Consider the following 46,774-nt stretch of genomic DNA (forward strand, 5'->3'; position numbering starts at 1 on the left):
CTGTCCATCAATCCATCCTGGAACGCTTTGCCGGATTCGTCGCAAAAGACGGGGATAAAATCAAAATCCTCCCCGCGGGGAAGGTTCTGACCCGCATCATCGCCAATGCCTATGACGGGTCGGACACCACGCAAGCGCGTTATTCGCAGGCCTCTTGATCTTGGTCCCTGATGCGCCAGCTTAAGGCGGTGAACAAGGGATCAGGTCATGGACATCATCAACATCATTTTCGTGCTGGCCAGCATCGGGCTGGGTGCCTTTGGCTGGCTGGCACCGCGCTACACGCTGGAAACGCTGGATCTTCAGGCCGGGCCGTCGAACATGGGGCCATCGGAGATCCGCGCCTCTGCCGGGGCCCTGTTCATCGGGATGGGCCTTGGCGCGCTGATCATCGGCAGCCCTGCGGGTTATGCGATGCTGGGCTTTTGCTGGCTGGGGGCATCGGTGGGCCGGGCGACATCTTTGGTGCTGGACGGGCAATCGCGCAAGAAATGGACATTCTTCGGGGTGGAAATTGTTGTGGGTCTGGGGGCGCTGGCGATCAACCTGCCCCTTGCAATGTGACCGCCGACCACCTATTTCAAGCGTGTCCGCAAGGACTATGGATATAAACGCGCTCGTAATACGCGGATCGGACCCGGGGGCGGTACCCGGCGTCTCCACCAAACACTGCTCATTTGGCAGCCATGGGGACGAAACAGGATCGACGAACGTCTAAAGGGGTTTGCTTTATCTCGGTGAGTTACCACCGTTATCGGTACAACAAAGCTAGTTGCAAATGACAACAAAGCACCAATGGCGATGGCTGCGTAAGCAGTCGGAACTATTGAAACCTTAAGCCCTATGGTTTTGCGACCATAGGCGGGGTCCGCAGGTACCTGGCAACAGAAACCTGCACCTTACCTCTTCCCAAATCCGCAGATCGGGCGCTAACCTGATCCATCACATGTCTGATGGAGCGTAAGATGCGTCTTTTATTCACACTATCCGCCGCATTGCTGGCCATTCCTGCCCTCGCGCAGGATGAAGATGATTATCCCAAGCTCGGCCCCGATGCGACGGTGTTCACTGCCGACACCAGCTATCTGCGCAGCGCCCCTGCCCCGGATTACTGGGCCTTTTCGGCATTTGTGAAACCACAGTTCAGCAGCTCTGCCTGTTCCATCGCCACCGTCACGGCAGCGATCAACGGGATCATCGGGCAGCCGGAATGGGCGTCCGAGACGATCATGACTCAGGAAGAACTGCTCGACCTGACGGGCAATGCTGAATGGGCCGCGCTTTCAGCAGAGGGCGGCGATGGCGTCGCCTTCCATCAATTGGTCGATTTCACGGCAGAGGCGCTTCTTGCTGTCGGGCTGTCCAGCCTGATGACCTATTTCAAGCCAACTGGCGCGGATGCGGATAACAAGGCGCGGATGATCGACATGCTGACCAAAAATGAGCTTAGCGCCAATGACGCGATCATGGTCTATTTCAACCAGGGTGTTGTGACCGGTGACTGGGACGGCCCGCATGTCGCGCTGATCGGGGCCTATGATGCCGCGAATGACAAGGTACTGATACTGGAGGTCGATCAGCATGGGTACATCCCCTATTGGGCATCGACCGATGTCCTGCTGCAAGCGATGGTCAAACCGACATCCGCCGAACATGGTGTGCTGGAGGGCGAAACCGGCGGCTTTGTGATGATCGACGCGGCCCGCTAGGTCTTGCCAAGAACCGCCGGGGCAAGGATGCTGGGCCATGCGCTGCCTTGCCCCGATTATCCTTTCCCTCTCACTAACCCCGGCAATGGCCTGCGAAACCGCGCTTTTGCTGGCAATCGACGTCTCAAATTCGGTGGATAGCGGGGAATACCGGCTGCAGGCAGATGGTCTGGCCGATGCCCTGCAGGACCCGCAGGTCGTCGAAACCATGGTGCAGGACCAGATCGCTGTCGCTGTCATGCAATGGTCGGGCGTGGGCGAACAGGAAATCTCGATCCCCTGGACCCGCATCACCCATGCCGGACAAGCCGCCGAGGTATCGGCGCAGGCCCGCAGCATGACGCGTGCCTTCATCCTGTCCGGCACAGCGACGGGTGACGCGATCAGCTTTGCCCTGCCGCTGTTCGATCAGGTCCCTGATTGCAAACGCAGGGTGATTGACATATCCACCGACGGGACCGCCAATGCGGGCGATGATGTGCGCATGATCCGCACGACGGCGCAGCGTGCGGGGGTCACGATCAATGGAATTGGAATTGAATCCATGGGGTTGACCGTCACGAATTATTTACGCACGGCTGTCATCACCCGCGACGGGTTCGTAATGACAGCACGGATGCATCGCGACTATCCCGCAGCGATCAAGGCCAAGATCTTGCGCGAAATTACAAAAATCATCAGCTAGGGCGATTGCAGTGAAAGAATTAGTTACCGTCTTTGGTCGCATCGGCCTGTTGTCCTTTGGCGGACCTGCGGCGCAGATCGCGCTGATGCATCAGGAACTGGTCGACAAACGCCGCTGGCTGAGCGAGGCGGAATATCTGCGCGCCTTGTCCTTCTGCATGTTGTTGCCGGGGCCAGAGGCGATGCAACTGGCGACCTACGCAGGCTGGAAACGCGGCGGCATCATCGGCGGGCTGATCGGTGGCGGCTTGTTCGTGCTGCCCGGCGCGCTGGTGATCACACTGCTGGCGCTGCTTTACGGTGCCTATGGCAACCTGCCGGTGATACAGGCGCTGTTCGTCGGCGTGCAGGCAAGCGTCATCGTCATCGTCATCGCCGCGCTGATCAAGATCGCGAAACGTGCGCTGGTCGGGCGGGCCTATCTGATGATCGCGGTTCTGGCCTTTGTCGCGCTGTTTTTCTTCGCGGTGCCATTTCCGCTGGTCGTGCTGGCGGCGGGGATCGCCGGTGCGCTGATGCCGGGAACCCCGACCGACCCAGCACCCATGCCCGCAGACAGCTGGCGCAAATCGGCCCGCGTGCTGCTGATCGGTGGGGCGTTATGGGCCGCACCCGTCATCATCGTGGTGCTGTCGGGCAGCGCCTTCCTGCGCGACATCGCAACCTTCTTTTCGGTATTGGCCGTCGTAACATTCGGCGGGGCCTATGCGGTCTTGGCCTATATGACGCAAGAGGTCGTGTTTTCCTACGGCTGGTTGACCACGCCACAGATGATGGATGCGCTGGGGCTGGCCGAAACAACGCCCGGTCCGCTGATCCTTGTCACACAATTCGTCGCCATGATCGCAGGCATGGCGCAGGGCGGTATCGCGCTGGCGCTGACGGCGGGGGTGCTGACGCTTTGGGTGACTTTTGTGCCCTGTTTCATCTGGATTTTCGCAGGCGCGCCGCTGATCGACTGGGTCGACGGGCGGCCCCGGCTGCGCGCGGCACTGGCGGGGATCACGGCGGCGGTGGTGGGGGTGATCGCCAATCTGTCGCTGTGGTTCGCGCTGCATGTGATCTTTGCGGATGTGGCGACCGTGCAATCCGGCCCGATCCGCATGGTCTGGCCCGCGTTCAGCAGCCTGCAACCCGTGGCATTGTTCCTTGCCCTTGTCGCCGCCGTGCTGGTCCTGCGGTTGCGCTGGTCCTTGCTGGTGGTGCTGCCGGTCACGGCGGTGCTGGGGCTGATTGTGCAGATGGCCGTCTGACACCCCCTTTTCATGCCGGTGGAATCCCGTATGTTGGGACCCAGAAGAATTGGAGAACCGCCGTGCCCGATACCATTGACTACGGAAATCTGATGCATCGCGCCATGCGGGGGTTGATCCAACAAGTTCTGCAAGGCGTGGCAGTCACCGGCCTGCCGGGCGATCATCATTTCTTTGTCACTTTCGACACGATGCATCCTGACGTCGAAATCGCCGATTGGCTGTCAGACCGTTATCCGGGCGAAATGACCGTGGTAATCCAGCATTGGTTCGCCAATCTGGATGTCACCGATGAAGGGTTCACCATCACATTGAATTTCGGGGATAATCCCGAAACGCTTTATATTCCCTATGACGCGATCAAGACCTTCGTCGATCCATCCGTCGAATTCGGCCTTAAATTCGAAACCCAAGATGATCACCGCGCCGAGATTGCCGAAGCGCCGATGCATGAAATGGCCGAACCCGACGACGCCAAGCCCGGCGCAAGGAAAGAGGCCGAGGTTGTCAGCCTCGACAAATTCCGCAAATAGCACGGCTTGCGCCGCCCGCAGCGGCTGTTAAAACCCTTTGGAACCCGAAAACCGAAGGACCCTGCCATGAATGCGACCCGCACAGAAACCGACAGCTTTGGCCCGTTGGAGGTCCAGGCGGACCGCTATTGGGGCGCACAGACGCAACGGTCGATCCTGAATTTCCCGATTGGCTGGGAAAAGCAGCCTGTCGCCATCGTGCGCGGCCTTGGCGTGATCAAACAGGCCTGCGCGATTGCCAACAAAGACCGGGGCAAGCTGGATGCGAAACTGGCCGATGCGATCATCGCGGCGGCGGCAGAGGTGGTGGCAGGCAAGCTGGACGATCATTTCCCGCTGGTCGTGTGGCAGACAGGGTCCGGCACGCAATCCAACATGAACGCCAATGAGGTGATCAGCAACCGTGCCATCGAAATGCTGGGCGGTGTCATCGGATCGAAAGACCCCATTCACCCCAATGACCATGTGAATATGGGGCAATCGTCCAACGATACCTTCCCCACCGCGATGCATATCGCCATCGCCACCACGGCGCGCGATGTGCTGCTGCCGGGGCTGGAAAAGCTGCATGCGGCCTTGGCCGCCAAGCAGGAAGAATTCAACGACATCATCAAGATCGGCCGCACCCATACGATGGATGCCACCCCGCTGACGCTGGGGCAGGAATTTTCCGGCTACACCCATCAGGTCGCCATGGGCATCCGCCGGATCAAAGCCGCGCTGCCCGCGATCTATGAACTGGCGCAAGGCGGCACCGCTGTCGGCACCGGGTTGAACAGCCCTGTGGGCTGGGGCGAAACCGTCGCGGCGCATATGGCGGATATCACCGGCCTGCCTTTTGTCACCGCGCCCAACAAGTTTGAGGCGCTGGCCGCCCATGACGCGCTGGTCGAAATGTCGGGTGCCTTGAAAACCGTCGCCGCCAGCCTTTACAAGATCGCCTGCGATATCCGCATGCTCGGCTCCGGCCCCCGCTGCGGTCTGGGCGAATTGATGCTGCCGGAAAATGAACCCGGATCATCGATCATGCCCGGCAAGGTCAACCCCACCCAGGTCGAGGCGATCACACAGGTCTGCGCCCATGTCATGGGCAATGATGCCGCTGTGGGTTTTGCCGGGTCGCAGGGGCATTTCGAACTGAACGTGATGAAGCCGATGATGGCCTATAACGTGCTGCAATCCATGCAATTGCTGGGCGATTCTGCCGGTGCCTTTACCGATAATTGCGTCGCGGGCATTCAGGCCGACCGCACACGGATCGAAAAACTGATGCGCGAATCGCTGATGCTGGTCACGGCGCTGGCGCCCACCATCGGCTATGACAACGCCACCACGGTGGCCAAGACCGCCCATAAGAACGGCACGACGCTGAAGGAAGAGGCGATCAACCTTGGCTTTGTGGATGAGGCGACATTCGATAAGGTTGTCCGCCCCGAAGACATGATCGGACCCAAGTGAAACCCGTCAACCTGAACAAGGCGCGCAAGGAACGTGATCGCGCGGCGGACAAGGCCAGAGCGGATGAGAATGCCATCCGCTTTGGCCGGACCAAGGCCGAACGCGTGCTGGATGCCGCCCGCGCGCAGCAGGCCAACAACCGGCTGTCGCAGCAAAAATTCGAGGATGACTAGGTGGATCACCGCCGCCCCGCCAAAAGGTCACTGACGCTGCGGGGGCATCGCACCAGCGTCACGCTGGAAGATATATTCTGGCACAGTTTTTGCCGGATCGCCGAACAGGACGGCAAGACGATCAACGGTCTGGCGGCGGAAATTGATGCAGGACGCGGGGATATCGGCCTTGCCTCTGCGATCCGCATCTATGTGCTGGAACGCTGTCTGTCGCAGTCTCAGCTTTTGGAATAAAGCGCCCCGCGCAGGGATGACAATGTCTCGCGCTCGCGCTTTTCGGTTTCGTTCAGCCGCAAGGGTTCGGCCTGACTTTCGGCGACTTCGCGACTGCGCTTGTTGAACAATTTCGCGACTTCCTGCGCGCTCAGCGGTTTTTGCGGCGCGGGGGCGACACGCGGCGCTGATTTACGAACGAATAAACGCAGCAAGGCTTGCTTGGAAGTTCCCGGCAGCGCGATTGTCATCTGTTCCTCCAGACCGTGGGTGATGGTGCGAAATGTCCCTTGATCATGGCAAGATTGTGGCAATCTTCAATCAGTGAAATGCAGCGGGGAATGAAATATCTGTGATAAGGGCATGTGTGCGACGCTAATGCCCAGTTCTTGCCCGATTGTGGCTACATTTGACGCAGGATTTGCAGTCAATTCCGCGATAAGTTGCCGCGTGGCAGGATCGCCAGCGTGATTCCATCCCGCGCCCGCACTGTCAGATGCGCGGCAGGCACCGGCACCTGACCGGCCACCGGCGCAAACCGGAATTGCCCGACAAGCTGCGCCAGCAGCACAACGCCTTCGATCATCGCAAAACCTGCGCCACTGCACACGCGCGGCCCAGCGGAAAACGGCATATAGCCATCGCGCTGCGCGGGCTTGCTGGCCGGGTCCTGCCAACGGGCGGGATCGAACCCGTCGGGATTGTCCCATATCCGTTCATGCCGGTGCAGATGCCAGGGCGACAGCACGATCTGCGCGCCTTTGGGTACCGCTCGGTCACGAAAACGCGTGGCGCTGGCCGCCTCGCGCACCATCATCGGCACCGGCGGGTAAAGCCGCAGCGCCTCGCGGAAGACATCGCGGGTCGCGGACAGTTTTGACAGATCACTGAAATTGCCGGTGAAATCCGCAGCCTCTGCCGCGACCTTGTCCTGCCAATCGGGGTGGGTGGCGAGCAGATACAGCGCCCATGCCAGCGCAGATGCACTGGTTTCATGCCCCGCCAGAAAGAAGATCGCGACCTGATCGACCATGTCACCCTTGCCGAAGGTCTTTCCGGTCTGCGGGTCCTTCGTCGTCATGATCTTGGTCGCCAGATCATCGGGTGCTGTCCCTGCCGCGATCTGGTCCAGCCTCGCTTGCGTCAGATCGGCGATCAGGCGGCGGATCGCACGCGCCTGCCCCCGCACGCCGCGGCGGAAAAACCGGGGCATCCAGCGCGGGCCGGGCAGAAACGCGGCACGGTTCAGGATCGGTTGCGCCCGCTGATAGGCCTGAAACCGGTGATAGACCTGTTGTGCGGTGGCATCCTCGATCGGGATCGAAAACAGGGTGCGGAAAATCACATCGGCGGCGATATGGCTGGCCTCGGCATCGATGACGCGCGGCATGCCATCGGCCTGCGCGTGCAGCCGGGCGCAACCCGCCTGCCCTGCCGCGACGATGCCGGGGAAAGTATCGCGCAGTCGCCCACCCTCGAACGCGGGGTCGATGATGCGGCGCTGCGCCTTCCATTGCGCGCCATTGGTCAGAAACACGCTGTCGCCCAGCAATGGCCGGAGACCCGCACCGATCCGGTCGGATTTGGGATAGGCATCAGGATTGTCCTTCAGCACCTCGCGCAGCAATTTGGGATCATTGATCATGAACGACCGGAAAAACGGCGTGCGGAATTCGGCCATCCAGGCGCGATACAACCGTGCCGGTTGCGCCGACAGAATATCCTGCCGGAACAGCCGCATATACCGCCAAAGCGACACCCTGTCCGCGCGCCGCACGGGTTTGGGCGGCAGATCATTCATGGCGCGAGCGAGGTGTATTTCGACATTGGCACGTCAATGCGCGATTTTGAAGGCGCGCGCCCACGGAACCTGTCCGCCAGCGTCAAAGGGCCTGCCGTGATCTGAAAATAATCGTAATCCTTGGGATGATCAAAGGCGCAGAGATACTGAAAATGCAGCCGGAAAAACCGCCAGCGCAGCTTTTTCCAGCGTGCTGCCGACAGGGTCTGGGTAAAAGCCGCCGAAATCACCAGCGGCCAGTGTTTGCCCGGCGGCGTGACACCGGTGACCGCGACCGGATCGCAGAGCGCAAAACAGCAGCCGTCACCCGGCGCGGTGACATCAACCCAGGTCAGATCCTCGCGCGTGGCAAGAAAGGCCAGATCGGCGCGCAATTGTTTTGCCTCGGGCAGGAACGACACCATCGGCACCACCTGCCCCAGCGACATGAACGCCAGTGCCGGCCCCTCCGCAGGCACCCGCCCGTCACGGATCAGATCGGCGATCACATGCACCGCCAGATGCGCGCCCGATGAATGGCCGACGATCAGCACCTCTTCGCATTCATCCTCCAACGCCTCGCTGATCTGATCGGCAAAGCCTGCCAGCCGCGCCGACAGTTCCGGCGGGGTCGCGCCCCGGTATTGCGCGCTGAAGGCGTAATCATGCATCAGGTAATGCGCGAAAATCCTGTTGTCGTGTTTCTTGAACCAGCGCAGCAGAAACACGCTGACCGCGCCCAGAATGCCCAGTTTCACCGCCCAGGCCAGCCAACCGATGATCGCGGCAAACAGGCCACCGCCCAGCCCGACGCCGCTGACAGCGCCGTTCAGCGCCGCCTCGGCCAGCCGGCCCAGACCCCAACCCAGTTGCAGCGCGATCAGCAATTGCAGCAACAGCACACCGACGGGGTAAAGGGCGGCGATCACCGGGCCCTTGCGCATCCACATCAGGCGACGCAAAGTGCCGGTGCTGATATAGATCCATGCGGTCTGGATCAGCTGGCGATATGTGGCCGGAATGGAATGCGCCATGCTGTCGCGCACGATGTCGGACCAGACCAGCACGTCGATCCGCGCATCCACACTCTGCCCGTCGATCTGCGCCTGCGCCCACCAATGAAAGCTTTCGTCGCGCGATCCGGCCTGCACGGCGATCTGATAGCCGCTGGTCTTTGACTGTGCCGCGCCTTCGCTGCGGTACAATTCGCGGTAACGCCGTGGATGGATCGGGTCATAACCGGGAATATGGAAAACCCGACGGCGGGTGACGGTCACTTTGTCTTTGGTCATCGCCACCTGTTCCCGATTACTCTTGCCAATCTAACCCACGCTGGCAAGGAATGGAAAGCGTTCCAGCAACCAATAACTGAATGCCGCGAATTGTCCGGTGATCATCATCAAGCCGACCGTCCAAAGGAGCAGGCCCGACGTCGCCTCGATCTGGCGCATATGTCGTTTCATCCAGCCCATGACGCCCTTGAGCCTTGGGAAGAACGCGGCGACCAGCAGAAACGGGATGCCCAGCCCGATGGCATAGACGCCCAGCAGCACTGTGCCACGGCTGACATCGCCCTCCGACGCGGCAAGACCGAGGATCGCGCCCAAGACCGGCCCCAGACAAGGTGTCCAGCCAAAGGCAAAGGCAAGACCCAGCAGATAGGCACCAAAGGCCGAACCGCCCTTGTCGCCCGCGTCCAGCCGCGCCTCGCGGTCCAGAAACCCAAGCCGGAACACACCCACGAAATGCGCGCCAAGGATCATCACCACCAGCCCCGCGACGATGACGAAATATTCCTGCACACCCAGCAGCATCCGCCCCATGGTCGAAAACGCGATGCCAAGCAGCAGGAACACCGTCGACAGCCCCAGCACAAAGAACAGGGCAGCGACAAAGACCCGCCGTCTGGCATGGCGGGTGGTTTCCATCTCGCTGACAGATACCCCGCCCATATAGGCAAGATAGGGCGGCACCACCGGCAGCACGCAGGGGCTGAGAAACGACAGCACCCCGGCCACCAGGGCGACCAGCATCGCCGGGATCAGACCGGCATCGAAAATCAGACTTGTTTCCAACATTATCCGCGTTCCTATCGCGTTGCTGCGCCATCGTCACGGGGGGCTGCGTCACAACTTGGTGGACAAAGTGAAACATGCGCCCTAGGTCACAGGCATGACCCATGACGCCGATCTTGATGCCCGCGGATTGCTGTGCCCCTTGCCGGTGCTGAAGGCGCGCAAGCGGCTGTCAGCCTTGCTGTCCGGGCAGGTGCTGCGCATGATCGCGGATGACCCGGCTGCCATTGTCGATGTGCCGCATTTCTGCGCCGAAGCGGGGCATGATATGCTGGCGTGTCATGACGGCGACGGTGGGCAGGTCTATCTGATCCGCAAGGGCTGATCGCAGGGGTGGTCAGGGCTGTGCCCCTCGCCCCGGATTTCATCCAGGTCTCACCCCCGAGTATTTTTGGAAAAAAGAAGACATGCGCGCCGCAGCGTCAACGTAAAACGCCGCCCCGGTGATGGGGCGGCGTTTTTCTGTCAGCGTCAGCCGCCGAGCGTCCACCAGCCCCTGCGGCGCGGTTTTTCCTCGGCTGCAGGTTCTTCTGCGGGCGCTTCGGCTGCAGGCGCCGGTTCAGGTTCTGCCGGTGTCGGTTTCGCGTCTGGTTCAGGCGCAGGTTCCGGTTCTGGCGCGGGTTCTGCGGGAACCGGTGCCGGTTCAGCCGTTGCCGTTTCTGTCGCGGCGGTGCTGTCTTCTGCGGCCACTTTCGGTTTCGGCTTGGCGCGGCTGCGTGGTTTGGGCTTTGCAGCCTCTGCCGGTGGGGTTTCGCCTGCGGCCTCGGCTGCTTGCGCGGCTTCGGCGGCTTTCTGGGCCGCTGTCTTGCGCGGTGCGCGTTTGCGGGGGGCCGGTTTTGCGGGCTCTTCCGCGACGGGTTCCGGTGCAGGCTCGGGCGCAGCAGGTTCCGGCGTGGGCTCTGGCGTGGCAGGTGCCTGCTCTGCTGTCACCTCTGCCTCTGGCTTGGGTGTTTTGCGGGTATAGGTGCGGCTGCGTTTCGGCTTTTCTGCGGCGGGTTCTGCCGGGTCTGCGGCAGGCACTGCTGTGACCTGGTCACCATTGTCGTCCTGATCCTCGGACTGGCCGTTCTCCTCACCCTGACGCGCAGAACCGGGCTTGCGCCGACGCCGACGGCTGCGCTTGCGCTTGGGCCGTGTTTCGCCATTGCCATTGCTCTCGGGCGCATCCGCGACCCGAGCCGGTGCCGCCTCTTCTTCCTCATCCGGGGTTTCGACGATCAGATCGTCCTCTTCGTCATCCATGATCACGGTGCTGACGACGGGGGCCGCTTCCGGCACGACGCGAGTGGCGGTCTTGAACTTTTCGATCACGAAATCGGGCGAGATCAGCGTCGGATCGCATTCGATCCGCACCGACATGCCATAGCGTGCCTCGACCGCGGCGATATTGTCGCGCTTGCCGTTCATCAGGAAATTGGCGATGGCGATAGGGGCGCGCACCAGCACCTCTTTGGATCGGGCGCGCACGCCTTCTTCTTCCAACTGGCGCAGGATCGACAAGGCCACGTTGTCGTCAGACCGCAACAGGCCCGTTCCATGACAATGCGGGCACATCTGCGTCGTGGCTTCCAACATGCCGGGGCGCAGACGCTGACGCGACATTTCCATCAGGCCGAAACCGGAAATCCGGCCCACCTGAATCCGCGCGCGGTCGGTTTTCAGCTTGTCCTTGAAGCGTTTTTCGACCGAGGCATTGTTCTTGCGCTCGTCCATGTCGATGAAATCGATCACGATCAGACCGGCCAGATCGCGCAGGCGCAACTGGCGCGCGACTTCATCAGCCGCTTCAAGGTTGGTTTTCAGCGCGGTCTGTTCAATCGACCCTTCCTTGGTCGCGCGGCCAGAGTTGACGTCGATGGCGACCAGCGCCTCTGTGATGCCGATCACGATGTAACCACCGGACGGCAGTTGGACGGTCGGGTTGAACATCCCCGCCAGATAGCTTTCGACCTGATAGCGCGCATAGATCGGCATCGGTTCGGCGTAGAATTTCACGTTCTTGGCATGCGACGGCATGATCATCCGCATGAAATCCTTGGCAGAGCGATAGCCCGCCTCGCCCGCGACGATGACCTCGTCGATATCCTTGGAATACAGATCACGGATTGACCGTTTGATCAGATCGCCTTCTTCATAGATTTTCGCAGGTGCGATGGATTTCAGCGTCAGTTCGCGGATCTGTTCCCACATCCGTTGCAGATATTCGTAATCGCGCTTGATTTCCGCCTTGGTGCGCTGCGACCCGGCGGTGCGGATGATCAGGCCCGCGCCATCGGGCACCGTCATTTCGCCAGCGATTTCCTTGAGCTTCTTGCGGTCCACGGCATTGGTGATCTTGCGCGAAATGCCGCCGCCACGCGCGGTATTGGGCATCAGCACGCAATACCGACCGGCCAGCGACAGATAGGTGGTCAGCGCCGCGCCCTTGTTGCCGCGTTCTTCTTTCACGACCTGGATCAGCAGGATCTGGCGGACCTTGATCACCTCTTGAATCTTATAGCGGCGCGGGCGCGGTTTGCGCACCGGACGCACATCTTCGATGTCATCGGCTTCGGCGACGCTTTCGATGTCGTTGTCGCGCGGCTCATCCTCGATCTCTTCATCGGCGGCGGGGGTGTCGACGGGGGTTTCGTCAACCAGCTCCATCGGCGAGCTGCCTTCAAGATCATCGTCCAGTCCGATGGTTTCCAGCCCGGTAGGGCCATCATCCGAGGTCGTGATCAGATCAGCGCCATCCACCACAGCGGCGCGCGGCTTGCTGCGGGTCCGGGTGCGTTTTGGCTTGGGGGCGTCTTCGGCCTCTTCCTCGACCCGCAGGCTTTCGGCATAGGCGCGCTCTTCGGCCATCAACGCCTCGCGGTCGGCGACGGGGATCTGGTAGTAATCGGGGTGGATTTCCGCAAAGGCCAGGAAACCATGGCGGTTTCCGCCATAATCCACAAAGGCCGCCTGCAGCGAGGGTTCGACCCGTGTTACCTTGGCAAGGTAGATGTTTCCCGCCAACTGGCGTTTGAACTGGCTTTCAAAATCAAATTCTTCGACTTTGTTTCCGTCTACCACCACCACGCGGGTTTCTTCCGCATGTGTGGCGTCTATCAGCATTTTCTTTGGCATTTTGTCCATTCGCATATGGCGCGTCCGGCCCCCCGGGGGGTGCAGCAATCCGCGCGATATGTCTGATTGAGGCGGGCAATGCGCGGGCAGAGAAAACGCCCCTCGGGGCGGTCAATGTCTTGCCTGTATGTTGCGCGCGTTGCATCGCGTTTCTTCTCCGACCCCGGATCAGGTCCGGGGCCCGTTCAAGGCCCGGTCTGCGTCATGAGGGCGCGCGACCAAGGGCGTTTTTCTGACCCCGAAAGGTCAAATCAGCTGCCGCAATATCCGTCAAAGATCGTTGAAGGCAGAGAATTCCTATCGGATATCACCGTGCAACCAACGCACGAGCATCCGTTTTTCAACCATAAAGGACATTTGGCCCCCTGCACAAGTGGGTCTGTGCAAAGGGCCGGTCGATCAGATGTAATCGGACCGTTGCAGCGAATATTTCGCCATTTTTTCGTTCAATGTGCGGCGCGGCAGGCAAAGTTCATCCATCACCGCAACGATCGATCCGCGATGCCGGCGCATCGTGTTGTCGATCAGCATCCGCTCAAACGCTTCGACGAATTCCTTGAGCGGCTTGCCCTCGGTCGTCATGGCCGATTGGGTATCTTCGGTTTCGTTCATCAGCAGCGACGCGATCGACCCGCTGCCGCGCCGATTTTGCAGCACCGCGCGTTCGGCCACGTTGATCAACTGGCGTACATTGCCGGGCCACGGGGCCTGCAACAATTGCGCGGCTTCCTGCGCGCTGACCTGTGGGGCTTCGCAGCCGTATTCATCGGCGAATTGTTCGCTCAGCCGGGTGAACAGCGTCAGGATATCCTCGCCACGCTGGCGCAGCGGCGGCACGGTGATCCGCAAGGCGGCAAGGCGATAGAACAGATCCGGGCGCAGCACGCTTTCGCAGGTCTTGTCCTGTTCCTGCAGATTGCAGATCGCCACGATCCGGGTTTCCGCCGGCGTGCCCTGTTCGTTGATCGCGGTCAGCAGCCGGGCCTGCAGGGCATGGCTCAGCGCTTCGATATCTTCCAGCACCAGCGTGCCGCCGCGCGCTTCTTCTATCGCGGGGATCGGCTCGTCGGCATGGGTCGGGCCAAAGATCATCCTGGCCAGCGTGTCCTCGTCATAGGCCGAACAACTGATCAAAACGAATTTGCGGTTGGCCCGCGCGCCCACGGCATGCAGCGCATGGGCGACCAATGTCTTGCCAGTGCCGGTCTCGCCTTCGATCAACACGTGACCATCGGCCTGCCCCAGATCGAGGATATCTTCCTTCAGCCGTTCCATCGACGGAGACTGGCCGATCAGTTTCTTCATCAAGGATGATCCGTCCGACAATTCCCGGCGCAAGGCGCGGTTGTCCAGCGTCAGGCGGCGGGCGCTGGTGGCTTTCTTGGCCAGTTCGGTCATCCGGTCGGGGTTGAACGGCTTTTCCAGAAAATCAAACGCGCCGATCCGCATCGCCTCGACCGCCATGGGGACATCGCCGTGGCCGGTGATCATGATCACCGGCAAGGTGCTGTCCACGCCTTTGAGTTTTTTCAGAAACTGCATCCCGTCCATGCCGGGCATCTTGATATCGCTGACGACGATGCCGGGGTAATCGCTGCCCAGCCCTTTCAGCGCATCTTCGGCGCTGGCAAAAGTTTCGGTGTCGAACCCCGACAGGGCCAGCCATTGGCTGATCGACTGGCGCATGTCCTTTTCATCATCGACAATCGCGATCTTCATGACTTTGCTCATGCTCTCGTTCCTATTCTGCCGCTGCCCGGCTTTGTTTCAGCGCGGGCAACTGGACTTCAAATATCGCCCCGCCGTTCGCAGCATTGCGCGCGGTCAGGCGTCCACCCAAGTCGTTGACGATGCCAGAGGAGATGGCAAGCCCCAGCCCCACCCCATCACCAGGTTGTTTGGTCGTGTAAAATGGCGTGAACAGTTCATCAAGATCCTCGATCCCTTCGCCATTGTCGTGAATCTGCAGGCTGACCAGATCGCCCGCCGCCAGCAGGATTTCGATGGTCGGATCGGGGGATGTCTTGGTCGCGTCCAGCGCATTGCGCAACAGGTTGATGATGACCTGTTCCAGCCGCAGCCTGTCGCCCAGGATCATCACCGGTTCATTGGGGAAGGTGCGGATGATATTCACCGCCCGTGTCTTGAGCTGCGGTTCCATCATCGCCAGTGCCGATGATACCGCAGCGCGTGTGTCCACAGGTTCAAACGCATCCGATCCCTTGCGGGCATAGGATTTCAACTGCCGCGTGATCGCGCCCATCCGTTCCAGCAGATCATCGATGCGCTGGAACGATGACAGTGCCTCTTCCGGCCTTTGGCGTTGCAGCAGCAGACGCGCACCAGCCAGATAGGTTTTCATTGCCGCCAGCGGCTGATTCAATTCGTGACTGACCGCCGCCGACATTTCGCCAAGGGCGGCCAATTTCGACGATTGCGCGATGGTCTGTTCGGCGACCTGCAGGGTTTTTTCAACCTTCTCTCTTTCGGCGATTTCCCGCTGCAAACGGCGGTTCAATGCGCGCAGTTCCGCTGCATCGCGCTGAAAGGTGACCAGACGTGATGCGGTCTTGCGCGACAGAAACCAGAAACCGACCGCCAGAATGATCGCAAAGCCCATCACCTGCAGCGCCAGAATGCCGTTCACCTTTTCGCGCACCGAATCATAGGTGGTGAAATTGACGATCCGCCAGCCCTGATGCGGCACGCGGGCCTCGCGGCGCAGCACCGCCTCGCCGCGCAGATAGGCCTCTGCCGGGCTGGACGCCCAGGCCTGCGTCGCGCGGAACGCCCGTTCGATCGCGGTCGATGCCGGTTGCCGCGCCAGTGCCGCCTGTTCCGACAATCCCCGCCACAAAGGTTCGGTGGCCATGATGATCGTGCCTTCGGCATCGGTGACAAGCACGGCATCCGTCACCCCGGCCCAGCCACGTTCCAGCCGGCCGACATCGACCTCGACCATGATCACGCCCAGCGGTTCGCCATTGGTTTCGATCTTGCGCGAATAGATGAAGGAATAGCCGCCATCATCGCGCCGATAGGTGGAATAGACCGTCCTGCTGCCGGCAAGGGCGTTGTAAAAGAAAGGCTTATCCTGGTGATCCGCGCCCAGCCCGGCGCGGTCGGTCGCCGCCACGACGCGCCCGTTGCTGTCCAGCATGGTCAGGGAGGCGGCATTGATTTCCTCGACAAAGGTCATCAGCCGCGCGGTGGACAGCGAATAATCCCGACTGTTCAGCGCCGAAATCAGTTCAGGATCGCGCGCCAGCAATTGCGGCACGACGGAACTGCGCTGCAGCTCGCTCATCAGATTGGCGCTGTAAAGCGCCAGCCGCAATTCGGCGCGGCTGCTGATGGTTTCGGTATAGCGCTGGGTCAGCAGTTGATTGGTGACATAGATCGCCCCGACCGCGAGCAGCGTGAACACGGCAAGCGCAGCCCGCAGATACCAATGGCCTGCTCTGCGTCTGACCCCTTGTGGCACGCTATCTACCATTGTCAGAGTTTAGAACCAGCGCGCCCGCACGGCAACAGACAAGCATCAGACCGCCGCAACCTGCCCCAGCAATTCGCGGAAAAGCGCTTGCCCGTCGGTGCCGCCATGACCCTGATCGACGGCGCGTTCGGGATGCGGCATCATACCCAGCACCCGCCGGTTCGCCGACAACACCCCGGCGATATCCGCAACAGACCCGTTCAGCGGGCTGGCGTAACGGAACGCGATCCGGTCCTCGTCCTGCATCTGCGTCAGCACCTCTGGCGCTACGGTGTAATTGCCATCGTGATGGGCCACCGGGAAACGCACCGCCTGCCCCGCCTGATAGCCTGCCGTAAACGCGCTGTCGCTGGTCTCGACCTGCAGATCGACGGTCTTGCAGATGAATTTCAGCCCGGAATTGCGCATCAGCGCGCCGGGCAGCAGGCCGGTTTCGGTCAGCACCTGAAACCCGTTGCACACCCCCAGCACGTAACCGCCACGGTCGGCATGGGCGACAATCGCACGGCAGATCGGTGATTGCGCGGCAATTGCACCACAGCGCAGATAATCGCCAAAGGAAAACCCACCCGGAACGGCGATCAGATCAACGGCCCCCGGCAGGCTGGCATCCTTGTGCCAGACCATGGTCACATCGGCACCGGCGGCGCGCAGCGCGACAGCCATGTCGCGGTCACAATTCGATCCGGGGAAAACGACGACAGCGGCGCGCATCCTAAAGCACCTCGATCCGGTAGCTTTCGATCACAGTATTGGCTAGCAGCTTGTCACACATCTTGGCGATCTCTTCTTCGGAAGTGCCATCCGCCAGATCGAGTTCGATCACCTTACCCTGCCGGACACCCTGCACCCCGTCAAAGCCGAGGTTGCCGAGCGCGTGGCGTACCGCCTCGCCCTGCGGGTCCAGCACGCCGGTTTTCAACATCACATAGACATGCGCTTTCATGACTTGGCCTCGCTTTGGATTATCAGTTGATCAGGGTCGGCTTGGGCCGGTGGGTAACGTTGGATGGCATCACGCCCAGACGGCGCGCGACCTCTGTATAGGCGTCGGTCAGATTGCCCAGATCGCGGCGAAACACATCCTTATCCAGCTTCTGACCCGTCTCGATATCCCACAGACGACAGCTATCGGGGCTGATCTCATCGGCCAGCAACAGGCGGGGGAATTCATTGTCCCAGACGCGACCCACCTCGATCTTGAAATCGACCAGCTTGATGCCGACGCCATACATGACACCCGACATCCAGTCATTGACGCGCAGGGCAAGGCTGACGATATCATCCATATCCTGCTGGCTGGCCCAGCCGAAGGCGATGATATATTCCTCTGGCACCAAAGGATCGCCCAGGGCGTCATCCTTATACGAAAATTCCACGATCGGGCGCGGCAATTGCGTGCCTTCCTCGATCCCCAGACGTTTCGCCATCGACCCTGCGGCGACATTGCGCACGATGATTTCCAGCGGGATAATCTCGACCTGCCGGATCAACTGTTCGCGCATGTTCAGGCGTTTGATGAAATGGGTGGGGATGCCGATGCTGCCCAGACCTGTCATGAAAAATTCACTCAGCCGGTTGTTCAGCACGCCCTTGCCTTCGATCACCGCGCGTTTTTCCGCATTGAAGGCGGTGGCATCATCCTTGAAATACTGCACCAGAGTGCCCGGCTCGGGGCCTTCATACAGGATCTTTGCCTTGCCTTCGTAAATCTTTTTGCGGCGCGCCATGTTCACCCCTTACAATTGTAATGCCGGTTTCGGCACATTCATCACCGCCTCTTAGTGCAAGCCCCCCTTGCGGGCAAGCACCTGCAGGGGCATATCTGATGCAACAACAACCAAGGGGGATTGCCCATGTCCAGTTTCGATGACCGCGCCAAGGCGTTTGAAAGCAAATTCGCCCATGACGCTGAAATGCTGTTCAAGGCCGAAGCACGCCGCAACAAGCTCTTGGGTCTTTGGGCGGCTCATCTGCTCGGCAAATCCGAGGAAGAAGCCGCTGTCTATGTGACCGAGGTGATCAAGGCCGATCTGTCCGAGGCGGGCGACGAAGACGTGTTCCGCAAGCTGGCCAAGGATCTTGTCGGCCATGCCGACGAGGCGACGATCCGCAGCAAGATGGCCAATCTGCTGGTCGAGGCGAAAGCCCAGCTTGTCACCGAACTCTGATCAGAAAGTCCTGCGATGACCAATGCCCTGTCCAAACTGCTGGAAACCCGCGACTGGCTGATGGCCGACGGGGCGACGGGCACCAATCTGTTCAACATGGGGCTGATGTCGGGTGATGCGCCCGAAATGTGGAACCTCGCACAGCCCGACAATATCCGCAGCCTTTACAGAGGGGCCGCCGATGCGGGCAGCGATATTTTCCTGACCAATTCTTTTGGCGGCAATGCGTCCCGCCTCAAACTGCATGGCGCGCAAGATCAGGTGCATGAACTGAACAAGGTCGCGGCCAGTCTGGGGCGCGAGGTTGCCGATGCCTCTGGCCGGACCATCGTGGTCGCCGGTTCGGTGGGGCCCACCGGCGAGATCATGACCCCGATGGGCAATCTGACCCACGAGATCGCGGTCGAGATGTTGCACGAACAGGCCGAAGGGCTGAAGGCAGGTGGCGCAGATGTTCTTTGGGTCGAAACGATCAGCGCCGCCGAAGAATTCGCCGCCGCCGCCGAAGCCTTTGCGCTGGCAGGGATGCCATGGTGCGGCACGATGAGTTTCGACACCGCAGGGCGCACCATGATGGGCCTGACCTCTGCCGATATGGTCAAGAAGGTGGGAAAACTGGCCCATCAGCCGCTGGCTTTCGGCGCAAATTGCGGCGTCGGCGCGTCCGATCTGCTGCGCACCGTGCTGGGCTTTGCCGCCGCAGGCCCGACCCTGCCGGTGATCGCCAAAGGCAATGCCGGTATCCCCAAATATCACGACGGCCATATCCATTACGACGGCACGCCCGATCTGATGGCCGATTATGCCGTGCTTGCCCGCGATAGCGGGGCCACGATCATCGGCGGCTGCTGTGGGACCACACCAGACCATCTGCGCGCGATGCGCCACGCGCTGGAAACCCGGCCCAAAGGCCCCGCGCCGACGCTGGATGCGATCACCGCCGCATTGGGTGGTTTTTCCTCCGCCTCGGACGGCACCGATGGCGCGGGGCCAGAGGCATCGCCGCGCCGGGGTCGTCGCGCAAAACCGGCGTCATGACCTTTGCCGTGGCGGGGTAGCCAAACCTTCCCCGCGGGGAAGGTGCCGGTCGGTCGTCGCATTTTCTTCCCCGCGGAAAAGATCGCTGCCGTTCCGCGCGGCGGCAATCCCGTCCTCAGAACAGCGACAATTGATCACCTTTCTGTGGCGGTCTGGCAAACAGGTCGGTCCGTAACGGTGCCAAGGCCCGGTCCAGCCCCAGCCGTGACGCCGCCAGTCTGAACCGCTGCTGCGTGATCTTGGCCCAGACGCCCTGTCCCTGCATGCGTTTGCCGAATTCCGGATCGTAATCGCGCCCGCCATGCAGCGCGCGCACCCGCCCCATGATCCGCGCCGCGCGGTCGGGATATTGCGCCTCCAGCCAGTCCTTGAACAGCCCCGCCACCTCTCGCGGCAGGCGCAGCATAATGCAGGACGCGGCGACGGCACCCGCATTATGGGCCGCTTCCAGTATCGATTCCAGTTCATGATCGGTCAGCGCGGGCACCACGGGTGACACCATCACCCGGACCGGCACACCGGCATCGCTTAACTGCCGGATCACCCGCAGCCGCGCGGCGGGCAGCGGCACACGCGGTTCCATCGCGCGCGATGTCTTCGGGTCCAGCGTCGTGATTGAAATGCCGACACGGACCAGCCCCTTGGCCGCCATATCCCCCAGAATATCGATATCGCGGGTGATCAGCGTGCCTTTCGTGACAATCGCCACCGGATGGGTGAAATCGCGCAACACCTCCAGCACAGCGCGCATGATCCGGCGGTCTTTTTCGATGGGCTGATAGGCATCGGTATTGGTGCCGATCGCGATGGTCGCGGGTTTGTAGCGTGGGTTGGACAATTCCTTGCGCAACTGTGCCGCCGCATTGGGGCGCGCGATCAGTTGCGTTTCAAAATCCAGCCCCGGCGACAGGCCGAGATAGGCATGGCTGGGGCGGGCAAAGCAATAGATGCAGCCATGTTCGCAACCGCGATAGGGATTGATCGACCGGTCGAACGACAGATCGGGCGATGTGTTGCGAGTGATGACCTTGCCGATCTGTTCGTCACTGACCTGCGTGCGCAGCACCGGCAGATCGGGGTCGTGATACCAGCCGTCATCCACCGCCTCTGCCGTCAGCCTGTCAAAGCGCACGGCAGGATTGCCCGCTGCGGCGCGGCCCGGAATGCGGTGATAGGTGCGAGTCAGATCATGATCCATACCCCACATTGGAACAAACAAAGAACACGCGCAAGGCTGCGTCGGTCCCGCTTGCGTGAATGTCGCAATTCAGCCTGTTGCCGGGCGGAAATAGGCGCAGATATCAAGACAGATATTCATGAGGCACACCATGTCAGACGACGACGAAATCATCCTCTCCGAACTGAGCGACGAAGACCTTGTCGCGCAGATGTATGACGACCTTTATGACGGCATGAAGGAAGAGATCGAGGAAGGCGTGAACATCCTGATCGCGCGCGGCTGGACCCCCTACCGTGTCCTGACCGAGGCATTGGTCGGCGGCATGACCATCGTGGGCCATGATTTCCGCGACGGTATCCTGTTCGTGCCAGAGGTGTTGCTGGCCGCCAATGCGATGAAGGGCGGGATGTTCATCCTCAAGCCGCTGCTGATCGCCACCGGTGCGCCGCGTGTCGGCAAGATGGTGATCGGCACGGTCAAGGGCGACATCCACGACATCGGCAAGAACCTTGTCGGCATGATGATGGAAGGTGCCGGGTTCGAGGTGATCGACCTGGGCATCAACAATGCCGTCGAAGGCTATCTGGAAGCCTTGGAGGCTGAAAAGCCCGATATCCTTGGCATGTCCGCCCTGCTGACGACGACGATGCCCTATATGAAGGTCGTGATCGACACATTGGTCGAAAAGGGCATGCGCGAGGATTACATCGTGCTTGTCGGCGGCGCGCCCTTGAACGAGGAATTCGGACGCGCCATCGGTGCCGATGCCTATTGCCGTGACGCCGCTGTCGCGGTGGAAACCGCCAAGACGCTGGTCGCGCGCAAACACAATCAGGGGCAGGCCCACGCCTGACCCCTTTTTTCGGGCCAATCGCTTTCCTATCTTGGATGTAAAGGAGGCCCCGATGCCGTTTGAAAAACTCGCCCTGATCCTGCTGATCGTGATCGTCGCGGCCGGGCTGACCCTGTGGGTCGCCCTGTCGCTGGTCAGCGCCACATCGCTGTCGCCCTTTGTCGGGCTGTCCCTGCTCAGCATTGCCGCATTGGTCGCGGCCCTGCTGGTGCGCCGCCTGTCGTGATTCCTGACGCCGCACTGACACAGACCGGCCTGCCGCCCAGCGGACAGGGCCAGATCCTGCTGATCGCCTGCGGTGCGCTGGCGCGCGAAATCCTGGCGCTGAAGGCGGTGAATGGCTGGGATCACCTTGACCTGCATTGCCTGCCCGCGATCCTGCATAACCACCCCGACCGGATTATTCCCGCCCTGCGCGATGCCGTGGCAAAACACCGGGACGGTTACGCGGATATCTTTGTCGTCTATGCCGATTGCGGCACGGGCGGGCTGTTACAGGCGGCCTGCGACGATATGGGGTTGCGGATGGTTCCCGGCCCGCATTGCTATGCGTTCTTCGAAGGGGTGGACACTTTCGCCGCCAAGGGTGAAATCACCGCCTTTTACCTGACCGATTTTCTGGTCCGGCAATTCGATGCTTTTGTCTGGGAACCGCTGGGCTTGGATAAACACCCCGCCCTGCGGGATATGTATTTCGGCAATTACACAAAACTGGTCTATCAGGCGCAGACCGAAGACCCGGCGCTGACCGCAAAGGCACAGGCTTGCGCGGCGCGTTTGGGGTTAGCGTTTGAACGCCGTTTTACCGGCTATGGCGATCTGGCGACCAGTCTGGCGTCGGTCAAACCGCCGCCGCCGCCGTCTGCCTGATCCGTTCGACCATCGCGCGCAGCCCGTTGGACCGTTGCGCCGACAGGTGATCGTTCAGCCCCAACCGCCCAAGGGCGGCGGGCGCGTCGATCTTGACCACGTCACCCACCGGCTGTCCGTCATAAAGCGTGCGCAGCACCGCGATCAGCCCCTGCACGATCATCGCATCACTGGCACCGCGAAAGGTGAACACACCGTCGTTGATCTGCGGCACCAGCCAGACCTGACTGGCGCAACCTTCGACCTTGGTCGCGGGCACGCGCAAGGCGTCTTCCAGCGGGTCCATGGCGCGGCCCATGTCGATCACATGGCGATAGCGGTCTTCCCAATCGTCAAGGAATTCAAAGGTCTCGACAAGCTCTTCAAAGGCGGGGTTGGTCATGATCTGCTTCCTCTCGTCACGCGTGATCCGGGCTAAAGCGGCACGGTGACCACTTTCTGACCTTTCACGGCAAGGCCGACCTTGCCTTCGCATAATTGCAGGGCGGCGTCGCCGAAGACTTCGCGCCGCCAGCCTTTCAGCGCGGGCACATCGCGTTCGCCTGCGGCCAAAGCATCCAGATCAGCAGAAGATGCGATCAGCTTCGACGCGACACCGGCATCATCGGTGACGGACTTCAACAGCACCCGCAGCATATCGGCGATGGCAGGATTGACCTGCAGCTTGGCACGGCTCAGGTCCGGCTGCGGCAGATCGCCGGGTTTGGCGGCAAGACCTGCCTTGATGCTGGCCAGAATACCATCGGCGATATCGCCCTTGCGGGCCTCGCGCAGCAGCAGGCGGGAACGGCTTAAATCTTGTTCATTCAACGGCTTGGTGGATGCAAGTTCAACCAGTGCATCATCTTTGTAGACCCGGCTGCGCGGGATATCGCGGGTCTGCGCATAGGTTTCGCGAAACTTTGCCAATTCGCGCACGAGGGCAAGGAAGCGGCCCGAAGAGGTGCGGGTCTTGACCCGCATCCACGCCTCGTCCGGGTCGGAATAATAGGTAGCCGGATCGTTCAGCACGGCCATTTCCTCATCCACCCATTTGGCGCGGCCGGATTTTTTCAACTGATCCGCCAGATATTCGTAGACATCGCGCAGATGGGTCACATCGGCCAGCGCATATTCGGCCTGCGCATCGGTCAGCGGGCGGCGCGACCAATCGGTAAAACGCGATGATTTATCCACCTCGGCCTTGGCGATCTTGCGCACCAGCGTTTCGTATCCCGCCTGTTCGCCAAAGCCGCAGACCATCGCCGCGACCTGCGTGTCGAACAGGGGCGCGGGGATCACCCCGGCATTGACCTGAAAAATCTCCAGGTCCTGCCTTGCGGCATGGAACACCTTGACCACATCCGGATCGCGGAACAATTCATACATCGGTTCCAGCGATATCCCCTCGGCCAGCGGATCGACCAGCACCGCGTCTTCGCCAGCGGCATCGCGATAGGCCATCTGCACAAGGCAAAGTTTGGAATAATAGGTGCGTTCGCGCAGAAATTCGGTGTCAACGGTCACATAGGGACGCTTTGCCGCCGCGGCGCAAAAGCCTGCAAGGTCCTGGGTCGTGGTAATGATCTTCATACGCGTTCCATCATTTGTATCCGCGATTGATATGCCATCGCCCGCAGGATGAAAAGATCACCCGTCCAACATCACCGGACGCAGATCGCCCGCCGCAAACCGGCGCAGGACAGCCGGGTAAAGCGCATGTTCCAACGCCAGCAGGCGCTGTGCCAAGGTTGCGGGCGTATCGCCGGGCAAGACCGCCATCCGCGCCTGCCCCAGCACCGGCCCGTCATCCAGCGCTGCCGTGACCTGATGCACAGTGCAGCCGTGGTGGGTATCGCCCGCCTCCAACGCGCGGGCATGGGTGTGCAAGCCGCGATATTTGGGCAAAAGCGAGGGATGGATGTTCAGAATGCGCCCGTCCCAAGACGTGATGAAATCCGCCCCCAGAATGCGCATGAACCCGGCCAGACAGATGATATCGGGCTGTGCTGCCAGCAGCGCATCGTGCAAAGCCGCCTCGAACGCGGCACGGTCCTTGCCGAATGGCTTGTGGTCAATCGCCTGCACCGGGATGCCCATGTCGGCGGCCTTGGCCAGCCCGCCCGCCTGCGGATCATTGGACAGCACCAGCACCGGGCGCGCCGGATGATCGCCTGTCATCGACCGGCCGAGCGCGACCATATTGGACCCGCCCCCCGAAATCAGAATCGCAACGCGTTTGGTCACGCAAGCGCGCCTGCATAGCGGATGCCTGCACCATCGGTGACGGTGCCGATCCGGTGAACGGTTTCGCCGGCCTCGGTCAGCAAATTCGTCAATGCGTCGGCCTGCCCCGCATCGACAACCAGCACCATGCCGATCCCGGCATTGAATGTTTTCAGCAATTCCGCCTGTTCCATCCCGCCAGTCTGCACAAGCCAGCCGAACACGGGCGGTAAAGACCATGATTCCAGATCAATATCGGCCCCCAGATCATCCGGCAGCACGCGTGGCAGGTTTTCGGTCAGACCCCCGCCCGTGATATGGGCCAGCGCATGCACGCCCCCTGCCCGCACAGCGGCCAGCGCGGGCTGCACATAAAGCCGGGTCGGCGTCAAAAGCGCAGCACCCAATGTGCCATCCGCAAACGGTGCGGCATCGTCCCAGCCCAGCCCGGACATATCCACGATCCGGCGCACCAGCGAATAGCCGTTGGAATGCACGCCATCAGACGCCAGCCCCAGCAGCACATCGCCCGCCACGACACCGGCAGGCAGTTCCGCGCCGCGTTCCATCGCACCGACGGCAAAACCCGCCAGATCGAAATCGCCGTCATGATACATGCCCGGCATTTCTGCCGTCTCTCCGCCGATCAGGGCACAGCCGGAGGCTTCACAGCCGGCAGCGATGCCGTTGATAATGCGGGTCGCCTGATCCAGCTCTAGCTTGCCGGTGGCAAAATAATCCAGAAAGAACAAAGGTTCCGCACCCTGACAAACCAGATCATTGACGCACATTGCGACCAGATCGACCCCGATCGTATCGACATGGCCGGTATCGATCGCGATCCGCAGCTTGGTGCCAACGCCGTCGGTCGCCGCAACCAGTATCGGGTCGACATAACCTGCGCCCTTGAGATCGAACAAGGCGCCGAAACCGCCCAGACCCGCCATCACACCGGGGCGCGCGGTGCGCTTGGCCGCAGGTTTGATCCGTTCCACCAGCGTATTGCCGGCATCGATATCCACACCGGCATCGGCATAGGTCAGGCCATTTTTCGTCATCTGGGGCACCTTGTTTGTATGGTTGCGTCTGCCGTTACCCGATGAACCCGCGCCGCGCAACGTTCACAGCCGTCTTTCGCACGATCGGTCCCCAAATTCCCCGCCGCGCGGCAGTGCCGATGTCGGGCCACGCACCGGCGACGACCATGCGATGAGGTTGATCGCGTCCCTGGGATGCGCGCAAACCAGCCCAATCAGCGCAGAGCCATAGGCAGTTTGCTGCCGCTTTTGCGCGGGTCCAAAGCGGTTATAAAGGTTCCGGATTGCGCCAGCGAACTGGCATCTCCGTCAGAAAACGCGCTAATAACCTTTTGTTTACAGATACTTATCAACAGGTTTGGCAGATTTGCTTAGGCATATTCTGCCGCCTGATACCGCATTTTTCGCAGGGGCGACAAATCCTGTCCCTACAACTTGGCCGGAACCTAATCCGTTCTGCGCCATTGGTAAGCCACAACACATGAGGTGATAAAATGATGACGAAGAATTTTCTGACGACAACCGCTCTGGGCCTGCTGCTGGCAACCACTACTGTCGCGCAAACCGATGCGCCACCGCCACCTGCCGAAGACACAGCGCCAATTGACGGCACGGCACCAATGGATGGCACTGCGCCAATGGACGGCACAGCACCGATGGATGGCAGAGCGCCGATGCCAGCTGACGGGATGACCGACGCCGAAATGATGGAACCACAGACGCTGGAGGAAATGACCGTCGGTGACCTGACCGGGACTGATGTCATCGATGCCAATGGTGATTCCATCGGCAGCATCCGCGATGTGGTACAAGGTGCTGGTGAAGCCGAAGCCGTGATCGGTATCGGTGGCTTCCTTGGCATTGGCCGCTATGACGTGGCGCTGCCGCTCAGCGATCTGAACTACAACCCGGAAGACGGCACCATTTCGGTCACGCTGACACGCGAAGAGCTGGAAGCACTGCCGGAATTTGTCAACGCAGACGTTGAAACACTGCCACCAGAGACGGCATTGTCGACGATGATGATGGAGCCCGCGCCCACCGATATGCCAGCGACGACAGATGCACCGGCAGCGACCGACGCGCCCGGCATTGACGATCCTGCGATGGACGCACCGGCAACAGACGATCCAGCAGTGGATCCGATGGAACCCGATGCGACCGGCGACGCGCCAGCCAATAACTAAGCGTCGTTGTCTCGTCTGTTCGTATTTGGGGGCTACCGAAAGGTGGCCCCCTTTTCATGTGGCAGAACAAATGACCAATGTATCGTTCCGGACGGTGCAGTGATACGCAAAGCAGCGTCAAGCGCGCTTTTTTTGAGGTTGCGAAACATCGGCCAGAGGCGGAAACGCTGTTTTATAACCTACCGCCATGGCAGACCCTTGACCATTCGCGCCCCGGCAATTACGCAAAACCACAGGGGGCCTGTAGCTCAATTGGTCAGAGCAGAGCGCTCATAACGCTTTGGTTGCGGGTTCAAGTCCTGCCGGGCCTACCATCCTTGCGCATCGCGCCCGGTGGTCATCCCCCTTGGAAAATCAACGCGATTTGGTCTTCGCGCAGCAATGTCCAGTCACCGGGGGCCAGATCATCCGGCAGGGACAAATTGCCCAGCTTTTCGCGGTGCAGTGCTTCGACATGGTTGCCGGTGGCGGCGAACATGCGGCGCACCTGGTGATAGCGGCCTTCGGTAATATGCAGCAGCGCCTCGGTGTCCGACACCACATCCAGTGCGGCGGGTGCCAGCGGCTTGTCCTCGCCCGCCAGCATCAAGTCACCTGCGGCGAACAGCGCGGCTTCATTGCCGTTCAGCGGGCGCGCCAGCGTCACGCGATAGGTCTTTTGCACATGGCGTTTTGGGCTGATGATCCGGTGCAGCAGATCGCCGTCATCGGTCAGCAACAACAGCCCGGACGTCTGCTTGTCCAACCGCCCAACGGTCGAAATCGTGGGATTCCGGTGCTGCCAGCGCGCGGGCAGGATGTCATAGACCAGCGGCCCATCCTCTTTATGCGAACAGGTCATACCCAAGGGTTTATGCAAAAGCACCACCAACCCCGGCAGCGGGTCAAGCGGTGCGCCATCGACCACCATGCAGGCGGGCAGATCCGGCGTCAGCGGGATACGTCTGGTGACATCCCGCAGCCTGACACCGTCAAGCACGATATCACCGGCCCGCGCCATCCGTGCGATGTCAGTGCGCGACCCATAGCCCAAGGAAGACAAGAGCCTGTCGATGCGCGTCGTCGGCGCCTTTGCCATGTTTTGCCCCTCACACCGCGCCAAGCGCGCATTATATCTGCTTTCGCCCGGACCCCGGACGCAGTAAGCAGCCCCATATTTACAGGTCTGGAACATATCATGGCGCAGAACGCCACCATTTATAAAGTCGAACTGTCCGTATCCGACATGGACCGGCATTATTATGAGACCCATAAACTGACAATCGCCAAACACCCGTCGGAAACCGATGAACGGCTGATGTTGCGGATCGTCGCCTTTGCGCTGAACGCGCATGAGCATCTGGAAATGACCAAGGGCCTGTCCAGCGATGACGAACCCGACATCTGGCAGAAAAGCCTGAGCGGCGAACTCGACGTCTGGGTCGCGCTTGGCTTGCCCAGCGAAAAGGTGCTGCGCCAGTCCTGTGGCAAGGCGGGCAAGGTGATCGTCTATCCCTATGGCGGCAGAACGGCGGATATCTGGTGGGACAAGGTCAAGAACAGCACGACCCGTTTCGACAATCTGCAGGTGGTCAATTTCTCGGAACGCGACAGCGGCGCGTTGACGCAACTAGCAAACCGCGCGATGAAATTGCAGGTCAATATTCAGGACGGCGATGTCATGGTCAGCGTCGGCGATACCATCGTGAATATCACGCCCGAAGAATGGAAAGCCCCCGCGCCCTGACCGGCGCGGCGCGCGTCACGCCCCCTAAACCCGGCGCGCCCCGGCTTTTACGGTATACAAAGGCATACAGCCCTTCCCGTGCGCCGCGTTTTGCGTTATGAGGCAGCCAGAATCCAAGCAAAAGCGGAGTATGCCCATGACCAAGATCAAGGTGGAAAACCCTGTCGTCGAACTCGACGGCGATGAAATGACCCGGATCATCTGGGATTTCATCAAGAAGAAACTGATCCTGCCCTATCTCGACCTTGATCTGAAATATTACGATCTGGGCATGGAAGTGCGCGATGAAACCAACGACCAGATCACCGTAGACGCCGCCGAGGCGATCAAGAAATACGGCGTCGGCGTGAAATGCGCGACGATCACCCCGGATGAACAGCGGGTCGAGGAATTCGGCCTGAAACAGATGTGGCGCAGCCCGAACGGCACGATCCGCAACATCCTTGGCGGTGTGGTGTTCCGCGCGCCGATCATCTGCAAGAACGTGCCGCGTCTTGTGCCCGGCTGGACCGACCCGATTGTCATCGGCCGTCACGCATTCGGTGACCAGTACAAAGCCACCGATTTCCTGATGCCCGGCAAAGGCCAGTTGACGATGAAATTCGTCGGCGACGATGGCACCGTCATCGAAAAGGTCGTCTATGACAGCCCCGGCGCCGGTGTGGCGATGGGCATGTACAACCTTGATGCAAGCATCATCGATTTCGCCCGTGCGTCGCTGAACTATGGCCTGAACCTTGGCTGGCCGGTCTATCTGTCCACCAAGAACACCATCCTGAAAGCCTATGACGGCCGGTTCAAGGACCTGTTCCAGAAGGTCTATGAAGAAGAATTCGAAGACAAGTTCAAAGCCGCCGGCATCACCTATGAACATCGCCTGATCGATGACATGGTCGCCGCCGCGATGAAATGGTCGGGCAAATTCGTCTGGGCCTGCAAAAACTATGACGGCGACGTGCAGTCCGACACTGTGGCGCAGGGCTTTGGTTCGCTTGGCCTGATGACCTCGGCGCTGATGACCCCCGATGGCAAGATCGTCGAGGCAGAAGCCGCCCACGGCACCGTCACGCGGCATTACCGCCAGCACCAGGCGGGCAAGGCGACATCGACCAATTCCATTGCGTCGATCTTTGCCTGGACCGGCGGGTTGAAGCACCGCGCGAAACTGGACGACAACACAGAGCTGATGAATTTCGCGACCACGCTGGAAAAGGTCGTCGTGGACACCGTCGAAAGCGGTTTCATGACGAAGGATCTGGCCCTGCTGGTCGGCCCCGATCAGAAATGGCTGACGACGGAAGGTTTCCTCGAAAAAGTCGACGAAAACCTCAACGCCGCGATGTGATGAGAAAGGGGGGCCAATTGGCCCCCTTTTTGCACGCAGCACGGGTGTGCGGCGCGGTGGAGATCGCGGCCATTGACCCACCCGGAGATATGCGTAAAGTAATGAGCATCAGCCAGCAGCATCGCGCCAGCGTCACTTTCTGACATTGGAGAGTCGCATGTCGCGCGAAAAGCTGCAGAGATTAAAAATACCGGTTCTGACCGGTGTCACCCAAAGCACTGTCATTATAGCCGTCGTGCTGTTTTACCCGGTCTCGGAAAGATATGCGGGCAGTGGCGTAATCAACTGGCTGGGAATAGGTCTGGTCTGGATCTGCGCAAGTCTGGCATTCGCGGCGCTGTCTTATTTAAATGACGACCGACGCCGTTCGTAAATGGCCCAGAAGCTGACATTGCGCCCCGGTGCCGCGCACCCGCGCCCTTTCTGCAAAACCCTGGTCCATCCGGCACCCTTTCGCTTGCCAGCCTGCAACCGTTTGGATAGCGGATGGGCATGACACAACCTGCCGCCCCCACCGCCCATACCCCTATCGAAGACGCGCAGGCCTTTGCGCTTGGCACAGCACTTTGTGCGCTGGGGGTGACGATGCTGACCCATCTGGGGCTGATCACCGGACAGACCGCCGGGCTGGCGGTGCTGGTGTCCTATGCGACGGGTCTGTCCTTCGGGATCGTGTTCTTTTGCGTGAACATACCGTTCTATTGGCTGGCATGGGTGCGGATGGGGCCAAAATTCACGCTCAAGAGCTTTCTTTGCGTCGCCTTGCTGTCGGGCATGGCCGAAATATTCCCCCAGATGATCGTCTTTGAAACGCTCGACCCGCTGCTGGGCGCTGTGCTGGTGGGTGCTGTCACCGGCCTTGGCCTGATCGTGCTGTTCCGGCATGGGGCCAGCCTTGGCGGTATCGGCATCCTTGGGCTGTTCATTCAGGACCGGACCGGGTTTCGCGCCGGTTACACGCAACTGATCTTTGATCTGTGCCTGTTTGCCGTGGCATTCACGATCATCGCCCCCGGTCTGGTGCTTTATTCGCTGGCCGGGGCCGTGGTCGCCAATCTGATCATCGCCACCAATCACCGCCCTGACCGTTATACCGGACGCTGACATGCCATTGCATTACATCTTTCTGATCTTCGCCATCATCGCCGAAACCATCGGCACCACGTCGCTGCAGGCCAGCCAGCAATTCACGCGGTTCTGGCCGACCGTGGTTGTGGTGATCGCCTACGGAGTCTCGTTCTATCTGCTGGCGCAGACCTTGCGGGTGATGCCGGTGGGGATGGTCTATGCGATCTGGTCGGGCTTGGGCATCGTGATGATTGCGGCCATCGGCTATCTGGTCTTTGGCCAAAAGCTCGATCTGCCCGCTGTGATCGGGCTTGCCATGATCATCGGGGGTATCGTTGTGATCCACCTATTCTCGCATGCGACGCCACACTAGCGGGTTGTTTACGAATAGGGGGTAGCATTTGCTGCGATTGCACGGTATCGCGCGGTTAAATTTCCCATAAGGCTGACCCATGGATATCCGCAATATCGCGATCATCGCGCACGTTGACCACGGCAAGACAACGCTTGTCGACGAACTTTTGAAACAATCCGGTGTGTACCGCGACAACGAAGCGACGACCGAACGCGCGATGGACAGCAATGACATCGAACGCGAACGCGGGATCACGATCCTTGCCAAATGCACAAGCGTCGAATGGAAAGGCACGCGGATCAACATCGTTGACACCCCCGGCCACGCCGATTTCGGTGGTGAGGTGGAACGCATCCTGTCGATGGTCGATGGCGTCGTGCTGCTGGTCGATGCTGCCGAAGGGCCGATGCCGCAAACGAAATTCGTGACCTCCAAGGCGCTGGCACTGGGCCTGCGCCCCATCGTCGTGGTGAACAAGGTCGACAAGGCCGATGGCGAACCCGATCAGGCCGTCGATGACGTATTCGATCTGTTTGCCGCCCTCGAAGCCAGCGATGAACAGCTTGATTTCCCCGTGATGTACGCATCCGGCCGGTCCGGTTGGTGCGATGAACAGCTTGACGGCCCGCGCAAGGATCTGTCCGCCCTGTTCGACAAGGTGCTGGAACATGTCCCCATGCCCGCGCAGATCACCCGCCGGGAAGAGCCGTTTCAGATGCTGGCAACCACCCTGTCCGCCGACCCGTTCATCGGTCGTATCCTGACCGGCCGGGTCGAGGCTGGCACATTGCGCGCCGGTGAAACCGTCAAGGCGCTGTCGCGCAACGGCGACAAGCTGGAACAATTCCGGGTATCAAAAATCCTCGCCTTCCGCGGTCTGGGCCAACAGCCCATCGATGTGGCCGAGGCGGGCGATATCGTCACGCTGGCGGGCATGACCAAGGCGACCGTGGCCGACACGATCTGCGACATGTCGGTTGACGTGCCGATCCCGGCGCAGCCCATCGACCCGCCAACCATCACAGTCACATTCGGTATCAACGACAGCCCCTTGGCGGGCCGCGATGGCAAAAAGGTGCAAAGCCGCGTCATCCGCGAACGTCTGATGCGCGAAGCCGAAGTCAATGTCGCGATCAAAATCGCCGATACCCCCATGGGCGACGCGTTCGAAGTGTCGGGCCGTGGCGAATTGCAGATGGGCGTGTTGATCGAAAACATGCGCCGTGAAGGGTTCGAGCTGTCGATTTCCCGCCCACAGGTGATTTACAAAGACATCGACGGCGTCCGCCACGAACCCATCGAAGAAGCCACCATTGACGTGGATGACGAATATACCGGCGCCGTGGTCGAAAAACTGACCGGCCCGCGCAAGGGCGAATTGGTCGAGATGAAACCCGCCGGTGCCGGAAAAACCCGGATCATCGCGCATGTCCCATCGCGCGGCTTGATCGGCTATCACGGCGAATTCCTGACTGATACACGCGGTTCGGGCATCCTGAACCGGCTGTTCCACGGCTGGGCGCCTTACAAGGGCAAGATCCAGGGCCGTCGTCAGGGCGTGTTGATTTCCATGGAAAACGGCACTTCGGTCGCCTTTGCACTGTGGAAACTGGAAGATCGCGGCAAATTCTTCATCGGCGCACAAGAGGCGGTCTATACCGGCATGATCATCGGCGAACACAGCCGCGACAATGATCTGGAAGTGAACCCGTTGAAGGGCAAACAGCTGACCAACGTCCGCGCCTCTGGCACGGATGAGGCAGTGCGCCTGACCACGCCGGTGACCATGTCGCTGGAACAGGCGATTGCCTATATCGACGATGACGAACTGGTCGAAGTCACGCCGAACGCGATCCGTCTGCGCAAGCGCTTTCTGGACCCGAACGAACGCAAGCGGCATTCGCGCAGCGCGTAAGGCAGGCGAACCTCCGCATTTCTGCACAGGGCAGTCCGCATGGGCTGCCCTTTTTCTATTTGCGCAGGGGCGCTACATCTTTCTTAATAAAAGGAGGATAACAATGCGTAAATTACAGACCCAAGGGGTCCACCATATCACCATCACCGGCGCAGACCGCCAATCCACCATCGATTTCTGGGAAGGCGTGCTGGGCATGCCCTTTGTCTTTGATCAGCCCAATCTGGACGATCCGTCACAAGGGCATCTTTATTTCGATCCCGGCGATGGGCGGCTGATCACAGTCTTCACATCCGAAGACCGCAAACCCGAACGCAAGCCCATCGATCAGGGCCAAGGCTATCTGCACCATCTGGCGTTCAACGTCTCAAAAGTGACATTCGATCAACTGGTGGCACGTCTGAAAGAACGCGGCATTCCCAATTCCGGCCCCAAGGACCGCGGGTTCATGGATTCGATCTATTTCAAGGACCCGGTGGGCATGCTGATCGAACTCGCCAGCTATCGGTTTGAGCCACCCGCAGGCCTGACCCATACCGATGTGCTGCATCGCGCCCATCTGATCCGGGTCAAGGCGGGTGACAAAAGCATCGACACAGTGCATCTGGCCGAAGCGATCGAAGATCTGATCGCGGAAAACACCAACAGCCTGTCAGATCAGTGATAAAAAGGCGCGGTCAATCCCCGCGCCTTTTTATTCCGTCACCTCGACAACCATCAATTCACGCTCTGACGCGCCGCGTGCATGGTCAAGTGCGGCCTGATAAGCCGTGGAATGATAGCAGGCGACCGCATCCTCGACCGAGGCGAAACGCGCGACAACATTGCGCGGGCGTTCCTTGCCTTCCAATTGCACATAGCGTCCGCCGCGCGCGATGAACGTACCGCCATGGTCGGCAATAGCGGGGCCGGCCAGTTCGGCGTATTTCTTGTAAGCCACGTCATCTGTGACGGTGACATGGGCGATCCAAAGGGCGGTCATGACAAATTCTCCAACAATGTTCTCGCGGCCTTGATCGCGGCATCGGCGTTCGCCGCAGAGGCACCACCGCCCTGCGCCATATCAGGCCGGCCACCGCCGCCCTTGCCGCCCAGTTCCGGGGTCACGGCGCGCAGAATATCCACCGCAGACACGCGCGCGGTCAGGTCAGCGGTGACACCAACAGCGACCGCTGCCTTGTCGCCGGTATCGGCGATCAGCAGCACGACACCGCGGCCGATATCCGATTTGATCGCATCGATCAGCGATGGCAGGTCCTTGCCGGTCACACCGGACAGCACCTGCGCCTGAAAGGCGATACCATTGACGGTTTCAGTGGGTGCAGCCCCCTTGGCCCCGCCGCCCATCGCCAGATCGCGGCGCAATTGCGCAACCTCATTGGCAAGCGCGCGGCGTTCCTCCATCAGCGCCTTGACCCGTTCGGCGACATCGCTGGCAGGGGCTTTCAACGCGGCGGCCACATCCGCCAGCCGCTGATCCTGCGCGCGCAGATAATCTAGCGCCGCCTGCCCGGTCAGCGCCTCGATCCGGCGGACACCAGCGCTGGAGGCTGTGTCGCCAAGCGCAACAAAGGCCCCGATCTCGCCCAATTGCCGCACATGGGTGCCGCCGCAAAGTTCCAGCGAATAGGTGTCGCCTGCGGCACCCTTGCCGGACCCCGCCTGTTGCCCCATCGACACAACGCGCACTTCATCGCCGTATTTTTCACCGAACAACGCCTGTGCACCCATGGCGCGGGCATCATCGGGGGTCATGATGCGGGTGCTGACCTTGCCGTTCTGCCGGATCAGCGCATTCACATCGCGTTCGATCTGCGCCAGTTCCGCCGCGCTCAGCGGTTTGGTATGGCTGAAATCAAAGCGGAGCCGGTCCGGCGCATTCAGCGACCCGCGCTGCGCGATATGATCGCCCAAGGCGTCGCGCAATGCCTCGTTCAGCAGGTGGGTGGCGGAATGGTTGGCCTGAATCGCGGCACGACGGGCGGGATCAACGCGCAAAGCCGCGCCCTGCCCCACGGTAATCGTGCCGCTGGTGACCTTGGCGAAATGAATGAAAACACCCGCGACCTTTTTTGTATCGGTGATTTCCGCCGTCCCGGTATCCGTCTGCAAGATGCCAGCATCGCCGACCTGCCCGCCGGATTCGGCATAGAATGACGTCTGGTTCAGCACGATCTGCACATCACCGCCCGCCTGCTGCACCATCGCGCCATCGGCAACCAGCGCCTTGATCTGGCCTTCGACGTTCAGGGAATCATAGCCCAGAAAATCCGTCGGCCCGGCCTGATCGGCGACATCGAACCAGATCGCAGAATCCGCAGCCTCGCCCGTGCCGGACCATGCCGCGCGCGCCTTGGCCTTTTGTTCGGCCATGGCGGCATCAAAACCGTCAGTATCAACCGCGCGCCCCTTTTCGCGCAGGGCATCCTGCGTCAGGTCGAGCGGGAAACCATAGGTGTCGTACAATTTGAACGCCGCAGCCCCCGGCAGGGCCCCATCATCGGGCAGGCCGGACAATTCGTCATCCAGCAGCTTCAGCCCGCGATCCAACGTCTGTTTGAAGCGGATTTCCTCGTTCATCAGGGTTTCTTCGATCAGGCGCTGGCCCTGACCCAGTTCGGGATACGCCTCACCCATCTGGCGCACCAAGGCAGGCACCAGCCGATGCATCACGGGGTCTTTCGCGCCCAGCAGATGCGCATGGCGCATCGCGCGGCGCATGATCCGGCGCAGCACGTAACCGCGGCCTTCGTTCGAGGGCAGTACACCTTCGGCGATCAGGAAAGAGGTGGAGCGCAGATGATCCGCGATCACCCGGTGATGGGTATTGCCCGGCCCGTCGGGATCAGATGACGTGGCATTTGCCGACGCCTCGATCAGCGCGCGCATCACATCGGTGTCGTAATTGTCATGCTTGCCCTGCAGCAGCGCGCCGATCCGTTCCAGCCCCATGCCGGTGTCGATCGACTGCATCTCAAGCGGGCGCATCGTGCCGTCTTCGAATTGCTCGTTCTGCATGAAAACGACATTCCAGATCTCGATGAACCGGTCGCCGTCTTCCTCGGCCGAGCCGGGAGGGCCGCCCCAGATATGATCGCCATGATCATAGAAAATTTCCGTGCAGGGGCCGCAGGGGCCGGTCGGCCCCATGCGCCAGAAATTGTCATCGGTGGGGATGCGGATGATCCGGTCTTCGGCGACGCCGATCTTGCGCCACAGATCAAAGGCTTCGTCATCGGTATGGTAAACGGTGGTCAGCAGGCGGTTCTTGTCGATGCCGAAATCGCGGGTCAGCAATTCCCAGGCAAAGGGGATCGCGTCGGATTTGAAATAATCGCCAAAGCTGAAATTGCCCAGCATCTCGAAAAACGTGTGATGCCGCGCGGTATAGCCGACATTGTCCAGATCATTATGCTTGCCACCGGCGCGCACGCATTTCTGGCTGGTGGTGGCGCGGGTGTAATCGCGTGTTTCCACCCCGGTGAACAGGTTCTTGAACTGCACCATACCCGAATTGGTGAACATCAGGGTCGGGTCATTGCGCGGCACCAAGGGGCTCGACGCGACGATCTGGTGGCCCTGTTTTTCAAAATAATTCAGAAAGGTAGAACGGATATCGGCAAGGCTGGTCATGGCGCACTTTCACAGCAAAATCTTTGATCAGCAGCACAGATAGCGATGCGGCAAGTCACTGTCCACCAATTGCCCAAAGATCGCGCCGCAACCCCGTCTTCTTTTTTCCAAAAATACGCCCGCCGGAGGCAGCGCGACAGTGCCGCGCCACCACCCGCAAGATCAACGCGCCCTACATTTCGACGATATCGTCGTCAGCAGCACCGTCAGTATCTTTCATTGCGAAATCCAGACCATGGGCGGCGCGGATCTTATCCTCGATCTCATTGGCGATCTTGGGGTTTTCTTTCAGGAACACTTTGGAGTTTTCACGCCCCTGCCCGATCCGTTCATCGCCATAGCTGAACCATGCACCGGATTTTTCAACAATACCGGCCTTGACGCCCAGATCCAGCAATTCACCGGTTTTCGAGATGCCTTCGCCATACATGATGTCGAATTCCACCTGTTTGAACGGCGGTGCCACCTTGTTCTTGACCACTTTCACACGGGTCGCGTTGCCCACAACCTCATCCCGGTCCTTGATCGCGCCAATGCGGCGAATGTCCAACCGGACCGAGGCATAGAATTTCAGCGCATTGCCGCCTGTCGTGGTTTCGGGGCTGCCGAACATCACGCCGATTTTCATGCGGATCTGGTTGATGAAAATCACCATACAGCCGGATCGGTTGATCGACCCGGTCAGTTTGCGCATGGCCTGGCTCATCAAGCGGGCATGAACGCCAACGGAACTGTCGCCCATATCGCCTTCCAGCTCGGATTTCGGGGTCAGGGCGGCAACCGAATCGACGACCACCAGTGACACGGCACCAGACCGGACAAGTGTATCCACAATCTCCAGCGCTTGTTCGCCGGTGTCAGGCTGCGAAATCAGCAATTCATCCAGATTCACGCCAAGTTTCTTGGCATATTGCGGGTCCAGCGCATGTTCCGCATCGACAAAGGCGCAGATGCCGCCCTTCTTCTGCTCTTCCGCGATGGAATGCAGGGTCAATGTGGTTTTGCCCGATGATTCCGGGCCATAAATTTCAATCACCCGCCCTTTCGGCAGGCCCCCGATCCCCAGCGCGATATCCAGACCCAGCGATCCGGTCGATGTCGCCTCGATCTCGGGCATCTGGTTCTGGCCACCCAGTTTCATGATCGAACCCTTGCCGAACTGGCGTTCGATCTGGGCCAAAGCGCTTTCCAGCGCCTTTTCCTTATCTGCGGTTTTCTTGTCCATCATTTTCAAAAGATCTGCCGTTGCCATTACCCTGCCCTTATTCCATGCGCCCCACCAAGGGGCAATCAAAGCTTTGTTCGCCCTATGTTCCGCTATACATGAGATCAAAACAGGAACATTGCAAGTTCTATTTGCAACCTTCGTTCTATCAGACAGTGGTTAAGAAAAGGTTTATCCCGTAAAAAGACCCCGAAAGAACAAAGGATGCGCGCAAATGCTTGTTTTCTGGAAGGAAAACCTGGTGCTGCTGGCGGTGCCCAAAACCGGATCAACCGCGCTGGAAGGCGCGTTGGCACCGCGCGCCTCGATGGTGTTGCGCGACCCGCCGCAACTGAAACATGCGCCCTGCTATCGCTACAAACGATTCCTGCGCCCGTTTTTCGTGCAGGCAGGCGGTCAGACCCCCGAAGTCATGGCCATCGTGCGCCACCCCGTCGATTGGCTGGGCAGTTGGTATCGCTATCGCAACCGCGACGATCTGATCGGGCATGAGAACAGCACGCGCGGCGTTTCATTTGATGATTTCGTGCTCGAATATTGCAAGGGCAGCCCTGCCCCTTTTGCGCAGGTCGGATCACAGGATAAATTTCTGCGCATCAACGACGGCGACATCGGCGCAGACCATCTGTTCCGCTATGAAGCCTGGGACAAGATCACGGCCTTTCTGGAAGGCAGGCTCGCCATCACTCTGACATTGCAGCGCAAAAACGTCTCGCCCGCGATGGATCTGACGCTGTCGGACGATGTACTGGGACGTCTTCATCACAAACGCGCCGGTGAATTTAGCATCTGGGAAGCAGGACAAGGCTGAGCGCGCGCCTGACTTCTTATTTCTCAAAATACGCAAAGAAAAAGGCGTCAGCCTTCGCTGTCGCCCGCGGCTTCGGCCCTGCCCTTGAACCCGGTCGCCACCACGAATTTTTCCGAACTGTCCGACCGCGACGCCGGCGGTTTCACATTCGCGACCTTGGTAAAACGTGATTTCAGCAGTTTTTGCAGATCGCCTTCCGCCCCGCCCGCCAGCACCTTGGCGACAAAGGTGCCGCCTTCGTTCAGCACGTCAAAGGCGAAATAGGCCGCAGCCTCGCATAGCGCGATGATCCGGTTGTGGTCGGTCTGTTTATGGCCCGAGGCAGAGGCCGCCATATCCGACATCACCACATCGGCATTGCCGCCCAGCCAGGCGCGCACCTGTTGGTCGGCGTCATCGGCCATGAAATCAAGCTGATAAATCTCGGCCCCCGGGATCGGATCGACCTCTTGCAGGTCGATGCCCAGCACATAGCCTTGCGCCTTGGATGTCCGTTCCCCCAGCGCATTGGCGCGCTTGACCGCCACCTGCAGCCAGCCACCGGGCGCGCAGCCCAGATCGACGATCCGCGCGCCGGGCAGCAGAAACCGATATTTATCGTCCAGTTCCAGTATCTTATAGGCCGCGCGCCCACGATAGCCATCAATCTTGGCGCGTTTGACATAAGGATCGTTCAACTGCCGCTGCAACCACTGGGTCGAGGACAGCTTGCGCCCGCGCGCCGTCTTGACCTTGACATGCAGGTCGCGCTGGCCGCGTCCGGAGGAATTCTTGGTGGTGGGTTTTTTAACCATCTGGTGCCTTTACCCCTAAAACGGGGCATCTTCCAAGACCCCATCGGCGGACATCTGTGCATAAAGCAAGCCTTCCCGCAGACCCCGGTCCGCGACAGACAGCCTGTCCGTGGGCCAAAGCCGCATCAGCGCCTGCAAAATCGCCGCCCCCGACATGATCAGCGCCTGCCGGTCCTTGCCGATCCGCGGGTCCGCGCGCCGCCCGTCCGGGCCAAGCGCCACATAATCGCGGATCACCGCATCGATCTGGTCGGTGGTCATGCGCAACCCGTCCACCTTGGTCCGGTCATAGCGTTTCAGCCCCAGATAGCTGGCCGCGACCGTCGTCACCGTCCCGCTGGTGCCGATGATCTGAAACCCTTCACGCGATTGCGCGCAGGCCGAAGGCGCGAAGGCTTCGAGGTTTTCTTCGAAAAACCAGCTCATCAGCGCGAAACGCGCGGCATCGTCATCCACATCGCTGAATTGATCGCGCAGGGTGGCGACACCCAAAGGCACGGAAATCCAGTCCACCACTTTGGCCGCCGCAAACGGGCCGGGATCGGATTTGAACCCGGCATGCAACCGCATGATCGCGCGGGGGCGTTCGCGTCTGGGGACATTGGTCAGGTCGATCCAGACCAGTTCGGTTGACCCGCCGCCGATATCCACGACCAGCAATTGTTCGGTATTCACGCTGACCAGCGGCGCGCAGGAAATGACGGCCAGCCGCGCCTCTTCCTCGGGGCGGATGATTTCGAGGTTCAGGCCGGTTTCGCGCCGGACCTGCGCGATAAAATGCGCCCCGTTCAGCGCACGCCGACAGGCTTCGGTCGCGACAAGGCGCATCCGTTTGACACCATGCCGGTGCAGTTTTTCACGGCAGATCCGCATTGCCGATATCGTGCGGTTCATCGACGCGCGCGACAATCTACCTGTACTTTCAAGCCCTTGGCCCAGTTGCACCGATTTGGAAAAACTATCCACCACGTGAAACTGACTGCCTTTGGGCTGGGCAATCAGCATCCGGCAGGAATTGGTGCCAAGGTCCAGCGCCGCATAAAGCGTTGCCGGATCGGGTTTGTGTGGCGCGGGGCTATCGACCGCTTTGGGGAACGCGCCCGCACCTTTGGGACGCTTAGGCGTCATCTGATACGCCTTCCATTTACGAGTTGAACCCAAGCTATGTCGGCAAAGGTGACAAGACAAGCCCAAGTCCCGCTTTGCGCACCATTGCGTGAAAATACCGCAGGTCGCAGCAACCCCGTCGCAGCAAGCCCCTGTGATGTCGAAATCGGGCCTTGTCGCGCGATCTGCGATGTTAGAACGACACGAACGGGTCCAAGGGGGAATCACATGGCCGACGTCATCATCGTCTATTGGCGCGATATCCCTGCGCAGGTCATCGTCGGGCGCGGCAGGCGTGGCACCAAACTGCCCCTGCCGGAACGGTTTGAACAGGCGATTGACCGGGCCGCGATGAAATCGGGTGCGGCGGAATCGGATGAATATATGGCCGGTTTTCGCAAGGCTGATCCCTATCCCGCCGAAGGCACCGATGCGCAGGCGGCAGAAGCCGCCGTCGCCCGCATCGATACCGAATATGATCAGGACCGGATCAAATCCCTGATCGCCAATGATGGCTGGGCATGACCCAGACGCCCCGCCTGATGGAGGCTATGATGGCGCTACTCCCCTTTCTGAAACGTAAAGAACCCGACGCACCGGGCGCAGACCCGGTGATCGCCGCCTTCCTGCGCGATTATTCGATCGAGGTGATGCCGCGCACTGCCGAAAAGATCGCCGATTTCCGTGATCTTCTTCCCGCAGGCACCCGTGTCTATATCGCCCATATCGACGGCACGCCGATTGACGACATGGTCGCCACAGCGCGGCGGCTGGCACAGGACGGCTTTCAGATCATGCCGCATTTCCCTGCGCGCATCATCAAGGACCGCGCGACGCTGGCCGATTGGATCGCGCGGTATCAGGGCGAGGCGGGCGTCAATCAGGCGCTGCTGCTGGCCGGTGGCATCGCACAGCCGCAGGGCGATTTTCATTCATCCATGCAATTGATGGAAAGCGGTTTATTCAGCGACTTCAAACACCTGCATGTCGCAGGTCATCCGGAAGGCAACCGCGATATCGATCCCGATGGATCGGACACACAGGTCATGGCGGCGCTGCGCTGGAAACAGCGGTTCAGTGAAACAACCGGCGCGCAGATGGCCCTGACCACGCAATTCGCCTTCGAGGCTGATCCGATCATCGCCTGGGCCGATGCCCTGCGCGACGCGGGCATCACGATCCCGATCCATATCGGCGTTGCCGGCCCGGCCAAGCTGCAGACCTTGATCAAATTCGCCATGGCCTGCGGTGTCGGCCCGTCGCTGCGGGTCTTGCAAAAGCGCGCGATGGATGTGACCAAGCTGCTGTTGCCATACGAGCCGACGGAGGTGGTGACAGCACTTGCCGCCCATAAGGCCGCGCATCCCGACAGTCTGATCGCGCGGGCGCATTTCTTTCCCTTGGGCGGGATCACGGCCAATGCCCAATGGGCCGCAGACCACGGCGCCGCACCAGTAAAGGACCATGCATGACCCGCACGATCATCGAATCCAAGACCAAGACCGCGATCATCGGCTTTGATCAGCCCTTTTGCGTGATCGGTGAGCGGATCAATCCCACCGGCCGCAAGATTTTGGCCGAAGAGCTGGAACGCGGCGATTTTTCCCGGGTCGAGGCTGACGCCATCGCGCAGGTCGCCGCCGGGGCCACGGTGCTGGATATCAATTCGGGTGCCGTCTTTTCCAACAAAATGGCCGAAGACCCGCGTTACGCCGACAATAACTTTGTCGAACCCCCGTTGATGGCCGAATTGATCGCGCGCGTGCAGGCCGTCGTTGATGTGCCCCTGTGCATCGATTCATCCGTGCCCGGCGCGCTGGAACGCGGGCTGGCGGCGGCAGAGGGGCGGCCGCTGCTGAACTCTGTCACCGGCGAAGAGGAACGGATGGAACTGGTCCTGCCGTTGGTCAAGAAATACAACGTGCCGGTCGTCGCGATTTCCAATGATGACAGCGGCATTTCCGAAGACCCCGACGTACGCTTTGCCGTCGCCAAAAAGATCGTCGAACGTGCCGCCGATTTCGGCATCCCCGCGCATGATATCGTCGTCGATCCGCTGGTCATGCCGATTGGCGCGATGGGCAGCGCCGGGTTGCAGGTGTTCACGCTGGTCCGGCGTCTGCGCGAAGAACTGGGCGTGAACACGACCTGCGGCGCGTCGAATATCAGTTTCGGCCTGCCCAACCGGCACGGGATCAACAACGCCTTTCTGCCGATGGCGATTGCGGCAGGGATGACATCGGCGATCATGAACCCGGTCGCCCTGCCCGTCGGCCCTATCAAGATCGCCGAAAAACGCGCCGAGGTGCTGGCGGCGGGTATTTTCCTGCCCGAGGATATGGATGACGAAACCTTTGTCACCCTTTTCGGTCTGGGGTCGACCCTGCCCCGCCCCGGCAAAGAGATGGAGGCGATCCGCGCTGCGAACTTCCTGACCGATAACGATCCGTCGGGTGCGGAATGGATCCGCTTTAACCGCGCGCCGGTCAAGGCGGGCGAAGGACGCGCACGAACCGGGCGGCGCAAAAGGTAAGCCCTACGCCGCAGCGACGCCTGTCAGCCGCGATGTCAGCCCGCGCAAGGCCTTGCCCAGCACGGTCACATCGCTGCCGACGCCGATGAACGTGGCCCCGGTGGCAAGACAATCCGCGATGCGGGTGTCGTCAAAGGTGATGATACCCGCGATCTTGCCCGCGTCGCGCGTTCGCGCGATGATATGGGCGATGGCACGCACGACCTCCGCGTGATCCGGCTGGCCGGGATAGCCCATATCGGCGGACAGATCGGCGGGGCCGACAAAAACGCCGTCCACGCCATCGGTCGCGGCGATAGCGTCGATATTGTCCAGCGCGGCACGGCTTTCGGCCTGCACGAACAGGCACATCTGCGCGTCAGCCTCGCGGATATAGGCAGGCATCGCGCCATAGCCTGATGCGCGCGCCGATGACGCCCCCATCCCCCTTATCCCGTTGGGCGGATAACGCATCGCGCGGGCCATCAGCGCGGCTGTGGCCGCATCATCGACCAGCGGGACCAGCACGTTCTGGCACCCCTGATCCAGCACCTGCTTGATCATCCAGACCTCTGCCGCGGGCACACGCACCATCGCGGGCGTGCCGCTGACTGCCAATGCCTGCAATTGCGGGGTCAGGCCGGTGACGGCATTCGGCCCGTGTTCGGCATCGATCAGGCACCAGTCAAACCCGGCATGACCCGCCATTTCCGCCAGCACAGGCGATCCGCTGGACAGCCAGAGCCCATATTGCACCTGCCCCGCCAGGAGCGCGGTTTTCAGTCTGTTTTCCGGTGTCTGCATCGTGCGCCCCTTTGGTTTCGCGCGATACTGACAAGCGGATCAGCGATAGTAAAGCGATTGCCCGTTGGCAAAGATCTGCACCTTGGACGGGTCCGCCGCCATCCGCACGGCCTTGCCGCGCAGATCGGCGTGGATACCCGGCAATTTGCCGATCACGGCGGTGTTTTCGCCGACCTTGTCGAAATAAAGCAGCGTCACCTCGCCCAGGGCTTCGGTGATATTCACCTTGCCTTCAAAGGCGTAATCCTCGCCCGTGGTCTCGACCATGTCTTCGGGGCGGATGCCGACATTGACCTGCAGACCCATGTCGCTGTCGCGGGTCGGCACGGCAGATGTCACCACGCCGCCACCATGCAGTTTCACCTTGGTCACCGGGCCGGTGCCGATGATTTCCCCGGCCAGCAGGTTCATCGCGGGCGAGCCGATGAATTGCGCGACAAATTCATTCTCGGGCCGTTCATAAAGGTCGAGCGGGCTGCCGACCTGTGCGATCCCCTTGTTGGCCAGCACCACAATACGGGTGGCCAATGTCATCGCCTCGACCTGATCATGGGTGACATAGATCATCGTGCTGTCGGGCATGGATTCCTTGAGCTGGGCAATCTCGATCCGTGTTGCCACCCGCAAAGCGGCGTCAAGGTTCGACAGAGGTTCGTCGAACAGATAGACCTTGGGATCGCGCACGATCGACCGGCCGATGGCGACGCGCTGACGCTGCCCGCCCGACAGCGCCTTGGGCAGGCGGTCGAGCAGTTCATCCAGTTGCAGGATCTTCGCGGCGCGGGCCACAGCCTCTTCAATCTCTGCCTTGGATTTCTTGGCGATTTTGAGGGCGAATGACATATTTTCGCGCACCGTCATATGCGGGTAAAGCGCATAGGACTGGAACACCATCGCAATGCCGCGTTGCGCCGGCGGCACGTCATTGACCACCTGCCCGTCGATGGTCAGTTCGCCGCCGGTAATCTTTTCCAGCCCCGCAATCATCCGCAGCAAAGTGGATTTGCCGCAGCCCGAGGGGCCGACAAAGACGATCAATTCGCCTTTCTTGATATCAAGGTTGATGTCCTTGAGAACATCAATCGTGCCGCCATATGTCTTGGCGACATTTGTCAGTTTCAGTTCCGCCATATCCTGCCTCCCCTTCAATCTTTACCGTTTGAGCGCGAAGCAAACCTGCCACGGACCAAAATGCAGTTTCCCATCCGCCGATACATGCGCTGAGCCGAGTTCGGCACCGATCACCGTCCAGTCACCTGCGGGGAGCTCGAAATCGGATGGCGTGTCGCTGACGTTGAAGGCGCAGAAAATCGTCTGATCGCCCTCGGTCCGGGTGAAATAGACGACATCATCCTGCGCGCGCATCCCGTCGTGGCGTCCCAGCGCCAGCGCCGGATGGCTGTGCCGAAAGGCAATCGCGCGGCGGTAATGATGCAGCAGCGCGCCCGGTTCATCCTCTTGCGCGGCAACCGACAGGCCCAGATGTTCGGACGGGACCGGCAGCCAGGGCCGGCCGATCGAAAATCCGGCGTTGAATTTGTCGCGGTCCCAGACCATCGGCGTGCGGCAGCCGTCGCGGCCCTTGAATTCCGGCCAGAATTCGATGCCATAGGGGTCCTGCAGGTCTTCAAAGGGAAGATCAGCCTCGTGCAGGCCCAGTTCCTCGCCCTGATAGATGCAGACCGATCCGCGCAGCGACATGATCAGCGTGGCGAACATGCGCTGTCCGGCGGGCGGCAGATCCCAGCGGGTGGCGTGGCGTACCACGTCATGATTGGAAAACGCCCAGCAGGCCCAGCCATCGGCGGCGACGGCATCGACTTCTTTCATCACCGCGACGATGCGGGCCGCAGTGGGTTTGTCCCTGGCCAGAAATTCGAACGCATAGCACATCTGCATCAGATCATCGCCGGTGGTGTACTGGCCCATGATTTCCAGCCCACGCTGGGCATCGCCCACCTCGCCCACGGCGGCAGCGCCGTAAGGTTCCATCACGGCGCGCAGCCGGGCCAGGAATTTGACGTTATCCGGGTGGTTCTTGTCGTAGATATGTTCTTGATGGTTATAGGGGTTCACCGAAGGCGCGATATTGGCATTGCGCCGTTCGGGGGCCAGCGCCGGGTTATCGCGCAGGGCGGCGTCATGCATGTAGAAATTGATCGTATCCAGCCGGAACCCGTCACAGCCCCGGTTCAGCCAGAAACGGGCGACGTCCAGCAGCGCCTCTTGCACGGCCTCGGAATGGAAATTCAGGTCGGGTTGGGACACAAGAAAATTGTGCAGGTAATATTGTTCGCGCCGCGCATCCCATTGCCAGCCCGATCCGCCGAAGATCGACAGCCAATTGGTGGGCGGCGTGCCATCGGGTTTCGGGTCGGCCCAGACATACCAGTCGGATTTGGGATTATTGCGGCTGGACCGGCTTTCGATGAACCATGGATGCTGCGCGC

At 60.6% G+C, this 46,774-nt stretch carries 49 protein-coding genes, 1 tRNA gene and 1 other RNA gene; 27 read left to right on the forward strand and 24 right to left on the reverse strand.

The window, feature by feature from the left end; genetic code table 11:
• Positions 1–207: 207 nt before the first annotated feature.
• The 9 genes from ACK4TM_RS04060 to ACK4TM_RS04100 all read left to right on the forward strand — a co-directional run bounded on the left by ACK4TM_RS04060 (position 208) and on the right by ACK4TM_RS04100 (position 6,044).
• On the forward strand, positions 208–564 hold the full coding sequence (locus tag ACK4TM_RS04060; RefSeq protein WP_409697126.1) for a DUF4345 family protein: 357 nt from the start codon (positions 208–210) through the stop codon (positions 562–564).
• Positions 550–899, forward strand: a transfer-messenger RNA (tmRNA) gene (ssrA, locus tag ACK4TM_RS04065). The genes ACK4TM_RS04060 and ssrA overlap by 15 nt, the downstream gene beginning before the upstream one ends.
• A gap of 66 nt (positions 900–965) precedes the next feature.
• On the forward strand, positions 966–1,709 hold the full coding sequence (locus ACK4TM_RS04070) for a phytochelatin synthase family protein (protein ID WP_409697129.1): 744 nt from the start codon (positions 966–968) through the stop codon (positions 1,707–1,709).
• Between the two features lie 37 nt (positions 1,710–1,746).
• Positions 1,747–2,394: a DUF1194 domain-containing protein gene (locus tag ACK4TM_RS04075; protein WP_409697133.1), complete on the forward strand. Its 648-nt coding sequence runs from the start codon at positions 1,747–1,749 to the stop codon at positions 2,392–2,394.
• Positions 2,395–2,404: 10 nt separating this feature from the next.
• Positions 2,405–3,646, forward strand: a complete 1,242-nt coding sequence (gene chrA, locus ACK4TM_RS04080; protein ID WP_409697136.1) for a chromate efflux transporter — start codon at positions 2,405–2,407, stop codon at positions 3,644–3,646.
• 62 nt (positions 3,647–3,708) lie between these two features.
• On the forward strand, positions 3,709–4,179 hold the full coding sequence (locus tag ACK4TM_RS04085) for an SspB family protein (RefSeq protein ID WP_409697139.1): 471 nt from the start codon (positions 3,709–3,711) through the stop codon (positions 4,177–4,179).
• A 66-nt stretch (positions 4,180–4,245) separates the two neighbouring features.
• On the forward strand, positions 4,246–5,637 hold the full coding sequence (gene fumC, locus ACK4TM_RS04090; protein WP_409697142.1) for a class II fumarate hydratase: 1,392 nt from the start codon (positions 4,246–4,248) through the stop codon (positions 5,635–5,637).
• Positions 5,634–5,810, forward strand: coding sequence for a DUF4169 family protein (locus tag ACK4TM_RS04095; protein ID WP_409697145.1), 177 nt, complete (start codon positions 5,634–5,636; stop codon positions 5,808–5,810). The genes fumC and ACK4TM_RS04095 overlap by 4 nt, the downstream gene beginning before the upstream one ends.
• A complete protein-coding gene (locus ACK4TM_RS04100) occupies positions 5,811–6,044 on the forward strand; it encodes a ribbon-helix-helix domain-containing protein (RefSeq protein WP_409697148.1) in 234 nt (77 codons plus the stop codon).
• Here the strand turns inward: ACK4TM_RS04100 and ACK4TM_RS04105 are convergent.
• From ACK4TM_RS04105 to ACK4TM_RS04120, 4 genes are all read right to left on the reverse strand, one after another.
• The gene (locus tag ACK4TM_RS04105) at positions 6,029–6,274 is read right to left on the reverse strand and encodes a hypothetical protein (RefSeq protein ID WP_409697151.1); all 246 of its coding nucleotides are present in this window, start codon (positions 6,272–6,274) and stop codon (positions 6,029–6,031) included. The genes ACK4TM_RS04100 and ACK4TM_RS04105 overlap by 16 nt on opposite strands.
• Positions 6,275–6,450: 176 nt before the next feature.
• A complete protein-coding gene (locus ACK4TM_RS04110) occupies positions 6,451–7,824 on the reverse strand; it encodes a cytochrome P450 (RefSeq protein WP_409697154.1) in 1,374 nt (457 codons plus the stop codon).
• Entirely contained in the window at positions 7,821–9,095 is a 1,275-nt protein-coding gene (locus ACK4TM_RS04115; RefSeq protein ID WP_409697157.1) for a hypothetical protein, read from the reverse strand. The genes ACK4TM_RS04110 and ACK4TM_RS04115 overlap by 4 nt, the downstream gene beginning before the upstream one ends.
• A 30-nt stretch (positions 9,096–9,125) precedes the next feature.
• A complete protein-coding gene (locus ACK4TM_RS04120; protein ID WP_409697160.1) occupies positions 9,126–9,881 on the reverse strand; it encodes a cytochrome c biogenesis CcdA family protein in 756 nt (251 codons plus the stop codon).
• A 94-nt stretch (positions 9,882–9,975) separates the two neighbouring features.
• Here ACK4TM_RS04120 and ACK4TM_RS04125 point away from each other — a divergent pair, with 94 nt between their 5' ends.
• Positions 9,976–10,203 (forward strand): sulfurtransferase TusA family protein, encoded by a 228-nt coding sequence (locus ACK4TM_RS04125; RefSeq protein ID WP_409697163.1) that lies wholly within the window; start codon positions 9,976–9,978, stop codon positions 10,201–10,203.
• A 146-nt stretch (positions 10,204–10,349) separates the two neighbouring features.
• On the opposite strand, the gene ACK4TM_RS04130 is transcribed toward ACK4TM_RS04125, so the two are convergent.
• The 6 genes from ACK4TM_RS04130 to purC all read right to left on the reverse strand — a co-directional run bounded on the left by ACK4TM_RS04130 (position 10,350) and on the right by purC (position 18,218).
• Complete coding sequence (locus tag ACK4TM_RS04130; protein WP_409697166.1) at positions 10,350–12,992, reverse strand: ribonuclease E/G; 2,643 nt, start codon at positions 12,990–12,992, stop codon at positions 10,350–10,352.
• A gap of 399 nt (positions 12,993–13,391) precedes the next feature.
• Positions 13,392–14,723, reverse strand: coding sequence for a sigma-54-dependent transcriptional regulator (locus tag ACK4TM_RS04135; RefSeq protein ID WP_409697169.1), 1,332 nt, complete (start codon positions 14,721–14,723; stop codon positions 13,392–13,394).
• A gap of 10 nt (positions 14,724–14,733) precedes the next feature.
• Complete coding sequence (locus ACK4TM_RS04140; RefSeq protein ID WP_409697172.1) at positions 14,734–16,488, reverse strand: ATP-binding protein; 1,755 nt, start codon at positions 16,486–16,488, stop codon at positions 14,734–14,736.
• Between the two features lie 45 nt (positions 16,489–16,533).
• Positions 16,534–17,202 (reverse strand): phosphoribosylformylglycinamidine synthase subunit PurQ, encoded by a 669-nt coding sequence (gene purQ / locus ACK4TM_RS04145; protein WP_409697175.1) that lies wholly within the window; start codon positions 17,200–17,202, stop codon positions 16,534–16,536.
• 1 nt (position 17,203) lies between these two features.
• On the reverse strand, positions 17,204–17,434 hold the full coding sequence (gene purS / locus ACK4TM_RS04150; protein WP_409697178.1) for a phosphoribosylformylglycinamidine synthase subunit PurS: 231 nt from the start codon (positions 17,432–17,434) through the stop codon (positions 17,204–17,206).
• Between the two features lie 22 nt (positions 17,435–17,456).
• A complete protein-coding gene (gene purC, locus ACK4TM_RS04155; RefSeq protein WP_409697181.1) occupies positions 17,457–18,218 on the reverse strand; it encodes a phosphoribosylaminoimidazolesuccinocarboxamide synthase in 762 nt (253 codons plus the stop codon).
• Between the two features lie 126 nt (positions 18,219–18,344).
• Here purC and ACK4TM_RS04160 point away from each other — a divergent pair, with 126 nt between their 5' ends.
• Both ACK4TM_RS04160 and bmt read left to right on the forward strand, forming a co-directional pair.
• On the forward strand, positions 18,345–18,659 hold the full coding sequence (locus tag ACK4TM_RS04160; RefSeq protein ID WP_409697184.1) for a DUF1476 domain-containing protein: 315 nt from the start codon (positions 18,345–18,347) through the stop codon (positions 18,657–18,659).
• 15 nt (positions 18,660–18,674) lie between these two features.
• Complete coding sequence (bmt, locus tag ACK4TM_RS04165; protein WP_409697187.1) at positions 18,675–19,697, forward strand: betaine--homocysteine S-methyltransferase; 1,023 nt, start codon at positions 18,675–18,677, stop codon at positions 19,695–19,697.
• 115 nt (positions 19,698–19,812) lie between these two features.
• On the opposite strand, the gene ACK4TM_RS04170 is transcribed toward bmt, so the two are convergent.
• Positions 19,813–20,895, reverse strand: a complete 1,083-nt coding sequence (locus tag ACK4TM_RS04170) for a PA0069 family radical SAM protein (protein WP_409697190.1) — start codon at positions 20,893–20,895, stop codon at positions 19,813–19,815.
• Between the two features lie 130 nt (positions 20,896–21,025).
• Between ACK4TM_RS04170 and ACK4TM_RS04175 the strand changes: the two genes are divergently transcribed.
• From ACK4TM_RS04175 to ACK4TM_RS04185, 3 genes are read left to right on the forward strand one after another with little or no spacing between them, the layout of a single operon-like run.
• Positions 21,026–21,730: a corrinoid protein gene (locus ACK4TM_RS04175; RefSeq protein WP_409697193.1), complete on the forward strand. Its 705-nt coding sequence runs from the start codon at positions 21,026–21,028 to the stop codon at positions 21,728–21,730.
• 52 nt (positions 21,731–21,782) lie between these two features.
• Positions 21,783–21,956, forward strand: a complete 174-nt coding sequence (locus ACK4TM_RS04180; protein WP_409697196.1) for a hypothetical protein — start codon at positions 21,783–21,785, stop codon at positions 21,954–21,956.
• The gene (locus ACK4TM_RS04185) at positions 21,953–22,600 is read left to right on the forward strand and encodes a DUF1638 domain-containing protein (protein ID WP_409697199.1); all 648 of its coding nucleotides are present in this window, start codon (positions 21,953–21,955) and stop codon (positions 22,598–22,600) included. The genes ACK4TM_RS04180 and ACK4TM_RS04185 overlap by 4 nt, the downstream gene beginning before the upstream one ends.
• Here the strand turns inward: ACK4TM_RS04185 and ACK4TM_RS04190 are convergent.
• The 4 genes from ACK4TM_RS04190 to purM are packed head-to-tail and all read right to left on the reverse strand — an operon-like array spanning position 22,572 to position 25,863.
• Entirely contained in the window at positions 22,572–22,982 is a 411-nt protein-coding gene (locus ACK4TM_RS04190; protein WP_409697202.1) for a SufE family protein, read from the reverse strand. The two genes, ACK4TM_RS04185 and ACK4TM_RS04190, sit on opposite strands and share 29 nt — an antisense overlap.
• A 32-nt stretch (positions 22,983–23,014) precedes the next feature.
• Positions 23,015–24,172, reverse strand: coding sequence for a ribonuclease D (gene rnd / locus ACK4TM_RS04195; RefSeq protein ID WP_409697205.1), 1,158 nt, complete (start codon positions 24,170–24,172; stop codon positions 23,015–23,017).
• A 57-nt stretch (positions 24,173–24,229) separates the two neighbouring features.
• Positions 24,230–24,826 (reverse strand): phosphoribosylglycinamide formyltransferase, encoded by a 597-nt coding sequence (gene purN, locus ACK4TM_RS04200; RefSeq protein ID WP_409697208.1) that lies wholly within the window; start codon positions 24,824–24,826, stop codon positions 24,230–24,232.
• Positions 24,823–25,863: a phosphoribosylformylglycinamidine cyclo-ligase gene (gene purM / locus ACK4TM_RS04205; protein ID WP_409697211.1), complete on the reverse strand. Its 1,041-nt coding sequence runs from the start codon at positions 25,861–25,863 to the stop codon at positions 24,823–24,825. Before purM ends, purN begins: the two co-directional genes overlap by 4 nt.
• Before the next feature lie 473 nt (positions 25,864–26,336).
• On the opposite strand from purM, the gene ACK4TM_RS04210 reads away from it, so the two are divergent.
• Entirely contained in the window at positions 26,337–27,029 is a 693-nt protein-coding gene (locus tag ACK4TM_RS04210; protein ID WP_409697214.1) for a PRC-barrel domain-containing protein, read from the forward strand.
• Positions 27,030–27,266: 237 nt separating this feature from the next.
• A tRNA-Ile gene (locus ACK4TM_RS04215) sits at positions 27,267–27,343 on the forward strand.
• Between the two features lie 23 nt (positions 27,344–27,366).
• On the opposite strand, the gene ACK4TM_RS04220 is transcribed toward ACK4TM_RS04215, so the two are convergent.
• On the reverse strand, positions 27,367–28,107 hold the full coding sequence (locus ACK4TM_RS04220; RefSeq protein WP_409697217.1) for a pseudouridine synthase: 741 nt from the start codon (positions 28,105–28,107) through the stop codon (positions 27,367–27,369).
• A 99-nt stretch (positions 28,108–28,206) separates the two neighbouring features.
• Here ACK4TM_RS04220 and ACK4TM_RS04225 point away from each other — a divergent pair, with 99 nt between their 5' ends.
• The 6 genes from ACK4TM_RS04225 to ACK4TM_RS04250 all read left to right on the forward strand — a co-directional run bounded on the left by ACK4TM_RS04225 (position 28,207) and on the right by ACK4TM_RS04250 (position 34,102).
• Positions 28,207–28,755 (forward strand): YaeQ family protein, encoded by a 549-nt coding sequence (locus tag ACK4TM_RS04225; RefSeq protein WP_409697220.1) that lies wholly within the window; start codon positions 28,207–28,209, stop codon positions 28,753–28,755.
• Between the two features lie 136 nt (positions 28,756–28,891).
• Positions 28,892–30,100 (forward strand): NADP-dependent isocitrate dehydrogenase, encoded by a 1,209-nt coding sequence (locus ACK4TM_RS04230; RefSeq protein ID WP_409697222.1) that lies wholly within the window; start codon positions 28,892–28,894, stop codon positions 30,098–30,100.
• A gap of 492 nt (positions 30,101–30,592) precedes the next feature.
• Positions 30,593–31,204 carry a YitT family protein gene (locus ACK4TM_RS04235; protein ID WP_409697225.1) on the forward strand — a complete coding sequence of 204 codons (612 nt, stop codon included), beginning with the start codon at positions 30,593–30,595 and terminating at the stop codon, positions 31,202–31,204.
• A 1-nt stretch (position 31,205) separates the two neighbouring features.
• Positions 31,206–31,541, forward strand: coding sequence for a DMT family transporter (locus ACK4TM_RS04240; RefSeq protein ID WP_409697228.1), 336 nt, complete (start codon positions 31,206–31,208; stop codon positions 31,539–31,541).
• A 79-nt stretch (positions 31,542–31,620) separates the two neighbouring features.
• Entirely contained in the window at positions 31,621–33,438 is a 1,818-nt protein-coding gene (gene typA / locus ACK4TM_RS04245; protein WP_409697231.1) for a translational GTPase TypA, read from the forward strand.
• A 103-nt stretch (positions 33,439–33,541) separates the two neighbouring features.
• Positions 33,542–34,102 carry a VOC family protein gene (locus ACK4TM_RS04250; RefSeq protein ID WP_409697234.1) on the forward strand — a complete coding sequence of 187 codons (561 nt, stop codon included), beginning with the start codon at positions 33,542–33,544 and terminating at the stop codon, positions 34,100–34,102.
• A 30-nt stretch (positions 34,103–34,132) separates the two neighbouring features.
• Here ACK4TM_RS04250 and ACK4TM_RS04255 read toward each other — a convergent pair whose 3' ends face one another.
• The 3 genes from ACK4TM_RS04255 to recA all read right to left on the reverse strand — a co-directional run bounded on the left by ACK4TM_RS04255 (position 34,133) and on the right by recA (position 38,323).
• Complete coding sequence (locus ACK4TM_RS04255; RefSeq protein ID WP_409697236.1) at positions 34,133–34,420, reverse strand: DUF1330 domain-containing protein; 288 nt, start codon at positions 34,418–34,420, stop codon at positions 34,133–34,135.
• Entirely contained in the window at positions 34,417–37,071 is a 2,655-nt protein-coding gene (gene alaS / locus ACK4TM_RS04260) for an alanine--tRNA ligase (RefSeq protein WP_409697239.1), read from the reverse strand. The genes ACK4TM_RS04255 and alaS overlap by 4 nt, the downstream gene beginning before the upstream one ends.
• A gap of 172 nt (positions 37,072–37,243) precedes the next feature.
• Complete coding sequence (recA, locus tag ACK4TM_RS04265; RefSeq protein ID WP_409697242.1) at positions 37,244–38,323, reverse strand: recombinase RecA; 1,080 nt, start codon at positions 38,321–38,323, stop codon at positions 37,244–37,246.
• 187 nt (positions 38,324–38,510) lie between these two features.
• On the opposite strand from recA, the gene ACK4TM_RS04270 reads away from it, so the two are divergent.
• Entirely contained in the window at positions 38,511–39,107 is a 597-nt protein-coding gene (locus tag ACK4TM_RS04270; protein ID WP_409697245.1) for a gamma-glutamyl kinase, read from the forward strand.
• 47 nt (positions 39,108–39,154) lie between these two features.
• Here the strand turns inward: ACK4TM_RS04270 and ACK4TM_RS04275 are convergent, their stop codons facing one another.
• Entirely contained in the window at positions 39,155–39,901 is a 747-nt protein-coding gene (locus ACK4TM_RS04275; protein ID WP_409697248.1) for an RlmE family RNA methyltransferase, read from the reverse strand.
• Positions 39,902–39,916: 15 nt separating this feature from the next.
• Entirely contained in the window at positions 39,917–41,029 is a 1,113-nt protein-coding gene (locus ACK4TM_RS04280) for a Ppx/GppA phosphatase family protein (RefSeq protein WP_409697251.1), read from the reverse strand.
• Positions 41,030–41,236: 207 nt separating this feature from the next.
• On the opposite strand from ACK4TM_RS04280, the gene ACK4TM_RS04285 reads away from it, so the two are divergent.
• The 3 genes from ACK4TM_RS04285 to ACK4TM_RS04295 are packed head-to-tail and all read left to right on the forward strand — an operon-like array spanning position 41,237 to position 43,541.
• Complete coding sequence (locus ACK4TM_RS04285; protein ID WP_409697254.1) at positions 41,237–41,533, forward strand: virulence factor; 297 nt, start codon at positions 41,237–41,239, stop codon at positions 41,531–41,533.
• Positions 41,530–42,480, forward strand: a complete 951-nt coding sequence (locus ACK4TM_RS04290) for a methylenetetrahydrofolate reductase (RefSeq protein ID WP_409697257.1) — start codon at positions 41,530–41,532, stop codon at positions 42,478–42,480. The genes ACK4TM_RS04285 and ACK4TM_RS04290 overlap by 4 nt, the downstream gene beginning before the upstream one ends.
• The gene (locus ACK4TM_RS04295; RefSeq protein ID WP_409697260.1) at positions 42,477–43,541 is read left to right on the forward strand and encodes a methyltetrahydrofolate cobalamin methyltransferase; all 1,065 of its coding nucleotides are present in this window, start codon (positions 42,477–42,479) and stop codon (positions 43,539–43,541) included. Before ACK4TM_RS04290 ends, ACK4TM_RS04295 begins: the two co-directional genes overlap by 4 nt.
• Before the next feature lie 3 nt (positions 43,542–43,544).
• Here ACK4TM_RS04295 and ACK4TM_RS04300 read toward each other — a convergent pair whose 3' ends face one another.
• The 3 genes from ACK4TM_RS04300 to ACK4TM_RS04310 form a co-directional block, all read right to left on the reverse strand.
• On the reverse strand, positions 43,545–44,324 hold the full coding sequence (locus ACK4TM_RS04300; RefSeq protein ID WP_409697263.1) for an HpcH/HpaI aldolase family protein: 780 nt from the start codon (positions 44,322–44,324) through the stop codon (positions 43,545–43,547).
• A 39-nt stretch (positions 44,325–44,363) separates the two neighbouring features.
• On the reverse strand, positions 44,364–45,455 hold the full coding sequence (locus ACK4TM_RS04305; RefSeq protein ID WP_409697266.1) for an ABC transporter ATP-binding protein: 1,092 nt from the start codon (positions 45,453–45,455) through the stop codon (positions 44,364–44,366).
• 21 nt (positions 45,456–45,476) lie between these two features.
• A partial coding sequence (locus ACK4TM_RS04310) for an alpha-amylase family glycosyl hydrolase (protein ID WP_409697269.1) occupies positions 45,477–46,774 on the reverse strand: 1,298 nt, incomplete at its 5' end.

The sequence above is a fragment of the Yoonia sp. genome (assembly GCF_046292185.1).
In the GTDB taxonomy this organism is placed as follows: domain Bacteria; phylum Pseudomonadota; class Alphaproteobacteria; order Rhodobacterales; family Rhodobacteraceae; genus Yoonia.

Excerpts from the sequence above, each read along its gene's own strand:
- ACK4TM_RS04060 (WP_409697126.1), top strand. The coding sequence starts at position 208 with ATGGACATCATCAACATCATTTTCGTGCTGGCCAGCATCGGGCTGGGT.
- ACK4TM_RS04070 (WP_409697129.1), top strand. The coding sequence starts at position 966 with ATGCGTCTTTTATTCACACTATCCGCCGCATTGCTGGCCATTCCTGCC.
- ACK4TM_RS04075 (WP_409697133.1), top strand. The coding sequence starts at position 1,747 with ATGCGCTGCCTTGCCCCGATTATCCTTTCCCTCTCACTAACCCCGGCA.
- fumC (WP_409697142.1), top strand. The coding sequence starts at position 4,246 with ATGAATGCGACCCGCACAGAAACCGACAGCTTTGGCCCGTTGGAGGTC.
- ACK4TM_RS04105 (WP_409697151.1), bottom strand. The coding sequence starts at position 6,274 with ATGACAATCGCGCTGCCGGGAACTTCCAAGCAAGCCTTGCTGCGTTTA.
- ACK4TM_RS04110 (WP_409697154.1), bottom strand. The coding sequence starts at position 7,824 with ATGAATGATCTGCCGCCCAAACCCGTGCGGCGCGCGGACAGGGTGTCG.
- ACK4TM_RS04115 (WP_409697157.1), bottom strand. The coding sequence starts at position 9,095 with ATGACCAAAGACAAAGTGACCGTCACCCGCCGTCGGGTTTTCCATATT.
- ACK4TM_RS04120 (WP_409697160.1), bottom strand. The coding sequence starts at position 9,881 with ATGTTGGAAACAAGTCTGATTTTCGATGCCGGTCTGATCCCGGCGATG.
- ACK4TM_RS04125 (WP_409697163.1), top strand. The coding sequence starts at position 9,976 with ATGACCCATGACGCCGATCTTGATGCCCGCGGATTGCTGTGCCCCTTG.
- ACK4TM_RS04130 (WP_409697166.1), bottom strand. The coding sequence starts at position 12,992 with ATGCCAAAGAAAATGCTGATAGACGCCACACATGCGGAAGAAACCCGC.
- ACK4TM_RS04135 (WP_409697169.1), bottom strand. The coding sequence starts at position 14,723 with ATGAGCAAAGTCATGAAGATCGCGATTGTCGATGATGAAAAGGACATG.
- ACK4TM_RS04140 (WP_409697172.1), bottom strand. The coding sequence starts at position 16,488 with ATGGTAGATAGCGTGCCACAAGGGGTCAGACGCAGAGCAGGCCATTGG.
- purQ (WP_409697175.1), bottom strand. The coding sequence starts at position 17,202 with ATGCGCGCCGCTGTCGTCGTTTTCCCCGGATCGAATTGTGACCGCGAC.
- purS (WP_409697178.1), bottom strand. The coding sequence starts at position 17,434 with ATGAAAGCGCATGTCTATGTGATGTTGAAAACCGGCGTGCTGGACCCG.
- purC (WP_409697181.1), bottom strand. The coding sequence starts at position 18,218 with ATGGCGCGCCGCAAAAAGATTTACGAAGGCAAGGCAAAGATCCTGTAT.
- ACK4TM_RS04160 (WP_409697184.1), top strand. The coding sequence starts at position 18,345 with ATGTCCAGTTTCGATGACCGCGCCAAGGCGTTTGAAAGCAAATTCGCC.
- bmt (WP_409697187.1), top strand. The coding sequence starts at position 18,675 with ATGACCAATGCCCTGTCCAAACTGCTGGAAACCCGCGACTGGCTGATG.
- ACK4TM_RS04170 (WP_409697190.1), bottom strand. The coding sequence starts at position 20,895 with ATGGATCATGATCTGACTCGCACCTATCACCGCATTCCGGGCCGCGCC.
- ACK4TM_RS04175 (WP_409697193.1), top strand. The coding sequence starts at position 21,026 with ATGTCAGACGACGACGAAATCATCCTCTCCGAACTGAGCGACGAAGAC.
- ACK4TM_RS04180 (WP_409697196.1), top strand. The coding sequence starts at position 21,783 with ATGCCGTTTGAAAAACTCGCCCTGATCCTGCTGATCGTGATCGTCGCG.
- ACK4TM_RS04190 (WP_409697202.1), bottom strand. The coding sequence starts at position 22,982 with ATGACCAACCCCGCCTTTGAAGAGCTTGTCGAGACCTTTGAATTCCTT.
- rnd (WP_409697205.1), bottom strand. The coding sequence starts at position 24,172 with ATGAAGATCATTACCACGACCCAGGACCTTGCAGGCTTTTGCGCCGCG.
- purM (WP_409697211.1), bottom strand. The coding sequence starts at position 25,863 with ATGACGAAAAATGGCCTGACCTATGCCGATGCCGGTGTGGATATCGAT.
- ACK4TM_RS04210 (WP_409697214.1), top strand. The coding sequence starts at position 26,337 with ATGATGACGAAGAATTTTCTGACGACAACCGCTCTGGGCCTGCTGCTG.
- ACK4TM_RS04220 (WP_409697217.1), bottom strand. The coding sequence starts at position 28,107 with ATGGCAAAGGCGCCGACGACGCGCATCGACAGGCTCTTGTCTTCCTTG.
- ACK4TM_RS04225 (WP_409697220.1), top strand. The coding sequence starts at position 28,207 with ATGGCGCAGAACGCCACCATTTATAAAGTCGAACTGTCCGTATCCGAC.
- ACK4TM_RS04230 (WP_409697222.1), top strand. The coding sequence starts at position 28,892 with ATGACCAAGATCAAGGTGGAAAACCCTGTCGTCGAACTCGACGGCGAT.
- ACK4TM_RS04235 (WP_409697225.1), top strand. The coding sequence starts at position 30,593 with ATGACACAACCTGCCGCCCCCACCGCCCATACCCCTATCGAAGACGCG.
- ACK4TM_RS04240 (WP_409697228.1), top strand. The coding sequence starts at position 31,206 with ATGCCATTGCATTACATCTTTCTGATCTTCGCCATCATCGCCGAAACC.
- typA (WP_409697231.1), top strand. The coding sequence starts at position 31,621 with ATGGATATCCGCAATATCGCGATCATCGCGCACGTTGACCACGGCAAG.
- ACK4TM_RS04250 (WP_409697234.1), top strand. The coding sequence starts at position 33,542 with ATGCGTAAATTACAGACCCAAGGGGTCCACCATATCACCATCACCGGC.
- ACK4TM_RS04255 (WP_409697236.1), bottom strand. The coding sequence starts at position 34,420 with ATGACCGCCCTTTGGATCGCCCATGTCACCGTCACAGATGACGTGGCT.
- alaS (WP_409697239.1), bottom strand. The coding sequence starts at position 37,071 with ATGACCAGCCTTGCCGATATCCGTTCTACCTTTCTGAATTATTTTGAA.
- recA (WP_409697242.1), bottom strand. The coding sequence starts at position 38,323 with ATGGCAACGGCAGATCTTTTGAAAATGATGGACAAGAAAACCGCAGAT.
- ACK4TM_RS04270 (WP_409697245.1), top strand. The coding sequence starts at position 38,511 with ATGCTTGTTTTCTGGAAGGAAAACCTGGTGCTGCTGGCGGTGCCCAAA.
- ACK4TM_RS04275 (WP_409697248.1), bottom strand. The coding sequence starts at position 39,901 with ATGGTTAAAAAACCCACCACCAAGAATTCCTCCGGACGCGGCCAGCGC.
- ACK4TM_RS04280 (WP_409697251.1), bottom strand. The coding sequence starts at position 41,029 with ATGACGCCTAAGCGTCCCAAAGGTGCGGGCGCGTTCCCCAAAGCGGTC.
- ACK4TM_RS04285 (WP_409697254.1), top strand. The coding sequence starts at position 41,237 with ATGGCCGACGTCATCATCGTCTATTGGCGCGATATCCCTGCGCAGGTC.
- ACK4TM_RS04290 (WP_409697257.1), top strand. The coding sequence starts at position 41,530 with ATGACCCAGACGCCCCGCCTGATGGAGGCTATGATGGCGCTACTCCCC.
- ACK4TM_RS04295 (WP_409697260.1), top strand. The coding sequence starts at position 42,477 with ATGACCCGCACGATCATCGAATCCAAGACCAAGACCGCGATCATCGGC.
- ACK4TM_RS04300 (WP_409697263.1), bottom strand. The coding sequence starts at position 44,324 with ATGCAGACACCGGAAAACAGACTGAAAACCGCGCTCCTGGCGGGGCAG.
- ACK4TM_RS04305 (WP_409697266.1), bottom strand. The coding sequence starts at position 45,455 with ATGGCGGAACTGAAACTGACAAATGTCGCCAAGACATATGGCGGCACG.